The organism is Maridesulfovibrio sp., assembly GCF_963677005.1.
Classification (GTDB): Bacteria; Desulfobacterota; Desulfovibrionia; order Desulfovibrionales; family Desulfovibrionaceae; genus Maridesulfovibrio.
Genome location: NZ_OY781616.1, coordinates 2,422,672 through 2,480,342, shown reverse-complemented (window position 1 = coordinate 2,480,342; position 57,671 = coordinate 2,422,672). Strand labels below are relative to the sequence as shown.

The window sequence follows — 57,671 nt, the reverse complement described above, 5'->3', positions numbered from 1 at the left end:
CCATCCATTCTGATTAGTCTTTCTTTCCTTATTTTCTGGGGATGATCTCGGCTTCATTCCTACCTCCCTGACCGGCATCCGGTATTTTATAATTACGATTTCAGGACTTATGTGTTTCCAAAGACCCTCCAGAGAATCATTTGTCATTATTTTTTGCCAAAAGAATTCCTTAGCCCGACTGACTTTATTCTTTGAGGTAAAATTGCGTCTGTACTGAGTCTAAAAAACACAAAATTTATATTTTATATTAATTATGTTGCGTGTTTAGTAGAACATGCTAATAGGGAAAAGTAAACCGACTGTCATTGGACGAGGTGCGAAAGTTTCCGATCGGCAGTTTCTCGGTCTATCTGTACGGGGTTTGGGCAGTTGTCGGGGAGACGGTAGATGGATGCCCATTAAATTTATAACCGACAAGGGAGTTTGAAATGAGAAAAACATTAGTTTTGATTTCTGCTTTGGTTCTGATTCTTTCAGCAACAATCGCCATAGCCGGGTTTACCAAATCTCCGTCTTCCAACGGCTCCGAGTCTCTCGCCTTTTACAATGACTCTACAGGCGATCGCACCTTCAATTTCTCGGTCAGCTGCAGTGAGGGAGGGGATTCCGAGAGTATCACCCTGTCAGCCGGTACGGGAGATCAGTACTACTATGAAGGTGAACTGGCAGATCTGGACCAGCAATGGTCGGTAACTGTAACTGACGGTTCCGGAGCCACTGTTACCTCTTCCACTTTCAGCTATTCCGGGGGAACTTTCACACCCGGACAGATCGGAGAAGGCATGAGCTTTGAAACACCTTCTCCTGATCAGGTTGTATTGAAAGTCAGCAAGTAGTTTCGGTTTTTCATTTTTGGGCAAAGCATCTATCACGTTGCAGGCATTGTCTCGGAACAATGCCTGCAATACGTGTTTGTATATTGAGTAGATTGGATGGATAATTGGTGTGCTGCAAAGTGTTTCGTGAATTCTGGAGAGATGGACCGGGCAAGTGCTTGTTGTGCGCGATTCCGCTGCTGACGGTCTCGGCTGTTCTTTGCTTTTCTTCTGTTTCTCTGGCTGAAGAAGCCCATGCAGATGCCGAAGCCAGGACCATTCGCATGGGGATGGCGGATGTGGTGAGCCTGACTCTGCGTAACAACCTGAGCGTCAGGACCAACTACCTGGATCGGGTGTTGGAGAAGTTTGAACTGAAGCAGGCGGACGATAAGTATGTGCCCAACGTAAATCTTGACGGAACCATGAATATGGAGGCCGTTAATAAAAATTTGCAGGTCGGCAGTCATTCCAAGTCCGGTTCGGAGTCCACTCAGAATGCTGGTGTGAACCTCTCCGTGGAGCAGAAGATACCCACAGGAGCCACCCTGACTTTTGGCTGGGAAAATACCTACACCAACGAAGAAACCAGCGATCTGAGCTTTAGCCGGTCTGCCGGAGATATTTCCAGAAGCAACGCCAGGGCTGACGGTGCAAAATCCGTTTTGTCGGCGGAGTTAACCCAGCCTCTGCTCAAAGGTGCCGGATTGGAATACAACAACGCCACCATAAAACTTGCTCATCTGAACGAGGAACGGAACGTTCTGAATCTGCGCGATAATTTGAGCGCCCTGATCAACGAAGGGGTGAACTACTTTTTTTCATTTGTGCAGGCCAAGGAGAATCTGGAAATCCGGCGTCAGGCACTGGATCGATCCCGGAGGCTGCTTGAGATAAACCGGCTCAAGAAACGTCTTGGGCGCATGTCGCAAAGCGATGTGACACAGGCCATGGCAAACGAAGCCTCGCAGGAACTTTCGTTGGAACAGGCTCGTAATAATTACGACGAGGCTCGCAGGAATCTGCTTAATCATCTCAATCTGGATCCGAACCTGCAGGTGGAACCGGCCATGGAGGGATACAGAGAACTGCATCCGAAGCTTGATGAATGTCTGCGTGTGGCCAGAAAGCGTAACCAGACATATCTGGACAGGGAGTTTGATCTTGAGGAGGCTGAAATAAATTTTATGATGGCCGAAAATGAACGTCAGTGGGACCTCTCGATAAATGCCAAGGTGCGGCAGACCAATGGCAAGGACAATCCCGGACGCAGCTATACGGAGAACGAGTCCCGTGTAGGTCTGGAACTTTCCGCTCCCGTAAATCTCTGGGGCGCAGACTACATGAGCCGCAAGCAGGCGTTGCTGGAGGCAACCACCAACAGGCGTAAGGCCAAAGTCGCTTTGCAGAAAGCCGGGATAGACCTGCAGACCTCGGTTGCCAACACGGTGCGCAACGTGAATATGCGTTTCAAGTTTATTGCCCTATCCCAACGCAACACCGAACTGCAAAAGGAACAGCTGGAGAACGAACACATCAAGCTCATGTCCGGGCGATCCACCAATTTTCAGGTTGTTACATATCAGGACCAGCTCGTTCAGGCTCAGCAGGCGGAGGTGGCCAACATCATTTCCTACCTGCAGGCGCTTCTCGAACTGGACCAGCTTCTGGGTACGACTATGAAGACGTGGAAGGTCGAGTTCAAACCTGATGACAGGCAATTGGAAAAAGAACTGGATGACGAGGTCAGACCGCTTGTCTGGAGTTGGTGGTAGCCATGCATGCAATGAATCTGGATGATATGTTTTCCGGTGGCATCCTGCAGAGTATGGGGGACGGAGTGCTTGTCCTGCGTTACGACGGGAGTGTTGCCGTTGCCAACAAGTCCGCCGGTGTTATTCTGGGCATTGATGTTCAGGACAGGGCTTTTGTGCTGGCCGATATTATGGAACGCGAGGCCGGTAATGACGGTTTCGTTCAGGTTTTGCTCGACTCCATCTACGAAGGCGTGACCATTCAAGACAGAATTGCCGATTTTATCCGGCCGGACGGGGAAAAACGGAAGCTCTCCGTTACAGCCTCCCATCTGCGAGATGAGCAGGGTAGAATTCAGGGCGCGTTTATCATTCTAAAGGACATGACCGAGGTGGAAAGCCTCAGGCAGAGCGAACAGGAACTCAACGAGGAACTGAAAAAGGCGCTGCGGCTTGCTGATGAAAAAACCGATGAGCTGAATTCCGCCTTGAAGCACGGCCAGAAATTCCGTCTGTGGCTGACTGTCGGAATTCTTCTCCTGTTTGTGTGTCTGGGCGTGTACCACTGGGGTTTCGGTTCCGGCAGAGCGCATTCCAAAACCGCCGCCCCGGCCGGCAGTAACGGAGGTCTGGTAACAGTCTCCCCTCGCCCCTTGAACCATTATATTTCCATATCCGGAACAGTGGCCCCGCTTGAGGAGGTTGTCTTTACGGCCCCGTTCCAAGGCATCGTAAAGGCACTGAACTTCCATTACGGAGAACATGTCAAGTCCGGGCAGGTCCTGCTGGAGCTTGGCGCATCCGATATGGAAGCCGAGGTCCGTAAAGCCAGAGCCGAATATATCAAGGCCCGCAAGCAGTTTGTAGAGATGAAGCATTGGGGAAATGCCGTAGAGGTTTCCAGAGCCCGGAGGGAGGTTGCCAAGGCCAAGAGCCAGTTGGAAATGACCCAGAGCAAGGCCGCCGAGGACAAAAAACTCTACGAGCAGGGCGTTATTCCCAAGATGGAATATGACAATACGCTTCAGGAGTTGCGGGGAAAGAAAATGCAGTACGCTGCAAGTCGTGAGTCGTTGAATTCCGTTCTGTCCAAGGGAGACGCCGAGTATCTGGAAATAAGCAGGATGGAAATGGAAAATGCCGAAGCCAAGCTGAAGGCCGCTGAAACCAAGCTCGCACAGGCTAAAATTACTGCTTCTGTTTCAGGCGTGGCAATCCGACCTTCCGCAGTACCCGCCACAGACGAGCACAAGCTGGCAGTCGGAATAGTGGTCAATGAAGGTCAGCCGCTGGTTTCCATCGGCAGTCTGGCAGGTCTTTCCATTGTCTCACAGGTCGATGAGCTGGACATCAACAATCTGAACAAGGGGCAACCGGTCAAGGTCTCCGGCGATTCATTCCCCGATGTGACTCTCAAGGGGCGCATAGATCAGATCTCTTCTCAGGCCAGTGACGGACAGGTGCCGACATTTACGGCCACCATCAGGCTTACCGACTTGCCTGAGAATGTCGGCGAAAAAGTCCGGCTGGGCATGACAGCCAACATGCAGGTGGAAACATATTCCAACCCGAACGCGTTGCTCGTGCCGATTGCCGCCGTCATAACAAAGGGTGGAAAGAACTTTCTGCGTGTCAAAGGGAAGGATGGGGTTGAAGAAAGGGCTGTAGAGACCGGGCACACAAGTCTGAGCGATGTCGAGATTCTTTCCGGGCTCAAGGCCGGGGAGACCGTCCAGATCGGGGATGCTTCGTGAGGCGTGCATGCTTGATCTGAAGAACATCCGTAAATCCTACAGGCTCGGCAGCATGGAGGTGGAAATCCTCAAGGGCGTGGACCTGCACGTGAAGGAGGGCGAAATGCTGGCCGTGGTCGGGGCTTCGGGATGTGGCAAGAGCACCCTCATGAACATCATGGGATTTCTGGATACGCCGACCACGGGCGAATACCTTTTTCGCGGGCGTGCGGCTCAGGGACTTTCGGACGATGAGCTTTCCCATATCCGCAACACCGATATCGGTTTTGTCTTCCAGCAGTTCAATCTGCTCTCCCGCATGACCTCTCTTGAAAATGTCTGCCTGCCGCTGATCTATCGCCAGATTCCTCTCAAGGAGCGGCTGGAGCGGGGTCGCGAGATGTTATTCCGTGTAGGCATGGGTGACCGGTGGCATCACCGCCCCGGCGAACTTTCCGGGGGCCAGCAGCAGCGCGTGGCCATAGCGCGGGCCCTGTGCGGCAGACCTTCAATCATTCTTGCGGACGAACCCACCGGGGCTCTGGATACCTCCACCAGCAACGACATCATGGCGCTTTTCAATTCCCTCAACCGGGATGAAGGGATAACCGTTATTCTGATCACCCATGATCCGGGACTTGCCCGGCGCTGTGCCAGATCGGTATGCATGCGCGACGGCCTGCTGGAGACGGTATGATACTGGGCGAAAACATCAAGGAGTCCCTGTACTCGTTGTGGGGCGCCAAACAGCGTTCCCTGCTGGCCCTGATCGGCATAGTCATCGGCATCGGTTCGGTCATCGCCATGGTCGCGGTAGGCCAGATAGTGGAGAACGAGTCGCTCCGGCAGTTCAAGGAAATGGGGACGGATATCTGCATGGTCCGGGCGTCATCCCATCCCGGTAAAAAAATCAGAAAGACCGATATGTCGTTCTCCGAGGTAATGAAAGTGCCCGACCACTGCCCGACCATCAAGAGCGTTGCGCCTTTTGCAAATCTCTATGCCCACCTGACCTGCGGAGGAAAGCGCGTTTCCTGTCCCGGTCTCGGCGTAACCGGCGGATTCCTGAACATGTTCAAGGTTCCGGTGGTCGAGGGACGGTTCATTTCCGACCTGGACGGGTACGACAGTTTCTGTGTGCTGAGTCATACCAAGGCCGCCTGGCTTCGCCAGCAGGGTGTGACCAACCTTGTGGGGACTCAGGTTATGTTCGGAGGCAGGCAGTATACTGTAGTGGGGGTTGCCGGGTCGGTCCCTTCGGGTTCGTTCTGCCCCTATGAGATCAACGAGGGTATTCTGGTGCCGATCGGGTTGGCGATGCGCTTGCCAGAGCGGCCGGGGATAAAACAGTTCGGTGCACGTATGATCGGAAGCGACGTCAGCGCGGAGGCTGCGAGCCAACTGAAGAAATATTTCCGTTTTACCGAGCGCATGGACGTACAGGTGACCAGCGCCGAAGAACTTGCCCTTCAGATGGAGCGGCAGATGCGCATGTTTACCCTCATGCTCGGAGCCATCGGCTCCATTGCCCTTATCGTCGGCGGGGTGGGCGTGATGAACGTCATGCTCGTATCTGTTTCCGAACGGCGCAGGGAGATCGGCATCCGCCGGGCCATCGGGGCCAGACAGAAAGATATCCAGCTTCAGTTTCTGGTGGAGTGCGTGGTGCTTTCCTTTGTGGGCGGTTTCATCGGTCTGGTTCTTGGTGTCGGCACCGTGGCCGTCATCTGCAGGTTTACCGGCTGGGAGTTTTTCGTTTCCATCGAGGCTGTGCTGCTGGGCGTGGGTGTTTCCGCGGCAGTGGGCATTTTCTTCGGTTATTACCCGGCCAGGCAGGCCGCCCGCTTAAGCCCCATTGATGCGCTGCGCGCAGAATGAGCATTCCAATTCTGTCTCGGTTTTTATTGATTTTTCGGTGGGGTATTGGCTAAGGCCGGAACGTGAGTTCCGGCCTTTGTTATGTTACAGCATTTTGAAAAGCGCGATGGCTTCAGCGGGAGGCGTTGCCTCAACTCTGCGGTATTCAGTGCCGTCCTGTGTGCGCGTGAGCAGCCCATTGTCCACCATCCAGCGCCGCAGTAATACATGGTCGCAGAAACTGTGGTTTAAAATCAACTGTTCATCCAGTTCCAGTTCGGTCATGCGGGTGCGGGCGGGGAGTCTGGCCCAGAGAACCCAAAGGCAGAGCATCCGCTGGTTTTCTTTTTTGGGCCATCGGTTCATGCGCCCGTCAAGATCAAAATAGCGGGTAGCTTTTTTGACTCTTTTCTGGTCGAATTGGGCAGCCTGTTTTTTACATGATTCTTCGCGGACGGCTTTCAGGTGCTGGAAGTTGCGGTATCCGCCAGCCTTGGCCAGCAGGTTGAGCATTTCCACATGACCGGGAATTGTTCCGTAGTCTTCAAGTCCTTTACGCAGGTTCCGGGCCAGTGCAGAAACGTCGCTGACGTTAAGTGATAGTGGTGTTCTTGGCATAGCTTATCCTCGTTTTCGTGCCTATCGCAGAAAAGGGATTGCCGGTGGTTGCCGACTTCCGACTCGGCACGTGGATAAGTGACGGACGGGATGAATGTGTTGGCAGGTTTAGCTCCCCTGTGTAGGGGCGGCAACGCCTTGGTGAACTGCCGACCAGATATTTCTGGTACAGCAGAATTGCAGCTCCTGCAATAACGAATTCATAACGTGAAGCTTATAGTCTTCAGTGGACGGTGTGATTTAATTGCCAATAGAGCTGAAATTGTTTTTTGATAACGCTGATGGTGAACATGTCGAAATATGATGTCTTGTCCGTGAAGACGGCAATGTGCTGGTTCAATGAGGCTGACCGTATGCAACTTTTTGATGATTTGAAGTCCGATCCGGACCTTGCTGATTACCGCGGGGTTATCGACAGTATGGATTTTTCCGGTTTTGAGCCGGATATGCTGCCTTTCACCCGCAAGGATAATTTTCTCTACGATCACTGGTCCCGGCAATCAATAGACATGATAATCGATATGGCGAAGGTATCGCGGGTGATAACCTCGGTTCCCCAGTTTTCCATATATACCGACGATACAAATATTATATATCTGCGTGACGAGAAATATTATCGGGCCTTCCGTTCGCTATACGGTGAAGAGCTAGTGAAAACGGCGGCCGCCAGTTCTGTGAACGGTATGGTCGAGTCCTTGTGGATATTCAATGCCTCAAGCCTGCCCATGTACTACTGCATGAAAAAAGCGGTTAAGAAGTTGCAGAAAAAGTTCGGTCTTTCACTTCACCGCAAGGGCTCATTGGGAGCGGAGGAGACAAGGGAGCTTCTCTCCGATTTCATTCCGGTCATGGACCTTTTCCCCGTTGTCAACATTCTCACTTCCAGATCGATGATTGAAGGGAACAAGGAACTGTACAAGTGTGTGCAGGCAGTTAACGGCAACGTGAACCTGATTGAGATCAGTACGCGAAAAACTTTTCATGAGGCCGCTAAAACGGAGGTGGTAAGCGAGATCGTCAATTACGGCCGAATGAATTCCTCCTGAATCGTGATGGTGTTTTATGCTGTATCCTGATTAGGACGGAGCGTTTTTCTACAGCAGTCATTGAAAAGCGGACGCAGTTGAAATGGTTGCGGGCTTAGAGTATGTTACAGCAGCACAACCATTCCGCCTCCTTCACTTTCTATGATCAGGGTTGATTATGAACAGAACTCCTGCCGGACGACCGATTTTCGACCGTAACAAATCTGCCGGACGCAATCTGCGCACCGCACTGAAGCTGCTGGGGAAAACATGGCGCAAGGACACAATGAATCCCAACCATGTCCTGAACTGGTCCACATGGACCGGCTGCGGCCTGCCGAGCAGCTCCAATACAATTGATAAAGACATGCGGGAGGGCGTGCCGGACAAGCGTATCTCGGCCTATGCCCTGTGTCTGGGATTGACACCGGAAGGACTTTGTTCTCCAACTTCCGATATTGCACGGCTTTTGAGCACTCCGTCCGGCCTGGGACGGGAGCAGCCGTTGTTTATACCAGCCGGGAGTATGGACCGGCATTTCGACAACTGGCTGGAATACAACCGCCCCTCGTATATCCAGAGAATGTACTCGCTCATGGGCGGGGTATATCGCATGTACTACGTTCTTCATGATATTGAGGCCGTATACAAATGCGCACTGTGGATATACGGAGCCGAGGCGCATAGGATGCTTATGCGGGGGCTGTTCGTGATGTTCGGCAAGGAAAACCGGCTTGAGGCTCATATTTTCCGTTGGCACAATAATCTGCACACCCACTATCTTTGCGAGAACGGTCTGGAACTCGGCTATACCATGACCGTTGATCCGCTGCGGCACAACATTGTGAGTCGAAGGACGCCCTTCTGGCTGCATGGAACCGGTATGACCGATCGGGGACTGGTTGATAACCTTCCGATCACCTTCATTTTTCGTGAGGAGCAGATTCCCTGCCCGGAAAATATGTCTCAGGAAGACCTCTGGCAGCAGGAGTGTGATGCCCTGCGTGCACATCCCTGCATCGGGCCGGACGATCCCGAATACGAGCGAGTCCGTTCCTCGATCCTTATTCAGGAGGACCTCAGTTCAGAGGAATAAGGCTGACCATTTATCCTGTTCAGCCAAAAACTGAGTCTTCACCCGTTGTCCTGCGATCCGATTTAGGTGTATGTCCGGTTTATTGTAAAACTAACAAGCACAGGATTGAGATGCAGTACTGGGGAAAAACTTTTGAAGACGGTCAGTGGCATCATTTACGCCGACATTGTATTGAAGTTGCCGCGGTTATGAAGCTGCTGCTGCAGTCCGATCCGGCATTGCGGGACAGAGTTTCGGTATTGTCACCGCTTGAGCCTGATCATACTGAAGAACTGCTTGTTTATCTGGCCTGTATCCATGATTTAGGAAAATTTTCTCTTTGTTTCCAGCACCAGAAGCCCGAGCTTGCCGTCTTGAACGGTATTCCAGAACCGAACGGCAGGGAGCACCACACTTTGCTCGGAACCCGTTTCTGGTCGGCCTACAGGCTTTACAGGAATACAGGATGCGAATCCGCCAGAATTTTTAATCCGATTGCCGTAGCCGCTCTTGCGCATCACGGCAGCCCTGTTTCCGTAGGCATGCAGAAGCCGGCAGGTCTGAAAAGATTTTTCGGTCCCTGTGCTGATGATGCTCTGCAGTTTAATGATGAGGCTGCATCATTTTTTCTGAAGCATGACTTTCCAGCCGGATTGCGCGATGAATCCTTCCAGAGTCTTTCATGGGCCGCCGCCGGGCTATTCATCCTTTCTGACTGGATCGGTTCCAATGATATCTGGTTCGGGCCGGATTCCGATCCGACTTCCATTTCCGACTACTGGAATGAAGCTCAGAAAAAAGCTGAGCGTGCTGTCCGGCAATCAAGGATTCTTCCCGCTGCTTCTGCTGACACAAAGAGTTTCCATCAATTGTTTCAGTATCTTTCCAAGGACATGTCGCCGAGTTCATTGCAGCAGGCCGTGATCGACCTGCCGGAACAGCATGGGCCGGAACTGTTGATTCTGGAAGATCTGACCGGGGGCGGCAAGACCGAGGCTGCCGTGCTTGCGGCTCATCGGGCCATGCGCTGCGGAGTCTCGCAGGGGCTTTTTATCGGTCTGCCGACCATGGCCACGGCCAACGCCATGTACAGCCGGCTTGCCGGAACCTATCGCAACCTGTTCAAGGATGCCGATTCCTCGCTTGTTCTGGCTCACGGAGGCCGGGCGCTGCATGACGAATATCTGGACAGCATCATGCCCATGGGTGAGGAGCGGAAGTCTTTTGAGGATGACGGAGGTGCGGTCTGCCATTCATGGTTTGCCGATAACCGCAAGAAAGCGCTGCTTGCTCCGTGCGGGGTCGGGACCATTGATCAGGCCCTGCTCGGCATACTGAGTTCCAGACATCAGGCCTTGCGTCTTCTGGGGGTGAGCAGGTCTTTCCTGATCGTGGATGAAGTGCATGCCTACGATGCCTATACCGGACATCTGCTCGCGAACCTGCTGACCTTTCACGCCGCGCAGGGCGGGAGTGCCATCCTGCTTTCCGCGACACTTCCTTCAGTATTACGGGATAAGTTTTTGAATGCATGGTCAAAGGGCCGGGAACTGGCCGGGGCCGATGTTGCCCCCTTTGCGCCGGAGCAGGGCGGTTTTCCACTGCTGACCCGGCTGCAGGATGAAGCTCTGCAGGAAATTGCCCTTGAAAGCGGCAGGCAGATAAACATGCCTCTTGAGTGCGTTCATGATGAGGATGAGATGTTTCACAGCCTTGTTTCGGTCCATGAGGCGGGAGCCTGCGGATGCTGGATAAGGAATACGGTGGCTGACGCTGTTGCCGCACGAACTCGGCTGATTGAAGAATTTGGCCTGCCGGAAAAGGACGTGATGCTTTTTCATGCCCGGTTCACTGGTCTGGACCGTATGAAAATCGAGCAGCGGGTGCTGGAGGTTTTCGGTAAGGAAAGTGTGCCGGAGCAGAGGTCCGGGAAGATTCTTATTGCCACGCAGGTTGTCGAGCAGTCACTGGATTTGGATTTTGATCTGCTGCTGTCCGACCTTGCTCCCATGGATCTCATGATTCAGCGTGCAGGCAGATGCCATCGCCATACAAGGGATTGCAGGCCACGGGATTACAAATCTCCGCTGATGAAAATTCTTATGCCCGATCCGGTGGATGAGCCGGATGAAGAATGGTATTCACGTCTCTTTGATATAGGACAGTATGTATATAAGCATCCTGCGATGTTGTGGAATACGGCTCGCCTGTTAAAGGATAAAGGCGCAATCCGTCTGCCGGAGGAAGCCCGTGAGCTGGTGGAAAGCGTATACGGTCCCGGAGTGGAGGCCCCTGCGGTCTTTGATGAGCAGGAGCTGAAGGCATTCGGCGAAGAAGTTGCCGGAAAATCCCTCGCCGGGTTCGCCTCGCTGGATTTCAGTTCCGGATACAATTCCAATGAAGGGCAGTGGGATAATGATACCTTGACACCCACAAGGCTTGGTGAGGAGTCCCGTCAGTTGCGGCTTTTGAAGTTTGAAAACGGGAAACTGTCCTTCTGGGCCTCTTCCGGCGGAGAGTCTGTTACCGTGAAAGATTGTATGCGTTCTGAGGTCCGGGTGAGCGCAAAGAAGGTAAAACAGGCGGTAAATAAGGGGCTTGAGGATGATGTCGAAGAGTTGAAATCCAGAATGCCGGATAAGGGACGCTGGTGCGAGTGTCTTGTTCTGCATGAGGGAGAAGAGGGAATGTGGTCCGGGCAGGCCGTTGATATCAACGGGGATGATGTTGAGGTGCTTTATAGTTCGCAGACGGGGTTGGAAGTTGTCTGATGAGCGGAGAGTAATGATTGATCTTTGGGGTGATTTTTGAGTATTGTTTTATAAAAATCAGCCAATGCAATAATTGGTCCTGAATCGGTGAAAAAAGTTGGCATTTTTTATGTTGGGTAAAAAGGTTAATAAGATTTGGTGCTTACAGTAAGAGTGTTCCCCGCATGCGCGGGGATGAACCGAGAAATTGATCTGGCCCCTCAAACATTGCGATGTGTTCCCCGCATGCGCGGGGATGAACCGTACCAGCTTGTGACTGAAAAGACTCTCAAGTGGTGTTCCCCGCATGCGCGGGGATGAACCGTTAAAAGGATCCCGCCCAGAGCTTCTACACTTGTGTTCCCCGCATGCGCGGGGATGAACCGAATGGTTTCAAAATCCAATTCCTCGACAACAGGTGTTCCCCGCATGCGCGGGGATGAACCGGATTCTGGATGGTCCGGGCCAGCAGCTTCATGGTGTTCCCCGCATGCGCGGGGATGAACCGCAAACCACTTGTGCTGCTGTCAGCAACGATAAGTGTTCCCCGCATGCGCGGGGATGAACCGAAATTGCGACGGGCATTGGCTCCCATGTGCAGGTGTTCCCCGCATGCGCGGGGATGAACCGATGAGAATTAAGAATGACGGGGATCGTATAGGGTGTTCCCCGCATGCGCGGGGATGAACCGATTGCGTACCTTGCCCCTTCGCTCGTAACATGGTGTTCCCCGCATGCGCGGGGATGAACCGTTCGCTAAGACGCTCAAAATAGTATCCGTTGCGTGTTCCCCGCATGCGCGGGGATGAACCGCTATGACAAAAAGGCAATTCGCGCCCTTATTGGTGTTCTCCGCATGCGCGGGGATGAACCGGTACGCTTCGGCCTGGTCTCCGAGGTTTTCAGGTGTTCCCCGCATGCGCGGGGATGAACCGGACCTGAACGGGCTTTACATCGTGACTCTCACGTGTTCCCCGCATGCGCGGGGATGAACCGGCTTGCCGCAGGTCATCAATTTTCTCGCACCAGTGTTCCCCGCATGCGCGGGGATGAACCGGCCAGCGGTACCGTAATTTTCACCGGCGAAGAGTGTTCCCCGCATGCGCGGGGATGAACCGCGGCAGGATTTCGAAACCGGCGAATTTATCGCGTGTTCCCCGCATGCGCGGGGATGAACCGGCGAGTTGATCTTGCGGCCGGAGAACCCTGTGGTGTTCCCCGCATGCGCGGGGATGAACCGTAATAACGATAGAAGCCATAAACGACCTCCTCGTGTTCCCCGCATGCGCGGGGATGAACCGCTTACTTTGAATATGAAGAAGTGTGCGCCAATGTGTTCCCCGCATGCGCGGGGATGAACCGATCAGACATTGTACCCTTGAACTGCGCTGTCTGTGTTCCTCGCATGCGCGGGGATGAACCGCCAGCTTTGATTGGCTGCTGAAGCCCGCAAATGTGTTCCCCGCATGCGGCACTGAAAATCCCCGGTCAGCACAAAGCTGACCGGGGAAACGGACGAGGGGCCCCTACAAACAGGAGAACCCTAAAAAATGTATGTTGAAGGAGGCTGGCAGTCAACATCCTCGTCTGCATAGGTCTTTTGGATGATTCTTGAGAAATGAGGGTGTGCGCGTAGAGAGGACTTGTTGATTAAAAAGAAAAGAGCCGATAAGAAGTAGATACTCTTCTGGTCTACAGGTGTAGGATCGCAGTGTTCCCCATCTGTGTGGGGATGATCCGAGTAGATAGTTGAGAAATTAATTGTTCCCCGCTTATGCGGGGATTTTTTTTAGTATATCAGATTGTTCGTTGTTTCAGTGTAATGTTCGTAAAAATGTTTATTTCGCTAAGAATAGATAGTTTAGAAAATATTATTTGACGACACCTCTTGGTCGGAGTATTGACTAAATAAATCAGCCTGAAGGTGTTGCCACACCCTCAGGCTGTAAATCACCCCGAAAGGTGAGTCTGTAAACTAAAAAAGACTACTTCCTTTTGGGGCGAAATTCAAGCTAAGAGGAGGGCCTTATTATGAACATTCGAAACAAGCATAGGCTTGTCATTGCTGTCATACACATGACCGACGGTAGCGTTATCGTTATCGTCGTATTATGACCTTAAGGGCAACCTGCCGAATATAAGTAGGGTGGTTGCCCTTTTCTTCAAATACTTTTATGTGTCAATAAATATAAATTATGGAGAGTATAATGAGGTATAACATTCTTAAAAAAAAATGGCTGCCAATAATCCGAGCGGATGGAAGCCATGACCGCATTGCTCCTTTCGAAATTACCGGGGGCGGTTCTCCTCCGGTTGATCTTATCCCGCCGAGGCCCGATTTCCGGGCGGCCCTTATGGAATTTCTGATAGGACTGATCCAGACCGTCCGGCCTCCTGATCAGGAAAAGGACTGGCTGCATGGGTTTACCAACCCTCCTGCTCAGGATGATCTGCAATCCGCCATGCTGGCCTACGAGTCATACTTCAATCTGTTCGGGGAACGTCCCCGGTTCATGCAGGATTTGACCATGTCCGAGGCGGACAAACCCGCCCGGAACAATGTTTCTGCGCTTCTTATCGATGCTCCGGGCGGCAATACGCTGAAGCTGAATACGGATTTCTTCAACAAACGCGGGCAGGTTGAAAGTCTTTGCCCGGCCTGTGCGGCCATGAGTCTGTTTACCTTGCAGGCTTTTGCTCCTTCCGGGGGCAAGGGCCACAGGACCTCGTTGCGGGGTGGCGGACCTCTGTCCACTCTGGTCAAGGCCGGGGAATTTGATGATTTGAAAGCAGGGGGCACCCTCTGGGATAAAATCTGGCTTAATGTGCTTCCCCTCTCGAATAAGCATGCGCACGGATTGCCCCCGGATGCTGAAATTCCCGGAAATGTCTTTCCATGGGCTGCCCCGACACGGACCAGTGAGAAGTCTGAGCAGACCACACCGGAGGACGTTCATCCGCTGCATGTCTATTGGTCCATGCCGCGCAGGATAGTGCTGGAGGAAAAAGCCGGGCGCTGCAGCTGTTCTCTTTGCGGTGCTGAGTCCGATATTTCCGTTCCTACCTACCTTACCCGTCCTTCAGGGTACAACTACTCCGACACATGGAACCATCCCCTGACACCGTATCGGGTGCAGACAGGGAGTCCCTCCCTTTCCGTGAAGGGACAGGCCAATATTTCCGCATACAGCCACTGGCTCGGTCTTGTGTACGGGCAGGTTGATGATGGCGGTAAAAAGAGCCGCATGGTTCCTGCCGCCTGTGTGCTCCATGCCGGCAGTGAGCTTTATGATGCTGAAATAAGCGTCGCCGGTTTCGACATGGATAATATGAAAGCCGTGCAGTGGTGCGAGCATGAATTCCCATTCCACCGCACAGTTGATGACGATCTGTTCAGGGTTAATATTGAACTGATGGTCATGGCTGCGGATAAGATTCGCAGCAATCTTGTAGGCGCGGTGAAGGATGCGCTTATCAACGAAGCCGGTAAGAATCAGGCCAAGGTGGATAAAACCTTTTTCAGCAATGTGGGTACGTCCTTCTGGGCCGGTACTTCCGCGCGGTTTTATGAGCTTGCCGCAGAATTGGCCCGTATCGATGACGATGCAAGGATAGCTGAACTTCTGGATGCGTGGGCCCGGCATATCCACTCCATGGCCGGGAAACTGTTTCAGGAGTGGGTGATGTCGACCCATATCCCGCCGGAACGGTATGAGCGGTACATTTCGGCCGGTCGGAAACTGGGAGCTTTCAACTACAGCTATCTGACCAAGAACGGACTGATCATAAAAGGAGACAACAAGTGAAATTGTCGGATGTTCTAAAGGACAGCGAACAGTCTAAGAGGTTGCGCGGAATTTTGATTCAATGGCACGGGGAACTGCAGGAAAACCGTGCGGAAAGGGCCGGATTGCGCAGGGAAAAGAATCCTCTTGATGTGTACGTTTCAAATGATTTCAGGCGCGGGATAGTAAGCAGGCTGGAACAGGGCGGATTCGATTTTGATGAATCTGATCTCGAACGCCTAGCTGTTCCGTTGGGGCTGATTTCCCATATCAGGAATCTGGAAAACAATAACCATTTTGCCGAACTCTTTGCCAAATCGGAAAAGGGCAGCGCGGACATGAAAGATGTGCGTTTCCGCAAGCTGCTTTCCATTGCGGATGAAGAGCAGGATTCCCTGTACATCATGCTGCTCAGGATGATCAGGCTTATGGGCGGAAAGGCCGGGCTTATAGGGCTTATCGAGGGCGGCTGCTACTGGAATGACTATTCCCGCCGCCGTTGGGCCGAAGCATATTACGCAGTTAAAAGATAAATTTTCATAAGGAGATATAATATGTCACGTTTCATTCAGCTTCATATATTGACCAGTTACCCCGCATCCAACCTCAACCGTGATGATCTCGGACGTCCCAAGACCGTGATTATGGGCGATCCCCAGAGGTTGCGTGTTTCGTCCCAGAGCCTCAAACGGGCATGGCGTACATCCGAGGTCTTTCAGGATGCTTTGGCCGGTAATCTCGGCATCCGGACCAAGGAAATAGGCAAATACGTTTATCGCGCGCTGCTTAACGGCGCCGCACTGGCCGATGTGCTCAAGGATTTTGATGCCGCAGGCTCTCTCGCAAGACTGAAGGACAAGGATGCTCTGGCTATCGGGCGTTCAATTGGCGGGGTGTTCGGTAAACTCAAGCCGGAAGCAAAGAAAAAGGACGCTGACGAGCAGACCAGAATGGAATCCCTTGAAACCGAGCAGCTTGCCCACCTGAGTCCCGAAGAACTGAAGCTGGCTTCCGCGCTGGTGGAAGAATGCCGCGAGAGCGGAAAAGAACCTTCCACGGAGCAGCTTGAACTGCTCTGCCGTGATTGTTCCGCTGCGGACGTGGCGCTTTTCGGGCGCATGCTCGCCTCAAGCAACCGGCACAACATCGAAGCAGCCGCACAGGTTGCCCATGCCATGACCGTGCATAAGGCTGCGGTGGAAGATGATTTCTTTACCGCAGTGGACGACCTCAACCGTGATGATGCCGGAGCCGGACACCTTGGCGTTACTGAATTCGGTGCCGGGCTTTTTTACCTATATCTCTGCGTGGACCGTGAACTGCTCAAGGAAAACCTCGGCGGTGATGCGGGCCTTGCCGACCGTGCCGTTGCCGCGCTTGTGAATGCCGCCTGCACCGTAAGCCCGTCCGGCAAGCAGAACAGCTTCGGTTCCCGCGCCTGGGCTTCCTACTGCCTGGCCGAAAAAGGCGATATTCAGCCCCGCAACCTTTCTGTCGCCTACCTCAAGCCCCTTGGCTCCAGCGATCGTTACGGCGAAAAACCGGACAGTATAACAGTGGAAGGAGCTGTAAAGCGGCTCGAAGACCAGCGCACCCGTTTTAATGAAATTTACAATGTCGAGGTGGACAGCTGCTCTTTCGGACCTGCCGGAGGCACTATTGCCGATGTGCTTGATTTCATCAGGGAGTAACCCATGCGGGATCATCTGATTTTTACCATTTACGGTCCCATGCAGGGCTGGGGGAGTGTTGCGGTGGGGGAAGTCCGTCCGGCTGCGCAGCGTCCGACCCGTTCCGGTCTGCTGGGGCTTCTGGCTGCGGCCATGGGCGTCCGCCGGGGCGATCCATTGCTGTCCGATCTGACCCGTGCTGCGCGGGTTGCCGTCCGTGAGGACCGGTCCGGATCGGTCATGCTCGACTACCACACCACGCAGGTTCCTTCCGAAAAAAAGAACAGGGTTTTCAGGACCCGCAGGCAGGAGCTTGGGACCATGCTTGATAAGGACGACAGGCTGAACACCATTTTGTCCCGGCGTGAATACCTGATGAACGCCGCTTTCACCGCCTGCATCTGGTTTGATGGTGAACACCCGTTTGTCATGAAAGATATCGCGGAAGCCCTGAACCGCCCCCGGCTCAATGTCTACCTCGGGCGCAAGTCCTGCGCGCCGGGATTTCCGTTTATGCCCGAGATTGTCTCCGCTGCGGATGAACTGGAGGCTCTCGGCTGCTACGCTCCGGAGATGCGCAAGGCTTACGGTGCCCGGTCTCTGGATAAGTGCCCGGTCTGGACCGAGGTGGAGCACGGTGATTTCACACGCTACTCCGTTCGCGACATGGTGACCGATCACAACAGACGTCAGTTCGGGATGAGATTTGAATATCATGTGCCGCCGGGCGAAGGGGAGAAGTAGTCATGTTCATGAGTAAAATTGTCCTCGACCCGGTGATGATGAAGCGGGCCGGAGTCTATGAAGAGCATCAGGCGTTGTGGAAAATATTTTCCGACAGTCCTGATCGGGAGCGGGATTTCGTTTATCGCAGAATGGACCGGAGCAGCTTTCTTGCTGTTTCCGATCGCGAGCCTGTGAAAACAGGATTTCTGCGCAATCTTCAGGTGAAGGAATATAACCCGCAACTTGATGCAGGAGAACGGCTGCATTTCTCCTTGCGTTTCAATCCGGTCGTCAAACGGCGGGATGAAAGCGGGAGGCAGCAGCGCATTGATCTGGTTCAGGATCAACGCATGAAAATGCAGGAGCAGGGCGAGACCTCATCCGTAAAGGGGCAGCGGCTCAAGATTGCGGAAGAGGTCGGCGTGCAGTGGATTATGAAGCGCAGCGAAACGTTGGGCTTTGAGTTGGAGCAGGGCGGCAACTGGTCCGGTCTGATTGTAGAATCCTATTCGCAGGAGCGTTTCCGGAAGGGAAATGGACGGGTGGTTCTTTCCTGCATGGATGTGCGCGGTTTTGCCACGGTCACCGATCCGGATAATCTCCGGCAGGCTCTGTTTAACGGAGTGGGCTGCGCAAAAGGTTTCGGCTTCGGCCTGCTGCTGGTGAGGCGGGCATGATCCTGCCCAAGCTTACACCGATACCGCTTAAGGAACGGTCAAGCATGGTCTTTCTGGAGAAAGGCCGGCTTGACGTTCTTGACGGTGCTTTTGTGCTGGTTGATGCCGAAGGCGTGCGCACGCATATTCCTGTCGGAGGGGTTTGCTGCATTCTGCTCGAACCCGGAACGCGAGTTTCTCATGCTGCGGTAACGCTGGCCGCAAGGGCCGGGACATTGCTGGTCTGGGTCGGCGAAGCCGGAGTTCGGCTTTATGCTGCCGGGCAGCCCGGCGGAGCAAGGAGCGATAAACTGCTCTGGCAGGCTGCGCTGGCCCTTGATCCAAAGGCGCGTCTCAATATCGTGCGCAAGATGTTCGCACTGCGGTTTGACGGCGATGTGCCGGCTGGCAGAAGTGTGGAGCAATTGCGCGGCATGGAAGGTGCGCGGGTTAAGGCTTTATACAAGCATCTGGCCGGAATGCACCGGGTAAGCTGGTCCGGCCGGAAGTATAATCCGAAGCAGTTTGAAAATTCAGATGTGCCTAACAAGTGCTTGAGTGCTGCCACATCGTGCCTTTACGGTGTCTGCGAAGCCGCAATATTGGCTGCCGGGTATGCCCCGGCCATAGGTTTTTTGCATACCGGAAAGCCGCGTTCCTTTGTTTACGATGTTGCGGACCTGATCAAGTTTGAAACCGTTGTTCCGGCGGCATTTTCAGTGGCGGCGAAAAATCCCATGAATCCGGAGCGGGAAACAAGGCTGGCCTGTCGGGATATGTTCAGGAGCAAGAATGTGCTCAAAAAGGTTATTCCGCTGATTGAGGAAGTCCTGAAAGCCGGAGGAGTGCCTGTTCCCGAAGATCCTGTTTACGTTGTGGAACCTGCATTCGAAGACGACAGGGGGTACGAAGATGACGGTCATCGTGCTTGAAAACGTGCCCATGCGTTTGAGAGGAAGGTTAGCTGTCTGGATGCTGGAAATCCGGGCCGGAGTTTATGTGGGGACTTTGTCGGCAAAGGTCCGCGAAACAGTCTGGAGCAACATTGAAGGAAACACCGGAGAGGGCAATGCCGTGATGGCCTGGAAGGCCAACAACGAGCAGGGTTTCATGTTCAGGACAATTGGAGAAAACCGCAGGGTTCCTGTCGACTTTGATGGAATGAGTCTGGTGTCTTTTTTGCCGTTGGAGAATGAAGAAAAGGCATAGCAAGAAACATTCCTGAATCAGTGGAAAATGTTGGCGCTTTTTGTTTTGATGAAAAAGGTTAAAAAATATTGTTGGTTACAGGAAGAGTGTTCCCCGCACACGCGGGGATGAACCGTCTTCAAATCCCGGCAAAGGGCAGAGGAAGAGGTGTTCCCCGCACACGCGGGGATGAACCGTCCCTGCACCTTGTACCCGGCATTGGTAAGCTGTGTTCCCCGCACACGCGGGGATGAACCGCAGGGGCTTTGAAAACGCCGTAAAACGTCTGGGTGTTCCCCGCACACGCGGGGATGAACCGATAGGTACTCCCCGCCTCCGGGCGGGGATGTCGTGTTCCCCGCACACGCGGGGATGAACCGTTTTGAAGTGTCCGCATGGGACACTCCGGAACGTGTTCCCCGCACACGCGGGGATGAACCTTTTTCAGGGGGCATAACATTCTCCTTTTTGCCGTGTTCCCCGCACACGCGGGGATGAACCGGGATTCAGGAAGACCTCGCCGAAATCAACGGCGTGTTCCCCGCACACGCGGGGATGAACCGATAAAATCCGGTTTAGGCGGCTATAAATGGGCGTGTTCCCCGCACACGCGGGGATGAACCGTTTTCCGCCCTGCGCTACGAGTTTGAAGGAAAGTGTTCCCCGCACACGCGGGGATGAACCGAAGACAGATCAGACACCTACCGTCTTTACGATGTGTTCCCCGCACACGCGGGGATGAACCGGCGTTTACACCGGCGAAAATCATTCTTTTGCCGTGTTCCCCGCACACGCGGGGATGAACCGTTTTTTCGCGCCCCTTGGATTCATCCGCGAGGGTGTTCCCCGCACACGCGGGGATGAACCGTTCAGCCTTTACTCCTAAAGACCTAAGAGTTGGTGTTCCCCGCACACGGGGGGATGAACCGAGGATTTTTTCGAGAGTCATTTCTCCGAGTATGTGTTCCCCGCACACGCGGGGATGAACCGTACACAACAAACGGAACATCGGTGCTTAATTTGTGTTCCCCGCACACGCGGGGATGAACCGCAGGAAAGCCTCTTGGCGTAATATTTGGATGGGTGTTCCCCGCACACGCGGGGATGAACCGTACACAACAAACGGAACATCGGTGCTTAATTTGTGTTCCCCGCACACGCGGGGATGAACCGTGGATTCCCGAAACCCACCCCCGCGTAATCATGTGTTCCCCGCACACGCGGGGATGAACCGCAATGCGCTTGTAATGCCCGGCTGAAAGAATGGTGTTCCCCGCACACGCGGGGATGAACCGAAATTTCACGTCTATTACTGTCTTTATCTGTGGTGTTCCCCGCACACGCGGGGATGAACCGTTTCTGCCTATGCCCGGCAGGCTTCGTTTCTTGTGTTCCCCGCACACGCGGGGATGAACCGTCAATTCAAGTGACACAGCAGTGGGCATACCAGTGTTCCCCGCACACGCGGGGATGAACCGGTGTAATTCGTTTTGTTCTGGGTGCGCAGGGTGTGTTCCCCGCACACGCGGGGATGAACCGGTCGTGGTGATTTCCACCCATGATGGAGATGCGTGTTCCCCGCACACGCGGGGATGAACCGCGACCTTGAGCTTGCGCAGGGTCTGCATAAAAGTGTTCCCCGCACACGCGGGGATGAACCGAATAGGCAACAGGTGAACCCGGTTGTGGATTCGTGCTCCCCGCACACGCGGGGATGAACCGTCCGTGAGCACGTTAATAGCAACCGTAGGGTAGTGTTCCCCGCACACGCGGGGATGAACCGCTGGCCGCACGGGCGCGGGTGTTCCGGATCTCGTGTTCCCCGCACACGCGGGGATGAACAGTTAACTAATTAAAATTATTGACAGTATTTGAGCGTGTTCCTCGCGCACGCGGGGATGAACCGTGGCCCAGTGGGAAAAATCCCAGCTGGCCAAAGTGTTCCCCGCACACGCGGGGATGAACAGATGTGTTGTGATTTTTTACCGCTAGCCACCTAAAACCGCGCCCAAATCAATAACATTACTAACGGTGCCAGAAACCAGAACCAGAATGAACTCCAGAAACCGGAATTCGCAGGCCGTTCAACTTCGTAGGTGTATCTGTGGCCGCAGTGAGGACATTTTCCCGGCAGATCGGAGATATCCGTGCCGCACTCTATGCAATGAAATCCTTTCATGCTGCGACCTTACCCGTCTCAAGAGTAAAAGCGAGGGGGAAATCAATATTATTCGCCCTGCGCAACCATGGTGATGAACCGCATGTACTGATGAACGCGATCAACAAGGTCTCAACTGCTAACATTGCAGCTGGTTAGACGACTTGCACCAAGTGGTTCCAAATGTCCAAAAAAAGCATCTGCAGAAATTTTTGAATGAGTTTTGCTACAGGTTCAATTGCAGGTTTTGGCCGGAGCAATCCTTTGAGTGCCAGTTCGCGGCCTGTGTAAATGCTCAAACGGTTATTTGCCTTTGCGGCGCTAGGCAATAACCACATCTTTTATGTCGTAAAGTGACAGCAATAGCTTCATGCTCTCTTCTGAAACTGTCTCCGCTACCACCTGAAGGCACTGGCCTGTTTTTGTATAATGTGCATTTCGAACACTTCCGGGCATGCTCGTCCTGTCGCCCCCATGCAGACGTGCAGGGGAATAAGATGTTCTTCTCTGGGATGGCAATATCTGGCATGAGGCGCTGCTTCCCAATTGATCATGCGCCGGATTCTTTCCGACTCATCAATCTCCCGGCTGGAACATGTTTCTCTCAGCCATGCATCAAATTCATTGTTTGCGGCTCTGGTTTCAGCCGTGTCCGGAGCGAAAAAAGCCCGCATGTTGTGGAACGAAAACCCGGACCCGATAATAAGTATATTTTCGTTCGCCAGCCCGGATAAAGCTTTGCCCATGGCAATGTGGGCCGCCGGGTCCAGTCCTTTTATCAGCGACATTTCCACGCAGGGAATATCTGCTTCGGGATACATTAGCATGAGCGGTATGAAGAGCGCATGGTCAAATCCTCTCTCGGAATCCGTGCTGCTCTCTATTCCAGAACCTTTCAGCACTGTTTGCACCTTTTCAACCAGACCGTCGTGCCCCGGAGCGGGGTATTCCAGTTCGTATGACTCCCGGGGGAAACCGTAATAGTCATAGTACAACGGGGGATTTGAACCAGCGGTGAGGGTCGGGTGAGTCTCTTCCCAGTGTGCGCTGACAACAAGAATCGCTGAAGGTTTGGGCATTGTTTCGGCCAGGTGGCGCAGGTTGGATACCATTTCCTTGTGGCCCTCATCTCCAAGCACGGGCAAGGGGCCCCCGCCGTGTGAAATATATAGTACTCTGTTTTGGTTTTCCATGATCCATCCCTTGTTTAGTATAGATATTCCAGTCGATTATTCTTTTAAATGACTTTGCTCTCTAATATAGCCGATTGCCGCAAAGTCCAGCAACATCTGATTGGTATAAATTTTTGCGGGCACCAAAAAAGCAAAAGCCACCAATCTTTCGATTGATGGCTTTTGCTTGAAAAGTGGCGGAGCCAAAGGGACTCGAACCCTCGGCCTCCGGCGTGACAGTTGTGACATTGCCGCCAAGTTACGGGTACATTCTGGAAGAATGCAAGACTCTTAAGATTGTTACCTGCTCTGTGCCTTCAGCGTAAACAACAATATAATTTGAGGACAGGACCATCTCGCGGGTTCCGTTTATTCTTCCATGTTTATATGCTTGTGGAAAGTTCGTAAGTGTTTCTAGTCGTGATTCGAGTTCTTCTTTGAATTTTCTGGCCGCATCAAGATTGTCTTCGGCAATGTATGTAAGTATGGACAAAAGATCGGTTCTTGCGTCTTCCTTCCACATAATATGGGGCATCCTTATTTATCCTTTTCCAAGTTGGAGAGTAGGATGTCAGCATCACCCATGACGTTTTTATGGTCTATTGTTGCTCTGGTATCTTCAAGCGCTGCCTGAACCTTCGCCCTGAACCAGCGGTCATGTTCTTCTTCGGAGCAGGTTAATCCAGCGGGCAGACCTTTTTCTTTGGCGATTCTGGTCAGCAGGATTCTCACTGCATCGGAAAGGCTGAGGCCCATGCCGGTGAGGGCTTCCGTGGCTTCGGCTTTCAGGGCGGGGTCGACCCGTACATGGATCATTGTTGATTTTGACGGCATGATTTTATCCTCCATGTGGAATGTATCTCATTTGAGATACACTGGCAACTTGGGCGGCTCTACCTCAAAGAAAGGGGCACAAAAAAAGAAAAGGATATCAACCCAAACGATTGATATCCTTTCTGAAAAGTGGCGGAGCCGAAGGGACTCGAACCCTCGGCCTCCGGCGTGACAGGCCGGCGTTATAACCAACTTAACTACGGCTCCGCGTATATAATAAGCACTGTAAGTTGTGCTTTTTGACTTAGTGGTAGGCGGAACAGGGCTCGAACCTGTGACCCTCGGCTTGTAAGGCCGATGCTCTCCCAACTGAGCTATCCGCCCACTTGTCATATTACGGCAGTTTTGTTGTAAGCCCCTTGAATGTCTGTCACCATTCGCTGTTGCTCACTGCCACGAGGAGGGATACTGCCGATGAAGATCTGTTTTGTCAAACGATTTTTTCAAAAATTTAATATTTTATTCTATGTTGCTTAAATATCTTGTTTTTCGTGTGCAATTTCTGCAAATCTGGCCATGCTTTCAATCGGATTCTCGGTCTGAAAAATGTTGCGGCCTATGCAGCAGCCCCGGCAGCCGGATTCCAGTCCCATCAACGTGTTGTTCAGCGCGTTCTCCACACTCTGTCCCAGCGGCCCTCCGGTAACCAGTACCGGGACAGGGCTTGCAGCAACGGCTCTGCCGAAGGCGTCTCCGTTATTGGGGTAGGGGACGGCTACGATATCCGGGCCCAGTTCCGCGCCGATGCGGATGCAGTGGGCAACCAGACTTGAATCGTGCTCGTTTACTATCTGGCTTCCGCGGGCAAAGACTGTTGCCAGCACCGGGATGCCGAACTGGTGGGCCTCATCAGTTACTTCGCCGAGGTCAACCAGCATGCGGTCCTCAAGATCGTTTCCTATGTTAACATGCATGGAGACTGCGTCAGCCCCTAGTCTGAGCGCCTCCTGTATTGAGCAGACAATGTTCTTGTTGTAGGTCGGCGAGCCGTGTCTGGTGCCTGCGTTGAGCTGAACAATGAGATTCACGTCTGTAGGAATGAGTGAACTGTAGTGCTTTGCCAGTCCCTTGTTGAGAATTACTCCCTGAACCCCGGAAGCGGGCAGTGCTTCCAGTATGGACGGTATGGCGCCCAGTCCGTCAATCATGCCCTCGTTGGCTCCGTGGTCCAGTGCAAGGATGAGGGCGTTGCCGCTTTCCTTGTCGAAGAGCCGCTTCATGCGGCGGTTGGTTCCGTTCATCAGTTGTTTCCTTGTAACTATTTGTCTGTCCAGAAGTAGCGGCTGCCTTTTTTGCCGATAAAGCCGAGCAGCATCTCTTTGTAATATAATCCGGCCGGTCCTTTGCCTGCGGCCGGGCCGTTTAGGCTTTGCCCTGAAAGAAGGTTGGAAAGCTCTTCCGCTTTTTCGACAACCAGAGCCGTTCCACTTGGCTTGCCGGGGAGCAGGCACCTTGCATAGGGATCGGGGCGGAATCTGTTCTTATTGATTCTGCCGACAGGGAATCCCTGCCAGCGCAGTCCTCCGGGCAGGATTTCAAGTGCTGTCCGGTTCATGAACACCGCTTTGTCTCGGAATTCATATAATTCGCCTTCAGGCAATGAGTCGAGGTCCACGGCTTCGGGAAATTCAATTTTGTTCAGGTCAATTTTGCGTCCCGGAGGATTGCAGTCCCCGGAAATGCTTGTTTCTGCTTTGCCCGGCTTTTTCAGTCCGCAGAGGTAGAACCCCTGACCTCCGCCTGAACCGTCTACTCTGAGCACTCCTTCCATGCCCGGGAGGAGCGGGTCGGCAATGGTGAATCCGGCAGGGCGGGGAAGATCGAAATTTTCATATCCCAGCTCTTCAATTGCAAAACGGGTCTGTTCCTCGTTTTCCTGAACATTTGTAGTGCAGGTTGAGTATACCAGCCTTCCGCCCGGAGCCAGAAGTTCATACGCTTTGGTCAGCAGCTTGCGTTGCAGCGTGACCAGTGGAATGGTTTTTTCGTCCTTCCACAGGTCCATGGCCTTGGGATTCTTGTTCAGGGTACCCCATCCGCTGCACGGTGGGTCGAGTTGAATGATGTTCCAGCTTTCGGGCGAAAGAGGAAGTTTCTGTGATTCGTAATGAGCGGTGGCGGTATTTACGGATTGTGTTTTACGCATGTTCTGGCGCAGCAGGGCCAGCCTGTCTCCTGAAGCCTCGCAGGCCAGCACGAATCCGTTACGCCCGGCAAGTCTGGAGAGCAGGCCTGTTTTGCTTCCCGGTGCGGCGCACATATCCAGAACCGTATCTCCTTCTTCCGGTGCCAGCATAAGCGGCGGCAGCATGGATGAACGGTCCTGTATGTAGATGCGTCCGAATCTTGCAGCAACAGATTCCCCAAGAGGAAACGGCTCTTTTTCAAGGATACGGGCCTGTGAATAAAACTGTTCCGGGCGAAATTCGAATCCCTGTGCCCGTAGAAGTTCTTCTACCACCGGGATGTCCCTGTCGGAGCATACGAGCCTGAACGTGCGTAGATTGTTTTTCATTTTCAGCAGTGGTTACGGTTGAATTTGCAGTGGTCCTGGGAGAGGCATGAAGAGTTGAATTTCCTGTATGAAGGCCGTAACAATCAGATTTTGATAAGAATTCGTATAAAAATGTAAAAAGGTATGCCCCCCTTTCTGCGGGGCAGCCACGAAAACCGTTGAAAACAGAATGATGAGAGATAAATCAGGGGGCGAAGTTTGGCAAGAGGATGGTCGCCCCGAACCCCATGTTGGACTTTACGTCATGTGTGCTAAGCTGATACAAGCGTTTAACCCGTTTTAAGAATCTGTCAGATAAGGTTATCCCCTTTTATCCGGTTTCACATGTTGCCGGAAATAATGCAGCATGAGGATATCTATCCTCTTTTTTAGTGTTTTGTTTATCCGGAGGTTTTTATCTATGTCGAACTGTCGTTTGACAGCAATTTTTATGGTTGTACTGTCGTTTTTTGCCGCAACAGCGTCATTTGCCGCTGAAGCCCGTACCTACGCTGTTTACCCCTTTGAAGTTAACGGGCCGGAACAATACAAATATCTCAGCCGCGGTATCCAGACCATGCTTATATCCAGGCTGAACTGGACAGGACATTTCGAACCTGTTGCCGGTGCCAGGGACCTGAAGGAAAGCGATCGGCCTAAATCCGCAATTGATGAAATCAAGAGTGCTCAGCGTCTGGGCACGGATTATCTTGCGCTCGGATCAATCACCATAATGGGCAAAGATGCTTCCATTGACCTGCGTATGGTGGACAAGGACGGAAAGTCCTGGCCGCAGAGCGCCAAGACGACCATTTCCGAACTTATCCCGGCCTTGGACGATATGGCCAAGGAGATCAAGGGTAAACTTTTTGAGAAACCCGGCAGCAGAAAGCAGACCGAGGAAGAGAAGGCCCGTGAGGATGCCCGCCCGTCAAGCCCGGTCAACCCCGAATTCCTGAGTGCCTCAACCGCTGGGAAGGTGGTCGAAAGCACCATCAACCCGCAGTTCCGCTATCAGGGTGGAACTGATACTCCCGGACGCTGGCGCAGTCAGAGTGTCAAGGTTGTCAACCTTGGCGGATTCGTTGCCGATGTTACCGGAGACGGTAAAAACGATGTGGTTGTCCTTACGGATAAAGACATCAAGGTCTTCCGTATAGACCGGGAGCGCCTTGTGGAACAGATGTCCTACAGCTACCCCAGCCGTTCTTCGGGATTGAGGATTTTTCCCATTGATACGGACAGGGACGGTGTAAAGGAAGTTGTCCTGACTGTAATGATGAAGGGACAGCCCTATTCGTACATCCTGTCATTCAAGGGTGGAACCACGAAAGTTCTTTTGGACAGGGATCGCAACTTCCTTTCCGTGATCAGGATTCCGCCCAACTTTACGGAAACAATTGTTGGTCAGCGGGTTGACTCCAGCAGAACGTTCTACTCCAAGGACCTTGTTGAGTACGCTTTTTCGGACGGAAGGCTTGTGCCCATCAAGAGCCTTACCGTTCCGTCTTTCGCCAACGTATACAACCTTACTTATCTGCCGCAGAAGGGTGACGACTACAAGGTTCTGGTCATCAACAAGTACGGCCGGATAAATATGTATGACAAGAATCTGGAGCCTCTTTACGAGAGCCAGGATTCGTACAACTCCGTTGACGTCAAGGTTGAAGTTCAGGCCAAGATTGCCGGTATGGGCAACGAGAATGCAAGGGAGAAAATGGAGAACTACTATTTTCTGCCCATGCCGGTTACCGTGGCCACTTTGTCCGACCCCACCAAAAAAGAAGTCCTGCTGAACAAGGACCTTTCTGTGGCCGGGCAGGTGTTTTCCAACTACAAGAGTTATGCTCAGGGTGAACTGCAGTCTGAATACTGGGACGGAGTCGGCCTGAGTCTGGCCTGGAAAACCCGCCGCATCAAGGGGAGTATCACCTCCTACGGCATCGCCGACATCGACAACGATGGTGATGATGAGCTTTACTGCATACTGAACACTTATCCCGGTTCGCTTGGAGTAAAGTTCAGGAAGACTCTGGTTATTGCCTACGAACTTAACCTTGGCAGGAAATAGATGAAAAGGGCCTCCCGGACTTGTGCGGGAGGCCTTTCTTAATTTATATGAGCATTTCAGGGCCGGTTCCTGTTCCGGAACCGCTGAATCACATTAAAATCAAGTCCTCACGAGGGAGAGAAACATGATCAGAACCGGAAGACTTACCGGCCTGTTGGCCGTATTTGCAATCTGCGTGTCCGTGCTTTGTTCAACTGCTTCGGCTTCGGCTGCCGAAATCAGCCTCAGCTATGCGAACTTTCCGCCGCCGAAGACCTTCCCGTGCGTCCAGATGGAACGTTGGAAGCAGGAAGTCGAAAAGCGGACCAACGGCAAGGTTCTGGTGCAGACTTATCCCGGTTCGACTCTGCTGGGAGCAAAGAACACCATGCGCGGAGTTATGCAGGGACAGGCCGATATCGGTTGTATCAGTCTGGCCTACCATCCCGGTGTTTTTCCTCTGTGTTCGGTTTTTGAACTTCCCCTCGGTTTTACTTCCTCAACTTCTGCAAGTCTCGCCCTCTGGGATCTGTATGAAAAGTACAAACCTTCTGAATTCAAAAGGTTCAAGGTGCTGACCATGTTCACCTCGGCTCCTTCCAACCTGATGACCAAAGATCCCGTGCGTACTCTTGAAGACCTCAAGGGCTTGGAACTCCGCGCTTCGGGCATTCTTTCCAAGATTCTTGAATCTCTCGGGGCTACTCCTGTTTCCATGCCCATGTCCGCAACTCCCGAAGCTCTGCAGAAAGGTGTGGTCAAGGGATTGTTTTCATCCTTTGATGTACTTAAGGATTTGAATTTCGCGGAAATCTGCCGCTATGAAACCGTAACCAACACGGCGGTATATCCTTTCGCCGTCATCATGAACCTGAACGCATGGAATGCCCTCCCTGATGATGTTAAAAAGGTTTTCAACGACCTCGGCCGTGAACAGGCCGAATGGACCGGAAAGTACATGGATCAGCATGTGAAGGATTCCCTGGATTGGTCCAAAGAAAAATACGGTATAGAGATTATAAGGATGTCCGATGCTGATATGAAGGCGGTAAAGGAAAAAACCCTTCCCCTGATTGAAGATTGGAAGAAAAAGGCTTCTTCCGCAGGCATCAACGGTGCTGCGGTGCTTTCCGACGTTGAGGCTTCCCGTGTGAAGTACGAGGGCAAATAGTCCCTTATCGGCAATTCTGACATAGAATCTCCCCGCGATTAAAACGCGGGGAGATTTTCCATTAAGGCAATGATAGATATTCTGGAAAAGACAGCAGTTTTCATATGCCGGGTCCTTGCAGCCGTGGCCGGTGCCGCACTCACTGTAATGATAGTCCTGGCCTGCGCAAACATGGTTTCAAGGGCGGTTTATATCCCGGTCAAAGGGACTTTTGAATTGATGGGGTTTCTGGGAGCGGTGACAGCCGGGTTCTCGCTGGGATTTTCGCAGCTTACCCGGAGTCATATTGCCGTGGGGTTGCTTTTCAACCGGTTTCCCGAGCCGGTCCGTCGGGTACTGGATGTAGTCTCCGAGGGCGCTTCCTGTGTCTTTTTTATTTTCTGCGCCAACGAAACCGCAAAGTGGGGCATGTTTCTTCTTGATCTCGGAGAACTGTCCGAGACTCTGGGGATTCGGTTCTATCCTTTTGTTTTTGCGGTAGCACTGGGATGTGCGTCCATGGCCTTTGTCCTGATACTGGACATTTTACGAATTCTGCGCGGAAAAGAACCGCTCAAGCCGGCGTGAGGCGAATGATATCATGGAACTGGTCACTATAGGTATAGTCGGTATTGTCGCTCTGCTGGCAGTAATTCTTTTTTTGCGTATTCCTGTGGGGTTCGCCATGGGAATCATCGGTTTTGTCGGGTTCGCCAAGGTTCTCAACCTGAAGGCCGCTTACGGAATGATCGGGACCGAGGTCTGGAACGTATTTTCTTCCTACGGTCTTACAGTAATTCCTCTGTTCATTTTCATGGGACAGATATGTTTCTATTCCGGGGTAAACGAGCGGCTGTACAAATCAGCCTATGCCTGGATGGGGCACATCCGGGGCGGTATAGCCATGGCAACAGTCCTGGCCTGTGCCGGTTTTGCGGCCATATGCGGCTCGAACACGGCAACTGCGGCGACCATGTCCACAGTAGCCCTGCCTGAGATGAAAAAATTTCGCTACAATCCGATCCTGAGCACCGGATCGGTAGCTGCAGGCGCTACGCTGGGGGTCGTAATTCCTCCGAGCGTTGTCCTCATCATCATCGGCCTTCAGACCGGCGAGTCCATCGGTAGACTGTTCATGGGCGGCGTTGTACCGGGAATTCTGCTTTGCTGCCTTTTTCTTCTGACCGTCTCTTTCATGTGCTTCAGGCATCCCGATTGGGGACCTGCCGGACCTGAAGCCACCTTAAGAGAAAAGCTGTCATCCCTGCCCGGCTCCATAGAAATGGTCGTCCTTTTCGTTCTGGTCATGGGGGGGCTGTTTGCAGGCTGGTTTACACCTACGGAAGCCGGCGCAGCCGGTTCCGCCTTTGCTCTGCTCATAAGTCTGGTTTCAGGTAAAATGACTTTCAAAAAGTTTTATGCCGCTGTGGTCGATACTCTCAAAGTGTCGTGCATGATCATGGTGGTCATGCTTGGAGCGGTCATTTTCGGTCGTTTTCTGGCCGTGACCCGCATCCCGTTCGAAGCTGCCGAATTTGTAGCCGGGCTGCCCATCCCGCCTACTGTCATTATAGTGCTGATCTGTTTCATCTACGTTATCGGCGGCATGGTCATGGATGCTCTGGCACTGCTGCTTATCACCATTCCCATTTTCTTTCCCATAGTTTCGGCCATGGGCTATGATCCCGTGTGGTTCGGTGTGCTCATAACCATTGTGACGACAATGGGGGCCATAACTCCTCCGGTAGGTGTGACCACCTTCATAGTAGCTTCAATGGCCGAGGATGTTTCCATTGATCGTGTCTTCATCGGGGTCAGTTATTTCATGCTGGCTTATGTGGCGCTTACAGTTCTCATGCTTCTGTGTCCTGCCACGGTAACATTTCTGCCGTCCCTGTTATGATTCGGAGACGTGTGTGTCAGCCGAATTTGTGACTGTTACGGCCGCGGAATCCGGGCTCAAGCTGGTCCGGTTTCTTGAGCGGCGTGTTGGCGGGCATGTTCCCCGTTCTGCGGTCATGCGCTGGATACGCAAGGGCAACGTGAGGGTGGATAAAGGGCGGTGCAAACCTTTTGACCTCGTTCGCGAGGGGCAGGTTGTCCGCATTCCTCCTTATGAATCGCAGGAAGAGACCTTTTTGAAACTGCCGGCCCTGCCTATCCTGTACGAGGACGATGACTATCTGGCTGTCTGCAAGCCTGCCGGGCTCCCCTCTCAAGGCGGGACCGGGCATACGGACAGTGTGGCCGCAAGGTTGGCATCCATGTTTGCCGATTCCCCATACCGTCCCGCTCCGGCTCACAGGCTGGACCGTGATACATCCGGAGTGCTTCTTGCCGGAAAATCCCATTCCGGGCAGAAGAACCTGTCCGAATTTTTTGCTGACCATGCTGCTGTCGGGAAATACTACCTTGCCAAAGTTAAGGGAAAGTGGCCGCATGAGGAGACTGTTGAACTGGAAGACCTGCTTGAGAAGTCAGGCTCTGACGGTCATGAAAAGATCCATGCCGGGGCCGGTAAGATAGCTCTTTGCTCGGTCTCCCCTGTCAAGGTTGAAGCGGGCACCTCGATTCTTGCTGTAAAGCTCCATACGGGCCGGACGCACCAGATCCGGGTGCAGCTGTCTTCCCGAGGCTTTCCTGTTCTGGGTGACGCCAAGTACGGTGGAGGCAAAGGAGCCATGAAGCTTCATTGCTGCCGCATTGAAACTCCATGGTTTACCGCAGAATGTCTGCCGGAATGGTTTGGTGATGCTTCCTGTCGTATAAATTCTTTTTTGGCATGATTTTAATGTTCGGTCTTGTATAGCCGGTGGGGTGATTCAACTGTACTTGTGCAAATATGGGATAATGTCTCAGACGGCTGCCGGAAGTTTGCAACTAGATATTTTTCTGTCATATAGCACTCAAAGCAAGCCTCTTTAGCCCGGCTCCTCTAGAAGTAAGACAAAAGCCCCGCAGCCATCGGCTGCGGGGCTTTTCAGTACAAGACAAATTCCGGAAACGTTTATTTGGCGTTCTTTTTGGGAGCCTTAACTTTTCCTTCCTGCTCAATCATTTCTCTCGTTGCGGAGGGAGCGCGGTGTATCGGCTTCATGTACAGGCTGCCGGTGGGGCAGTGATCCACGCAGATTGAGCAATAGACGCAGGCAAACGGGTCACATACCCAGGTGCCTGTTCCGGTGTTTTTATCCTTGGTGACGGTGATGCACTGTGAAGGGCATTTCATCTCGCATTTTTTGCAGAAGATGCACTCGTCAATATTGTTGAACAGTTCTCCTCTGTAGCGTTCAAAGGGTTCACGCTTTTCCACGGGGTACATGCGTGTGGAACTCTTTGACAGGAGGTTTTTAAGCACTGTGGGAGTCATGTTAAGCATGTCTCGGCCTCCTAGCGTTCCGTGCAACTGATGCACGGGTCGATTGACAGAATAATAACCGGAACATCTGCAAGTTCGCATTTGGGAAGCATTGCCAGCAGCGGCGGAATGTTCGCGAACGTGGGAGTTCTGATGCGGACCCTGTCGAGGAATTTCTTGCCGCTACCCTTGATGTAGTAGAGGCATTCACCGCGGGGCTGTTCCACACGGGTTATGATCTCACCTTCGGGGTTGCCTTTGACTTTTGCTGCAATATCGCCCTGGGGCAGTCCTGCGATAGCCTGTCTTACCAGGTCTACTGACTGCAGGGTTTCGCGGAAGCGGACTGTGGAGCGGGACCAGCAGTCGCCGTCGTTTTCGACAACCGGTTCGAAGTCTATTTTATCAAACGCTGCGTATTTGAGCAGGCGCATATCGGAAGCGACACCGCTGCCGCGCAGGGTGGGACCTGCTGCACCGAGGTCATAGGCCTGTTCCGTAGTCAGAACGCCGATTCCCTTGGTCCTTTTGCAGACAGTGTAGTCATTCAGAATGGTGTTCTGAATTTCCTTGATCTCTTTTTCAGCCGTAGCGACTTCGGAGAGAATCCAGGAACACATTTCGGGAGTCAGATCCTGGCGGACACCGCCGACAACGTTGACCGAGGTGATGACGCGGCTTCCAGTTGTTGCTTCGTTGATATCCATGATGCGCTCACGGATACGCCAGAACTGCATGAACAGGGCTTCAAAGCCGAATGCATCGGCAAAAAGGCCCAGCCAGAGCAGGTGGCTGTGCATGCGGTGCAGTTCGGACCAGATGGTGCGCAGGTAGAGTGCCCTTTCGGGAACTTCCACGCCCATTATTTCCTCGATGCCCTGGCAATAGCACATTGAGTGGATATTCGAGCAGATGCCGCAGACCCTTTCCACGATCTGGATCATCTGGTGATAATCGCGGATTTCAGCGAGTTTTTCCAGCCCCCTGTGAACGTATCCGAGAGCTGGAATGGCTTCCTGTACGATCTCGTCTTCCACGACAAGCTTAACATGCAGCGGCTCCGGAAGAACCGGATGCTGCGGACCGAAAGGTATGATGGTACGTGCCATAATTTACCCTATAGATGTTATCGTCTTGGTTTCATCCGGGAAGACGAGTTATTTTTTTACGGTCATCGCCTTTGTGTTGTTGCACATGGGGATGATGGTTATTTCATCGTCAAGGTACAGCTTGCGGCCGAAATCGAGTACCAGCCCATCGAATTTGATGTCGAACTGGTCCTGGATTTCGTTTTCGATGAGCAGGGCCGCAAAGTATACGCCGCTGACGGAAGGCACAGGTTTATCCATGTCCACGGTCAGGCGCAGGTTGGTGAGAACTTCGTCCTTGTCGAAGTGATAGATGATGTCGGCTGTTCCGTCACCGAGATTGGTGCAGGAAAAGGTAACCAGGCGCTGCCCGTCACTCTTCATTTTGGACACCGCGCCGACAAGTCCTTCCAGAGTTACTTCTATCTGATTTTCAATCACGTTTTTATCCCTCGTAATGCTTAGCCTTTAAGGCTTTCGAACTTGGCAAGGGCAGTGACCACGCCGTCGATGATAGCTTCGGGTTTGGCCGGGCAGCCGGGAACATAGACATCAACGGGGATGATCTTGTCCACGCCGCCGAGTACGTTGTAGCACTCACGGAAAATGCCGCCGGAAAGCCCGCATGCGCCGATGGCGATAACGCCTTTGGGGTCTGGCATCTGGTCATAGATATTGCGCAGTACCTTTGCGTTGCGGGGGTTGACTGTTCCGGTTACCAGCAATACGTCCGCGTGTTTGGGGTTGCCCACGTTGACAATGCCGAAACGTTCGACGTCGTACAGCGGTGTCAGGCATGCCAGAACTTCGATATCGCAGCCGTTGCAGCTCCCGCAGTCAAAGTGCATGATCCACGGGGATTTGGCGCGTGAATTTTCAATGAATTTCTTGAACATAAGCTTAACCTGCGTACAGCCAGATGAGGTTGACGAAAGACATGGCCAGACCGATGCTCCATACGTATTTCAGCATCCAGCGCCAGGTCATGCGCGCCATAGTGTTGTCGATGATCAGCTCTGCGAAGTAGGTGGAAGCGAGCAGGAGTACGCAACCTACCAGGCTGGTGTGCCAGAACAGGGCACAGATGCCGAGAATGAATATGGTTTCATACCAGTGGCCGAGTTCGACAAGGCCGAGGTAAGGACCGGAGAATTCGGTCAGCAGACCTTTGACCAGTTCCTGATGCCCGTGGTGGGAAGTGGAGAAGTCAAAGGGGGATTTTCTCAGCTTGATGGTCAGGGCGTAACCGATGACAACGAACATGAGCGGCAACTGGACCAGCAGGGGCTGCTTGTAGGCCAGTATCGCATCAATTCTGAAGCTTCCGGTAACCATGAAAATGGAGGCGAAGACCAGAATGATGAGCGGTTCGTAGGTCAGGACCTGAATCAGCTCACGCTGTGCGCCGACCTGGCTGTAGGGCGAAGGAGTCGAAAGACCGCCCATGACCAGGAATACCGCGCCGATTGCCTGGACAAAGAAGACCAGGAGCAGGTCGCTCTGAGCGAAGAGCAGGCCCACGGACAGGGCGGCGGCGATAAGATAAATCCAGGCACAGAAAACCTGCCAGAAGTTGTTGATGACCTTATCTTTGCCGAACAGTTTGGCTACATCGTAGAAAGGCTGCAGTATCGGGGGGCCAAAACGGGATTGCAGCCGCGCGGTTACCCGACGGTCAATACCGGAGATGAGGCCGCCCAGAATGGGAGCTATAACGATGCCGATAATCATGAGAATCAAAGTTTTCATTACAGAGCCCCTCCCATCATGAGTACGATGAGTGCCAGAGCGGTAAAGTTGACCCACAGGGTGAGTTTTTCTTCTCCGAAGAACTCTTTCATGTAGTAGTTTCCAGCCTTGATGGTTACGGGTCCGTTCATGGGACCGATAAATGCCTGTTCCTTGGGATCGGAAACGTTGGCGCCGCACATGTAAGTCTGGGAAGACTTGGCATTGGCTGCCTTCTTTGTTTCAATCCAGGAATAGATAAAGGCCGCAGCGAGAATCACGAAGATCGGATAGACCGCGAAAACTCCCATGGGCGAAGCGAATACGCCGATAGTGATATCGAAGGTTTTGCCGATCATCGGTTCAATGAGGCTGGTGTAGATGACAGGAGAGAACAGCGACAGGACAACAGCAATACCGGCAAGTGCGGTAAGGGTGACCTTGGTCAGTATATTCTGGTTTTCTGCGGGAACCTTGTCGCGCAGGGGGGCGGTCAGCAGGATTCCGGCCCAGCGAGCCCAGAATACCAGCGAAACGGCGCTGCCGAGTGCGAGCATGGTGATGACGAACATATCGCCGGAGGCCGATTCTATGGCCATCCATTTTCCGAGCAGAACACCGAATGGGGGCAGCAGCATTGTCAGAACACCGATGATGGTGATGACAGCGGTACGGGGCATCTTGAGATAAAGCCCGTGCATGTCTTCAACATCGCGGCTGCCGATGCCGTGTTCGATTGTGCCTACACACAGGAAGAGCAGAGCCTTGGAGGCTGCGTGGAAGATAATCAGGATGATTGCCGCAGTCAGAGCCCAGGGAGAGTTGAGTCCTGCACAGCAGATTATCAGACCGAGGTTACTGATAGTCGAGTAGGCAAGGATTTTTTTACCGTTGCTCTGGCTGATGGCGATAGCAGCACATGCCAGGAAGGTGAAGGCTCCGCACAGGGCTACTCCCTGGCTGAGGAATGTTCCGGCATAGGCAGGGGCAAGACGCAGGACGATATATACGCCGGCCTTGACCATTGTTGATGAGTGCAGCAGTGCCGAAACCGGAGTCGGGGCGACCATGGCGCCGAGCAGCCAGCTCTGGAACGGTGCCTGGGCGGCTTTCGTGAACCCGGCGAGACAGAGCAGGGAAAGAGCGCCGATCATTGCGCCGCCCATGGGTCCGGAATGGATGATAACCTGCAGGTCGAGAGAACCTGTTACCGAATAGGCCCAGATCATTCCGAAGACAAAAGCCACGCCGCCGAGAGCGTTCATCCACAGAGCGCGGGTGGCGTTTTTGACTGCGATTGCGGTCTGGTCATGCCCGATGAGCATGAAGGAGCAGAAAGTGGTTACTTCAAAGAAGAAGTAGAGCCAGAGAATGTTGTTGGAAAGAACCAGTCCGTTCATTGCTCCGAGGAACAGGACGAGGTAGAAGAAGAATTGCGGCTGGCGTGATTTGACCAGGTGCAGGTGTTCTTCATGTTCTTTCATGTAGGGGATTGCGAAAATGCAGATCAAAGACCCGATTACGGAGATCACCGCTACCATGATCAGGGAAAGACTGTCCGCAAAAATTGCGGGGGTCTCTACTGCATGGTCTACGATGAAGAGTTCAAACGCTGCCAGCGGAATGATCTGGAGTATGACGAATACCTTGATCAACTGGTTTTTGAGTTTGAATGCGTAATAGAGCATTACGAAAAGCAGGGCAAAATCCGCCAGGGTGACGAGGGAATCCCAGCTGATTCCAACTATGGTACCTGGAGAATAGGTAAACGATCCCTGTCCCAGCAGGGCGAGGGATACAACGGCAAGACATACTCCTGTTGCAAGGACGATCAGACTTCTGATCGCACTTACACGCAGAAAGTAGCAACCGATGGCGGCCACCAAGGGCAACAAGATGGCCAGAACTAGCATCATGGGCAACATACGGACCTCACTGTAACGCGATGTTGTGCCAGATTTAGAAAATCATACCTCAGCCGTGTTAACTTTTTTGAAATCGTGCAACGCATCAAAATGTTTCACTAATTTCAACGTAAGCGTATGAATTTGTCTTCAAATTTCAAGGAAAAGTCAATAGCTATTTGAGATTCGGTGGGTTCATAAACCTATAGAAAATTTTAATATGACCATGTTGTTTTGTGAAAAATGTAACTCTCTTGCATGTTGTTAAAGGTTTGGGCTATTGTTATTAGTTGTTTTTAGAGATAAAAAGCTATTTCTATGAGTTATATGACTTACAAGCCGGTCGGTTTTATACTTGTTTTGAATCTGCTTGTTCTGCTGCCGCTTTTGGGCGGATGCGCAAAGCCTTCAGTCAGTATAAACCGAATCGAATACAAAACAGCCGGGTATGGATCAGCTTCAAAGCTGGGGACGGCCGTGGTCAGGAGCGCCAGATCGCAGATCGGCAAGCCATACAAATGGGGAGGGTCATCGCCGGAGGAGGGTTTTGACTGTTCCGGGCTGGTCTGGTGGGCCTACCGCGTTCACGGTGTGAAGCTGCCGCGTGTTTCCTGGCAGCAGGTGAAATCCGGCAGGCCGGTGCGTAAAGAGGACTGCAAGGCCGGAGATGTGGTGTTTTTCCGGATACCGGGGCAGGCAAAAAGTCTGCATGCCGGTATTTATACCGGCGCTGGAAGACGGTTCATTCACAGTCCCAAAAGCGGGCACTCAGTGCGTGAAGAATCCATGGATAAGTCTTACTGGCAAAAATATTTCATTGGCGCACGTAGATTTTTTTGATCGTTAACCATCCGATGCACAAATAAAAAAAGGGAAAACGCATTGCGCGCTTTCCCTTTGGTCTTTGTTTATGTTCAGCCTGATTATTGGACTGTGTTGCAGGTGGGGGGCTGAATGTGTGCACCGCCCTGGGCATTGTTCAGCCTGGTGATGTAGTTCTTCACTTCATCCTGATCACGCCATCCGGAATAAAGAGATTTCCAGTCATTGAAGCTCATCACCTCGGATTCAAGATAGGATTCGTGGCCTTTAATCCAGAGGTTGAAAATGTACATTTCCAGCTTGAAATCCTTGGAGTCGAATACCATGGGGACAATTCTGCTGCTGTATTTGGTGCCGTCAAAGCGCGATCCGATGTAGGAGCAGACCGTGGCTGTCGATTTCTGCTGATCGATTTCTTCATTGTTCAGCAGGTCCACCAGGCCCTTGAGAGCCGGATAATCTTTCTCAATCTGGCTGCAGATTTCATCGGGAACTTTGACTGTGAGTTTTTTGTCCTCTTCAAATATGTAGTAGAATCTCATCCACTGGTCGAACATGAAAACTTCGGATATATCTTCGACTGCTCGTGTGAACGCTTTGTTGGGATTGTTTTTTTTCATGATTTCTCCTCAAGGCTTTTTGCCGGTTGCAGGTACGGCTGCCGTGCGGCAGAGAGTCCTTATATGTTCACGATACGGTGTGCAGTCAAGGGTAAAATTGCGTCCCTGTCAGTAATGTCCCGGAATTCAGGCATGTTGTCTTGTGAAAAAAATATTTATCTGTTGTGATGGGCAATTTAAAACGCTTTATGGAAGCCCTTTACAATCATGTGCGTTTTAGGGTAATGGAGTCTCCTTTGCAGCATATAATCGTGCGGCAAGTACGAAAAATCATATCAGGAGGTCCTCCACATGGGTAGGCACAAAAAGATCGAGAGAAAAAAAGAACTTCAGCGTAAGCGTCATCGCAGAGCCAAAAGAATTAAGGCTCGTGTCGCAGAAGCCAAGGCTGCTGCCGCCAGCTAAGTCGTTTTTCTGTTCCGTTCAGTCTGCCGTAACCGGGATTACCGGAGTACGGCCGGATTCGGGACGGACCCCCTTATATTTCTAGGGACAGGTATCGCCAGCCTCTTTGTAGAAGGGGCGCGGCGTGCCTTTTTTATTGGAGGGTATTATGCCTATTTATGAATACCAGTGCCACGAATGTCAGCAGATATTCGAAGAGTGGCAGACGAGCTTTGAAGACAAGGAACTGGAGTGTCCCGTCTGCGGGGGAAAGGCCACCAAGGTGCTTTCACATTCCTCTTTTGTTCTCAAAGGCGGTGGGTGGTATTCTTCCGGATACTGCAAAACCGATTCCGCTGCCGGTAAAACCGGGAATTCCAGTCCGGCAGGCAGCGGCTCCGGAACATCCGCTAAGTCGGAATCCTCAACCAAGAGTTCCGACACTACAGCAAGTTAGCTGATCAGAGGCCAGACGGCCCGGTGTATTTCCGGGCCGTCTGTTTTTTGATCTGCCCTTCAATATTCCTGTGTCTTGTCGCGGGGCGCCATTTGGAATATAGTGACCCCGTGTAGTTCCCTTTCCACCTCGTTATTTAAGAAAACAATTAACCGGAATTGGTAAAATGATTGAAAGATATACCCGTCCCGTCATGGGTGAACTATGGACTCTGGAAAATCGCTTCAGGGTCTGGCTTGAAGTAGAAATCGCCGTGTGTGAAGCCTGGCACAGGCTTGGGCGGATACCGGAACAGGATATGAAAACCATCCGCGACAAAGCGGATTTTGAATTGGACCGTATTCTTGAAATTGAAGAAAGAACAAAACACGATGTCATCGCATTTCTCACCGCCGTGGAAGAGAAAGTCGGCCCTTCATCGCGTTTTATTCACCTTGGCTGCACATCCTCCGATATTGTCGATACCGCAAACGGGGTGCTGCTGAGCCGGGCCGGTAAGATCATTCTTGATGACCTTGATGAATTTCTTGTAACTCTCAAAGAAATGGCCAATGCCAACAGGGGCCGCATGTGCATGGGACGTACTCATGGCATCCATGCGGAGCCCACCAGCTTCGGCCTGAAGATGGCCGGTTTCTATGCTGAATTTTCCCGCCATCGTGAACGCCTCGCCCACGCGGTGGAAGGTGTCAGTGTCGGGAAGATCTCCGGTGCAGTGGGTACCTACGCCATGCTCGACCCTGAAGTTGAGCGTATAACCTGTGAACTGCTCGGCCTGAATGTAGACCCCATTTCCACCCAGATTGTACAGCGTGACCGCCATGCTGCTTTTTTTACCGCTCTGGGGCTGCTCGGCGGCGGAATAGAACGTCTCGGTGTGGAACTGCGTCACCTGCAGCGCACGGAAGTTCTGGAAGTCGAAGAAGGGTTCAGCAAAGGACAGAAGGGTTCTTCGGCCATGCCGCACAAGAAAAACCCCATTTCCGCGGAGAACCTTTGCGGATTGTCCCGCCTGCTGCGCACCAACGGTCTGGTGTCCATGGAGAACATGCCGCTCTGGCATGAACGTGATATAAGCCACTCCTCGGTTGAGCGTGTTATCATGCCGGACTCCACAATACTTGCCGACTATATCCTGAGCAGGATGAACGGTGTTCTGAAACGCCTCAAGATAAACGGCGACAATATGGATCGCAATCTCATGGCTTCTTACGGACTGTTCTACTCCCAAAGGGTTCTTCTGGCTCTGGTGGATTCAGGGCTGGAGAGGCAGAAAGCATATGAGATGGTGCAGAAGGTGGCCATGCACTGCTGGGAAAACAAGGTCTCCTTTCCGGACGAAGTGCGCAAGGATGCTGCCATTACCGGCCTTCTTGATGCGGGCGCTTTGGATGATGCTTTTGATTTGGGATATTACACCAGATACGAAGACATGATTTTCAAGCGTGTTCTCGGTGAGTAGATGGTTTTTGAAATTTAACCTGTATTTTCGCCCGGTTCAGCTTTTTTGGCTGAGCCGGGCTTTCATTTTTGCAGGCCATGGCGTTTCATGCTATTGTCCCTGAAATTATCGTTGCGGGGCGAATAAATTGCGGGTGAGGGGTTGTTTTGGAGCAGTTTTTTTTTGTGCAGCAGGTGGATGCAATGAATTATCTGATCGCAATGCCGGTGTTCAATTCACATTTTAGCCACGATTCATATTGATGCTTATTATATCGTTGTTATGCTGCTTTGAACGGTGGAGTCTCGGTCTGATGCAGGTTCTGCGTATATTTCTGGCGGCTTTCTTTCTGATTGCCGGACTTTCGTCATTATGTTTTGCCGGTGAATGGCATCCTGTGCTGGAACATACCGATCTTGTTCCCGATTATGTCGTCGCTGTCGACAAAGAGGCCCAGCGGCTTCATCTGCTTGTGCACAAGAGTCCTTTACATGCAGAGGCCTCCTTTTCCTGTGCAACCGGTCAGGCGGTGGGCGACAAGGTCGTCGAAGGCGATCTGAAGACTCCGGAAGGGGTTTATTTCACTTCCGGCAAGCGGACCGGCCTGACGGATTTTAAGCTGTACGGAACCATGGCCTTCCCTCTTGATTTCCCCAATCCGGTAGACCGGATTAAAGGCAAGACCGGGTACGGAATATGGATTCACGGCAGAGGGAAGAAACTCCTTCCTAGAGATACAAAGGGCTGCGTTGCACTCAATAATGCCGATATAGGCGCTTTGGACGCGAAGATAGCTCCTGGAACTCCGGTGATTATCGGTAAGAGTCTGGAATGGAATGACGTCTCCGGCTCGCAGAAGGCGGATTCCGAAGAACTTGAGGCACTTGTCTACAAATGGGCCGATGACTGGAAGAATCGCAAGGATTCATTTTTCGAGATCTATGCTCCGGATCTTTTTTCCAGGTCTGAGCAAAGGCCCTTCCGTTACTTCAAAAACCGTAAAAAACGTATTTTTGCGTCAACAGACTGGATTGATATAGAAATTTTCAACCTGCGTGCGCTGCCCGGTCCGGATTACTGGGTAACCTGGTTCGATCAGTATTACCGAAGCGGCAAGCTTTCATCATCCACATCCAAACGTCTTTACTGGCAGAAGGTTGATGGAAAATGGAAGATTGTCGGTCGCGAATACAGTCCGGCTGACGGGGATTTAAAGGATCGCTATCTGAATAGTCGGCGAGCTTATGTCCGCAAGTTTATCGATAAATGGCGAGCAGGGTGGCTTGCCGGGGATCTGAAAGAATATATGGCCTGTTATGACTCTTCCGCGAGACAGGGAAACAGGAAGGGGGCCGGTTCCATAAGCGAGTACAAGAAAAGTGTCTGGGAAACACGCAGCCCGGCTTCAATTAAGCTGGGAGATATAAGTCTGGCGGAAAATCCGCAGGGACTGGAAGTCTCTTTCAGGCAGGATTACTCGGACGTCACAGGGTATAGCGACAAGGGGTTTAAGAAACTGGTCATCCGTCCCAGCGGGGACAGCTGGCTGATTGTTGATGAACAATGGAGTAGGCTTTAATGGGCAGCACCAAGTATAATGTTCTTTTCATGCGCGACGATGACACCGTCAAACGATACAGGATCAGCCCGTTCTGGCTGAAGGTGTTGTTCTGGTTTGTCTTTCTGCTTGCCGTCTGTGCCGGGGTCGGTGCCTGGGCCGGTTATAGCTTCTGGGGGAACAATGTTCAGTTGAAGCAGGATAATATCGAGCTGCAAAAGCGCCTTACCGATGCGTCCGTACAACTGGAGCGGCTTGAAAATGTAAATAAGATTCTGGATTCATACGACCCGAACGATATCCAGACCATACTTGCATCCGTACCTGTAGAAGAGAAAAAAGCCGTTGCGGAAGTTCCCGGCGTGGATTTGAAAAAGCTTCTGGCCTATAAAAATCTGATGCGGGCCGGAGTTGAGAATGTTAAGCTTCAAAAATCCGGGCGAAGTCTTGTCTTGAGCTTCGATCTTAACAATCTGCAGCCTTCCTCCGCCCTGAGCGGACTTGCCAGGATCGAGCTTATTGAAAATGTGGGCAAAGGGATTGCCGTTAAGAGCAACGAAGATGATATGTCTTTTCACATCCAGAGGTTCAAGGTGGTCAGAACCCGTTTCGGAATTCCGGCCGGTCTTGATCTGGACGATCTTTACGGAATACGCTTAATGATTGAAACAAAAAAGGATGAGTTGATTTTCAGTGAAGTATATCCTTTGTCGCGCATGCTTAATTAGCTTTATCTTTTTCTGCTCGGTCTGCAGCGCTGCCGCCATGCAGGTCAAGAGTTATACCTTTTTTCAGGGTACTCAATATCCATTGCGGGTAACCTGGGTCTTCGGCGATGAGCCTGGCCCGACCATAATGGTGCAGGGCGGGATTCAGGGCGATGAGCTTTCCGGCTTCTGCACTGCCCAGATGCTGACCCATTGCAATCTGCGCAAGGGCAACCTGATTATTGTTCCCCGCGCCAACGAACCCTCTATCCTGCGCCGTACCAGACAGATAAATGTAGATCTCAACAGAAGATTCGACAAGGAATACAACAGTTTTTATGAAGACCGGCTTGCCAGGGCGATCCGGTTTTTGATCAACGGTGCGGATGGGTTCATTCACCTTCACGAAGGGAGCGGCTTCTACAATCCTGTTTATGTGGACAAGCTGCGTAATCCCAACCGTTACGGTCAGTCCCTGATTATTGATGCCGCTGTCTACAAAGGGCTGCACCTGGAACGCATGTGTCTGCAGACCATTGACCGACTGAACAAAGACATCGCAAATCCCTCCTACAGGTTCACGCTTTTCAATACCGATACTTTCGACAAGACGACCCATTACCCGGAAATGCTCAAGTCCCTGACCTGCTACGCACTTGTTACGCGTGGAATACCGGCCATGGCCGTGGAGGTCAGCAAGGATATTAAGAATCTGGAATGGAAGGTTCGCAAACAGCTTAAGGCCACTGTTTATCTGCTTGAAGAGTTCGGACTGAAAGTTGACGAACCGGATTTTTCTTTCCCCAAGTCTTCAAGCTCTGCAGGGCTGGAAATCAAGATCAACGGCCATCTCCTCAAGGGTAGAAGCATTGATCTGGTTCGCGGCGGCCCGGTATATACTGCCGGTTCCGATCGAGCTGAAGCCTGTTCTGTCCTTGAGCCGTCACTTGCTGTTTTTGCCAGCGACAGGCCTAACCTGAATATGTTGACTGCTCCGCGCATGGCCCTTTCCACTTTCCCGGCTCTTGAAGTCCGGCTTGACGGTGACAGAATGGCCTCGGCCAAGGTCCGCTGGCAGGGGACCGGAAGCGATCTGCCCGAACCGAACGGTCCTGTTTTTTTGTGCTGGTTAAATGGCAACCCTCGTTTTGTGAACGAGAAAGGCACACTCAAAGCCGTTGACGGTGATCAATTGATATTGGAGGGAGTGCTGGGAAGCTCCGCAGAGGAAATCCTGAATCTTAAAGGATTCGTAGCATCCGTGACTTCCAATAACGGACAGGACGTGGGGTATGAGATTATTGCCGACCCGTCTAATTTCATGGCAAAATACATGCTGGATGAAAAAGACGGTGTTTCCAGATACAGGATTGTGCGGGAGACTCCGGGAAAGCGGCGTGCTGAATTCTATCTTTCCATAGAACCGCGCAGGGTCAAAGCTTTGGAGCTTGTTCCCGATCACGGTGACAGGATGTTTTTGAACTGGGTGGTGGACGGTGTGCAGGAAACTCCGGCTGATCATTATGTCCTCAAGGATGTATGGAGCAATGGCGGTCAGAACAAGATACAGCCGTTTGTCAACGGCATTCCCGCTAACTGGGGGGAAACGTTCGAGGTTGGTTCCGGACGTGATACGACTGTAACTCTGCGGCACGCCACGACTTTCGATCTGATCGGATCAATGACCATCAGGGGAAGGAATTACATGCGGACTTCCCTTGATTGAAGTCTTGAGCCCATGTGTAGGTGCTAGGAGTTGTACATATCATGAAGCCTGAGTTCGAAACCTGTTTTGTAAATCTGCCTCTGCGCTATATCTACACTACACCTGAGTATTTTGATTTTTTTATCGAGAACGGGATTCAGCCCGAGTTGGGGCTGGATTGTATGGGCGATGAATGCCAGAGCATGGACTGGCTTCTTTCCGTGCGGGACAGGCTTGATGAAGCCGGTCTGGGCTGCACGGTGCACCTTCCTTTCCTTGATCTGAAACCGGCCAGCCTCAATCCCGGTATACGCAGGGCCTCCATAGAAACTCTCCGTGCCGCTTTCGAGGTCGCCAAGTTCTTTTCTCCGCAACGTATGGTCATGCATCCCTCGTTTACCTGCTGGCTGGAAAAACCCCTTTTTGAAAGGGCTTATGCGCACTGTCTGGACGGCCTGCGCGACCTTTGCAACTCATGGCTGGATCACCCTCCACTATGTCTGGAAAACACGTATGAATCTTCTCCCGATATCCTCGTCCGGCTGGTGGAAGATCTTGGACGGGAAAATGTAGGAATCTGTTTTGATCTCGGTCACTGGCATTCATTTTCCAAAGGTGCCGAAAGAGGGGATTTCGATTTCTGGTTTGATACATTGGCGCCGCACATCAAGCATATGCACCTGCACGATAATAACGGACGTATGGACGAGCATCTGGCCATCGGACGCGGAACCATAGACTGGGATCACGTAACTTCCAGAATCTGCGAACTGAATCCTTTGCCCACGATGACTCTTGAGCCGCACAACAAGGACGATTTCGAACTGAGCTACAGTTTTTTCCGGACGAAAGTGGCCCCGAAGGTTTTTGCGCGTTAGCCCGGATACTGCCTGTTTGCAGAGGATAAATGATTATATTTTTCAAAAAAAACAGCCCCGCAGCGATATAGTTGCGGGGCTGTCTGTTTTTGATGCTGTAGCTTTTTATCACCCGATCATTTTCTGCGGCAGATAAAAGACTATTTCCGGAAACAGAGTGACCAGCATGACCATCATCACCATGATCAGGAAGAACGGAAATGTGGCTTTCAGGATATCTTTCACATCGTCATTGGTGATGTACTGAATGACGAAAATGGAGAAGCCTACCGGCGGAGTTACCTGAGACAGTTCAACCATGAAAACCACGAAGATGCCGAACCAGAGCGGATCGAATCCTGCGGCTGTCACTATGGGCAGCACTATAGGCAGGGTCATGACCACAATGGATATTCCGTCCAGAATCATACCCAGCAGAACGTACATGATTCCCAGTACGAAAATCAGCATGTAGGGTGACAGGTTCAGCGTGGCAATGAATCTGCTGAGTGCGGTTGCAATCCCCAGAAAGCCGACCACCTGAGCCAGAAATGCGGCTCCGGCGATTATGAAACAGATCATCCCGCTGGTTTTTACCGCTGAAAGCAGGGATTCCCTGAAGTTTGCAAAGGTCAGGTTCTTGAACCACCAGGCTATGGCCAGAGCGCCGAGAACCCCGATTACCGCAGCTTCGGTCGGCGTGGTCAGGCCGGCGTAGATTCCTCCCAGTACCAGAGTGATGAGCAGCAGGACCGGAAACAGATCCTTCAGCGATTCAATGCGCTGCGCCATGCTGAAACTTTCCTTTTCCTGCGGGACAAGGGAGGGATTCAGTATGCAGCGGATCATTATGTAGAGGGAATACACTCCCGCAAGAGTCAGCCCTGGGATGATGCCGGCAATGAAAAGCTGTCCGATGGAGGTGTCGGAAAGTATGCCGTAGATGATCATGATCAGGCTGGGCGGGATGAGAAACCCGAGGGTACCGGAGCCGGCAAGGGAACCTATGGAGAGGCTCTTGTGGTACCCCCGGTTGGAGAGCTCGTTGAAGGTGATTTTGCCTACTGTAGCGGTGGTGGCCGCGCTTGAGCCGGAAACGGCCGCGAAAAGCGAGCAGGCCACTACATTTATGTGGTAGAGGCGTCCGGGAATGTTGGACAGCCACGGGACCAGACCGTTGAGCAGTCTGGTTGAAATTGAGGTGCGGTATAAAATTTCACCCATGAGGATGAACAGCGGCAACGCAGACAGGGGCCAGGAATTGAGCGTGTTCCACAGGGAGTTCGCCATGAGGTCGCCGATTTTATCAAAAATGGATATGGTCGGCGGCAGGTTCATCTTGCAGGCCAGCATGCCGCAGATAGCCGCAGCGTAAAGTGAAAAACCTATCCAGAGTCCCGAAAGCAGAAATATCACCATGCCGAGAACAAGGACTGCGGCCAGAATAAGTGGATCGCTAATCATTGGCTATTCTCCCGGCAATAAAGGCTATCAGCTGTAACAGAAGCAGGATCAGCCCGATGGGTATGGCGAGTTGCGGAATCCAGAGCGGTGTTTCCGCAATTGTATCCGCGGTCATTTCAAGGTCCCATGTTTCATAGACCATCATAACGGTATATTTGAGGGCAAAGGCGGTTATGCAGACTCCGATGATGCCGGAAATGATGTCTGCAACCCGTTTTCCATTTTCAGAAAAATGGCTGGTCAGCAGGTTGATCCTGATCAGCCCGTTTTCCCTTAGAGTATAAGCCAACCCGGTCAGGATGAGGAATACGAGGGCGTATCCGCCGTATTCACTGGAGACAAGGGTGGAAGTGTTCAGCACGGAACGCAGGAATATTTCCACCACCACAAGCCCTACGATAAAAAGCATTCCCGCGGCTGAAAGATAGGCCCCTCCCACGGAGAGGCCTTCTATTATCCTTATGATTGAACGCATGACAGTCTATTTTTCGTAGGCCTTGATGGCAGCTTTGAAACCTTTCTTGGCTCCCTTGAGTGTTTCATCAAGCATTGTCTTGGCTTTTCCTGCGAGAAGATCGCTTACTTCCTTGGTGGGTGCGGAAATGATTATGCCGTTGTCGCCGAGGGCTTTGAGAGATTCCTCGTTACTCTTGTTGGACTGTTCCCACTGGTGAACCTCAACTTCAGCAGCAGCCTTGAGCATGGCTTTTTTCTGGGGAGGAGTCATGGCGTCCCAGTAATCCTTGTTGATAACCATCATGTTGAGGGGGAAGGCGTAGTTTATTTTTGTGAAATACTTGAGCGTTTCCCAGAATTTTCCATCCTTGCCGGAAACGGCAGAGGTCAGCACGGAGTCTGCAAGACCGGTCTGCAGGGCGGAGTAAAGTTCTCCCCAGGGCAGAGACATGGGGCTGGCGCCGACTGATTTAAGCAGTTCAGCTCCGTTTTTATCGTAGGTTCTTGTTTTGAGGCCCTTGAAATCAGCAGCAGTCTTGAGCGGTTTCTGGGTAAAAAGTCCGCTCGGAGGCCAGGGAGCGGCGTAGAGAAGAACCTGGTTCCATTTGCGGCAGGCTTTTTCGTAGTACGGTTTTGCAGCTTCGTAGAGTTTTTTGGCTTCGGCGTAGTCCTTGGCCAGCAGGGGCATGGAACTCAAACCGAATACCTCATCGGAACCGGCGACAACGCCCATCAGAATATCGGACATGGGGAGGGTTCCGTCCTTGACCGCCTTGAGCAGTTCAGGGCCTTTGAATCCGAGGCTTCCGCCGGGATGAACAGTTATCTTTACCGAACCGGAGGTGTATTCGGCCACCTTGTCGGCAAAAAGCTGGGCGCCCTGAGAGTGAAAGTTGGTCGCGCCGTAAATGGCGTTGCAGTCCATTGTAAGATCGGCGGCCTGTGCGGAAAGAGCAAAGCTCAGAACCAGCAGCATGGCAGTGATGATTTTTTTGAACATGGAATAGCCTCCGTTGGTTTGTTGTTGTCTGTATTACTATGGATTTTCCATACTGTTTTGCGGGTTGTTCCGGTAGTTAAAACGATTTTGTAAAACCAACATAACCGCTTGCAGTTGCGCCTGTTGTCAATGAGAATATTCTTCTAATCAGTAATAGTTCAGGCCGAATCAACTGATCTTTTACACGTAAATTTACAAAAATAAAATCTTTAAAATGTAGACGTATTTGGTTATTGTCTGCATGAATTGAGAGTTATGAGCTTCTTTTTACGAATATTATTTTAAGTATACCAGTGTGTTGGTGTGCTGAATCGGAGGATATATTGTGCTGATCATAGGAGTGGATACCGGCGGAACTTTCACGGATTTCATATACAAGGACGGCGATAGATGGGGGGTACACAAAAGACTGTCCACACCGCATGACCCTTCCGAGGCCGTAATCAACGGGATAAAGCATATCGCCGGAGACCGCAGGGTTCAGGTTGTTCACGGATCAACCGTTGCCACCAATGCCATACTCGAACGAAAAGGTGTCCGCACCGCCCTTATTTCAAATGAAGGATTTGAAGATATAATTCAGATAGGACGACAGAACCGTTCCGAGCTTTACAATCTCTCATTCTGTAAAAAACCGCACATAGTTCCACCCGAATTGCGGTTCGGAATCAGCGGAAGAATCGACCACGAAGGGAATGAAATTGAGCCGTTTTCTGACGAAAAAGCGCAGATTATTTTAAATAAAATTAAAGAATCAGGCGTCGAATCGGTCGCACTATGCCTCCTTTTTTCCTACCTGAACCCCGAACACGAGAACAGAATGCGCGCCCTACTGGACGAAATAAACGTTCCGGTTTCTGTTTCGCACGAAATTCTGGCCGAGTTCCGCGAGTTTGAGCGCACATCAACCACGGTTATCAACGCATATGTTTCTCCCAAGATGTCCAGGTATCTCACCAAGCTGCAGCAGACTCTCGGCGATGATCCGTTGCGGATCATGCAGAGCAACGGCGGGTCCATTTCCGCGGAAACTGCCATGAGCGAATCCGTGCGGACCATTCTTTCCGGTCCTGCCGGGGGAGCTGTCGGTGCGCATGCCATAGGAAAAAATGCCGGATATGACCGGCTGATAACATTCGATATGGGCGGAACTTCATCCGATGTGGCCCTCATAAACGGCGAACTGCCTCTGACACTGGAATCCTCCATTGAAGATTATCCGGTCAAGGTTCCCATGATTGATATCCATACCGTCGGCGCGGGTGGCGGTTCCATTGCCCGTCTTGATGTAGGTGGTTCCCTTACCGTCGGCCCGGAAAGTGCCGGGGCGGACCCCGGTCCCATCTGCTACGGCAAGGGAAATGAAATCACGGTGACGGACGCCAACCTCTATCTGGGCCGACTCATTCCTGAGCATTTTCTCGGCGGTGAAATGGCGCTTGAAACCGGCAAACTGAATCAGGCCATGGAAGAAATGGCCGAAAAAGCCGGGCTTACTCCCGTGGAACTGGCCGAAGGAATTCTCGACATCGCCAATACCAACATGGAACGTGCCATCCGGGTAATCTCTGTTGAACGCGGTTTTGATCCCCGCGAGTTCACCATGTTTTCCTTCGGCGGAGCAGGCGGCATGCACTGTGCGTTTCTGGCCCGGCTTCTGTCCATCCCGAAGCTTTTTATTCCGGTCAATCCGGGAATTCTTTCCGCCGTGGGCATGGTCATGGCCGATGTCATCAAGGATTATTCACTGACTGTAATGCGCAATCAGCACAACACCACCGGTCAGGATCTCGAAGAACTGTTCGCGCCGCTTGAGGAACAGGGCCGCGCCGACCTTGCCGGAGAGGGCTTTGCACCAGAAGACATTGTGGTCGAACGTTTTCTGGATATGCGTTATCAGGGGCAGTCATTCGAGATAATTGTTCCCTTCTGCGGAGACTGGATCGAGGAATTTTCGAAACTCCATCAGCAGAATTACGGATACCGCAACGACAACAAGACTGTTGAAATTGTAAACATCAGGCTGCGGACAAAGGGAATGCCGGTCAAACCGGAAGTGCCGGAAGCAAAAGAATCTGTTGCGGAAATGTCCCCGGAAGCAGTGCTCGGAACCACCGAGACTGTTTTTGATTCCAGACGGCTTAAAACCCGTATTCTGGACCGTGACAAACTCAAGCCCGGCAACAGGGTGGAAGGTCCGGCCATCATCATCGAATACAGCTCCACTCTGGTTATCCCGCCCTTTGCAAAAGGCGAAGTGGATTCTTACGGCAACCTGATTTTCGACATTGAACAGGACAGGACTGTATAAATGGGAATTGTAACGGCATCACCTCCGCAGAAATCATGAACAGCATGCCGAGTAATTAATCTGTTATACGATTAGGGATTCCAAAGGGGATTATCCCCTTTGGCTGCCAGAGGCGAAATCAAATTGTTAAAGGCGCGAAGCGCATCAAATTCAGCTTGTTAGATCTTTTTCGTGCTGATCTGAGTATAAGGGTACGCAAATGAAAGTAAATCCAATCCTTCTTGAAGTATTCAAAAACAGATTCGCGGCCATTTCCGAGGAAATGGGCGTTACTCTGACCCGTACCGCATTTTCCCCCAACATCAAGGAGCGGCGCGATCTGTCCTGTGCTGTTTTTGATGGAAACGGGGACATGGTCGCGCAGGCCGCGCACATCCCAGTGCATCTGGGGTCCATGCCCCTTTCCGTGAAGAGCGCCATTGAAAAGGGCGATTTCTCGGAAGGGGATATGATCATGCTGAACGATCCTTTCAAGGGTGGCACTCACCTGCCGGACATAACCCTTGTGGCGCCGGTCTTCTGTACCGATTCAGATAAACCGGCCTTTTATGTGGCAAACCGGGCGCACCACTCCGACGTGGGCGGGATGGCTTCCGGTTCCATGCCGCTTTCCACCTCCCTTTATCAGGAAGGAATCATCATCCCGCCAGTAAAAATCGTTGCAGGCGGTGAGATCGTCAAAGGTGTGATGGACCTTATCCTCAACAATGTTCGAACCCCGGTGGAGCGCGAGGGCGATTTTTCCGCCCAGATCATGGCCAACATTACCGGGGTGCGCAGGCTCAAGGAACTGATCGACAAATACGGCCTTGAAACAGTTGATTTCTATGCCGCCGGCCTGAACGATTACGCCGAGGCCATCACCCGCAAAACCATCGAGTCCATCCCTGACGGCACCTACAGTTTTACCGATTACATGGACGGCGACGGTGTGGACTGCGAAAATGTTCCCATCTCGGTGGTCATGGAAGTGAAAGGGGACAGCGCAAGGCTTGATTTCACCGAGTCCGGTAATCAGGTTTCCGGCAGCGTCAACGCGGTGCGGTCCATAACTCTTTCGGCCGTGCTTTACGTTTTCCGTTCGCTCATAGAAGGCGATGTGCCTACCAACGCCGGTATCCTAAGGCCCATTGAAGTCCTGACCCGCAAGGGCTCCATTCTGGACGCTAATTTTCCGGCAGCGGTCGCCGGGGGCAACGTGGAAACATCCCAGCGCATTGTGGATGTGGTTCTCGGGGCATTGGCCGAGGCCGTTCCCCAAAAGATTCCCGCAGCCAGCCAGGGAACCATGAACAATATGACTATCGGCGGCATGGACGAGCGTACCGGCAAGCCTTTCGCCTATTATGAAACCCTGGCCGGAGGCATGGGGGCATCCCCGAACTGTCGCGGTGAGCATGCCACGCATTCGCACATGACCAACACCCTGAACACCCCGGTAGAAGCGCTGGAATACAGCTATCCGTTCCGGGTGCGGACCTACTGCATTCGCAAGAATACCGGCGGAACGGGGCGGATGCCCGGAGGGGACGGCCTTGTCCGCGAGATAGAACTGCTTTCTGACTGCGAAATAACCGTATTATCCGAAAGGCGCGTGAACGCTCCTTACGGATTGCAGGGCGGCGGGCCCGGAACACCCGGCAGGAACCTGCTCGTCCGTGACGGGAAGGAAATCGAAAAGCCCGGTAAATTCCATTCTCCGCTAAAGAAAGGCGATATCGTCCGTATGGAAACTCCCGGAGGCGGAGGGTGGGGCAAGTAGAGGTAAATATGGAAACGACACCGCAGAGTTCTGACCGATCAGGATCATCGGAAGAGGCCGGATGCTCATTTATGCTTGAAGCTGTCGGCTGGTATGGAACGGGGGCCATAGTGCTTGCGTATCTTCTGCTCAGCCTCGGTCTGCTGGATTCCAACGGGCTGCCCTATCAGGCTTTGAATCTATCCGGGGCACTCGGAATTATCCTGATTTCGTTTAAAAAGAAGGCCTATCAGCCTGCTGTCCTCAATGTTGTCTGGGCTGTTATCGCACTGCTGGCTATCGGCAAGGCTGTGCTGTGAGTTTCGGAGATAAAATAGAGTGGAGTATGGCGGATAGTTGTTTTCCGGTGCGGTAGGCTCATCTGTATCAGGGGTATTTTATTTTTCGTATGACTTTTCCTTGGGATCGGTCTGTTTTGAGGGAGTGGTTAGAACTGTTTTAAATTCATCGCTAACATTGATGCAAACGGATTTTAATCAGAATTATGCAGAACACTGCCGGATTGAATAATCAGACAAATCAGCCCAATGGTTTTTACTACCATTTAATTACGGCTGTCCTGAGCCTGCAGCATGTGATAATTCTTTTTATCGGCATAGCCATAACCCCCGCCATGCTTGCCGAAATTTATAACCTTCCTCCTCCTGAAACGCATCACCTGATTTTTATGACTACCGTGGGGGCAGGTTTAGCCACTTTGATACAGCCTTACAGAGCAGCCGGGCTCGGTTTGGGCATGCCCATGTTTATGGGAACATCCGGCGCTTTTATGTCCTGCGCTCATGCGGCTATCTCGCTTGGTGGTTTTCCCTTTTTTTGCTCGCTTGCTCTTTTAGCGTCACCATTTCAGATCATATTCAGTTACGGCATACGATTTCTGCGCCAGATACTTACACCGACAGTGGGTGGGGTAATCATTATGCTGGCTATGGTCGGCCTATTGAAGGACTCTCTGATAACATGGGTCGGGCAGGGGCCGCCGGATGGTCAGTCCGGCCTCCTTAATATACTGGTCGGCATGATAACAATTTCAGTAATGATTCTCGTGGAGTGGTTAGGCAGGGACAGACTGAGGCCATGGAGTCTTTTCCTGGGGCTTAGCGCTGGAATTTTAGCGGAAATTTTAATTGGCGACATTGATTTTTCTCAGGTTGGAACAGCCGCATGGCTCGGGTTGCCCCCTATGAAATGGCCGGAATTCTCTTTTGATATTTCAAATCCGGGCCATTGGGCTACGTATTTTACCTTCATCATATCTGTACAGGTTACAAGCATAAAATATGTGGGCGATGCCATGGCGCTGCAGAAGGTAATGCATCCCGGACAGAAAAGGACAGATTTCAATGCCATTCAGGGTGGATTGTATTCAAACAGCATAAGCATGATTTTAACTTCGTTTTTCGGGGGCATGCCGCCTTCTTCGCATTCTCCCAATATCCCGCTGATGGAAATGACCGGAATTGCGAGCAGACGAGTCGCTGTGCTTTCGGCTTTGATTTTAATAGTTTTAATTTGTTCACCCAAAACAGCATATCTACTTGATGCCATCCCCGGTGAAGTAATGGGTGCGGTGGGGGTTGTCCTTGTCGCCCATCTTTTTTCCACCGGGGTGCGCATGATTGCAGCTGAACTTGACCATAAAAACGGCGTAATTGCCGGCCTGTCTCTATGCTTCGGCCTGATTGCTGAAAACGATATGTTTTATCCCGAAGCATTTCCGGAATTTATACGCCCGATCAGCACAAACGGTTTTGCAGTGGGAGGTCTTGTCGCCGTACTGCTGACAATTCTGACCAGATTGAGCATTAAACATTTTTTGATTTTCTTTTTGGAGCCGTCACCGGATCAGTTGGTCAAGATTCGTGATAAAGTGTCAACTTTTACATCAGGTGCCGGCATGAGTCTCCGGAATTCCAATTATCTGGAACTTGCTTGCGAAGAGATTTTTGTTCATGCCCTTGGGGAATTCGAGCGTGAAAATATCAAAGGACTTATTCGATTTAAAATGTACAGGCAGAATAAGCAGATACAGGTGGAAATTTCTTTTGGTTCTCGCTTGGATACCGATCTTGACCATAATTGTAATGCCAATATGAATGCTTGCGAAATGAAGGAAGAGGAACTGCAGAATCTGGGGCTTATGCTCCTTAGTAAAATCATAAAAAAAATCACTCACCAGAACATGGGAAAGTACACTTATCTTTGCTTCAGCCTGCCGCTGAATTGATTCTCCCAAAAAGGGCTTCATAAACCGTATCAAATCAAAAAAAAACTAAACCTTTAAAAAATTAAAACTTGAGTTCAGGTTGCGAAGCCCGTTGATCTATCAAAACATAAAATACCTTGCGGCAGCCACAAGCCCCATGCCAACGGCTACTGTGCCGAAAAAGTTTCTGGTCACCATGGCAACGGTGAAGGTCGGCAGGGCCACCCAGAAGTAGAGATTGTCAAAACCGAGGTTGATTGTCCCTTTCGGCGCCAGCAGGGAGGGTGCCAGCAGGGCGGAGAGCACTGCGGTCGGCACGTAGCTCAGCCACTTGACCGCCAAGGGCGGCAGGTTGCGGGAACTCAGGGCCATGGCCGGGAGCATGCGCGGGATGTAGGTTACCGCCATCATGCCTATCAGGGTGAGAAGTATTAATTTCTGGTCCATTTTACTGCTGCTCCAAGGCTTGCGCCGATAAGGGTGGCGATGATTACATTCCATTGTCCGGCCCCGCCCAGTGCCAGGGCGGTGGAAAGAAGTCCGGTTACAAGCCCCACAACCACATGGCTCCTGTCCTTTATCTGAAAGATGAGCAGGGCGATGAACATGGCCGGAAGGGCGTAATCCAGCCCCATGGGTCTGACATCCGTTATGAGCGTGCTGGAGAAAATTCCGAGCACTGTCCCGCCTACCCATGCAAGCTGCGCAATGCAGTTGATGAGGTAGGTTTCGCCTTTGTCCGTATCCCCTCTGGCAAATCTGGTGGAGTGCACGGCGAAGCTTTCATCGGTCAGTTGAAAGGTGAACGCGGCAAGCTGCAGCTTGGACCATTTTTTCAGATACGGTGAAAGGGCCGCGGACATGAGCAGATGCCGCAGGTTGACGATGAAAGTCGTAATGATGACGGACAGGGCGGACGCCCCCGAGGCGATGAGTCCCACGGCAATGAACTGTGCCGATCCTGCAAAGACGATTATGGACATCAGCACCGTGTTATCTATGGATATCCCGGATTTGCGGGCCAGGACTCCGTATGCGAAGCCGACCGGCAGATAGCCGAGCACGATGGGCAGGGCCTGCCTGAATGCCGACATCAGCATTGTGTTGCGTTTGATTTCGCGGGAATTCATTGCGGATTCCACTGTTACCTCCGGTAAGTGTAAAATTCAATGGAGCGTTGTTGGTTATTGCGTGATTACATAAAATCTGTCATCAGTACAGATACAGTTTGTCAAAAAATAAATCATAACAGTTCCAGGATGAGCACAATGAACTACGACAGTCTGCCCAATCAGTACCGTTACAAGAAGGTGGAGCAGGAAATATCAAGGCATATCGAGGCCGGCGATCTCGTCCCCGGTGATCGGCTGCCCTCACTGCGCCAGATGAGCCGATCCCTGCAACTGTCCATTTCCACGGTCAATCACGCTTACGAAGAATTGGAAAAACGCGGGCTGATAGAGTCGCGTCCAAGGTCCGGGTACTATGTCCGCAGCGAATTCAGACCCATCCCCACGCCGGAAATCAATATACCGCGCCACATAGAACCCCGCACCGTTACAAAGAACAAACTTATCCAGACTGCGCTGGAAACAGTCGGCAACAAGGACCTGCTGCCCCTCGGAGTGGTCTGTCCGAGCAAGGAACTGCTGCCCGCCCGGCAACTGGCCAAGATCATGAACAGTGTTATCCGGGAAAACCCGTACGAAACCGCGGGATACGAGATGATTCCGGGTAATCTGGATCTGCGCCGCCAGATAGCTTTCAGGTCCGTGGACTGCGGTTCTAATCTTACTGCGGACAAACTGCTCATAACCACCGGAGCCATGGAGGCTCTTTACATTTCTCTGCGCACGCTGACCCGGCCGGGTGATCTGGTCCTCATTCAGTCTCCATCCTACTATTGTTTTCTGCAACTGGTGGAAAATCTTGGGCTCCGGGCCATAGAGATACCTTCCTGTCCCGAAAGGGGCATCAACCCGGATCGCGTAGATGAGATAACCCGCACATTCGACATCAGGGCCTGTATTTTTTCCCCGAACTTCAACAATCCTGACGGAAGTCTGACCTCGGATGCCCGCAAGAAGGAAATTGTCGAGATACTTGCTGCCCGGAAAATACCGCTGGTGGAGGACGATGTTTACGGGGAGATTTATTTCGGGGACACAAGGCCGCGCACCCTCAAATCATTTGATCGGGACGGCGGGGTTCTGCTCTGCTCGTCCTTTTCCAAGACAATAGCACCGGGATACCGCATCGGCTGGCTTGCTCCGGGACGTTATCTGGATAAGGCTCTGGAGATAAAGGCCACAACGAATGTTTCCTGTGTGGCC

At 52.0% G+C, this 57,671-nt stretch carries 50 protein-coding genes, 2 tRNA genes and 2 CRISPR repeat arrays (1 of these 54 running past the window's edge); of the genes, 32 read left to right on the top strand and 20 right to left on the bottom strand.

Features of this window, described 5'->3' with window-relative positions; translation table 11 throughout:
- Positions 1 to 428: 428 nt before the first annotated feature.
- The 5 genes from ACKU4E_RS10995 to ACKU4E_RS10975 all read left to right on the top strand — a co-directional run bounded on the left by ACKU4E_RS10995 (position 429) and on the right by ACKU4E_RS10975 (position 6,180).
- Positions 429 to 836 (top strand): hypothetical protein, encoded by a 408-nt coding sequence (locus ACKU4E_RS10995; RefSeq protein ID WP_320171119.1) that lies wholly within the window; start codon positions 429 to 431, stop codon positions 834 to 836.
- Positions 837 to 955: 119 nt separating this feature from the next.
- Positions 956 to 2,590 (top strand): TolC family protein, encoded by a 1,635-nt coding sequence (locus ACKU4E_RS10990; protein WP_320171118.1) that lies wholly within the window; start codon positions 956 to 958, stop codon positions 2,588 to 2,590.
- A gap of 2 nt (positions 2,591 to 2,592) precedes the next feature.
- Positions 2,593 to 4,323, top strand: a complete 1,731-nt coding sequence (locus ACKU4E_RS10985) for an efflux RND transporter periplasmic adaptor subunit (RefSeq protein WP_320171117.1) — start codon at positions 2,593 to 2,595, stop codon at positions 4,321 to 4,323.
- A 7-nt stretch (positions 4,324 to 4,330) separates the two neighbouring features.
- On the top strand, positions 4,331 to 4,999 hold the full coding sequence (locus tag ACKU4E_RS10980) for an ABC transporter ATP-binding protein (RefSeq protein ID WP_320171116.1): 669 nt from the start codon (positions 4,331 to 4,333) through the stop codon (positions 4,997 to 4,999).
- Positions 4,996 to 6,180, top strand: coding sequence for an ABC transporter permease (locus tag ACKU4E_RS10975; protein ID WP_320171115.1), 1,185 nt, complete (start codon positions 4,996 to 4,998; stop codon positions 6,178 to 6,180). Before ACKU4E_RS10980 ends, ACKU4E_RS10975 begins: the two co-directional genes overlap by 4 nt.
- 84 nt (positions 6,181 to 6,264) lie before the next feature.
- On the opposite strand, the gene ACKU4E_RS10970 is transcribed toward ACKU4E_RS10975, so the two are convergent.
- On the bottom strand, positions 6,265 to 6,777 hold the full coding sequence (locus ACKU4E_RS10970; RefSeq protein ID WP_320171114.1) for a DUF2087 domain-containing protein: 513 nt from the start codon (positions 6,775 to 6,777) through the stop codon (positions 6,265 to 6,267).
- A 290-nt stretch (positions 6,778 to 7,067) separates the two neighbouring features.
- Between ACKU4E_RS10970 and ACKU4E_RS10965 the strand changes: the two genes are divergently transcribed.
- The 10 genes from ACKU4E_RS10965 to cas2e all read left to right on the top strand — a co-directional run bounded on the left by ACKU4E_RS10965 (position 7,068) and on the right by cas2e (position 19,673).
- Positions 7,068 to 7,823 carry a hypothetical protein gene (locus tag ACKU4E_RS10965; protein WP_320171113.1) on the top strand — a complete coding sequence of 252 codons (756 nt, stop codon included), beginning with the start codon at positions 7,068 to 7,070 and terminating at the stop codon, positions 7,821 to 7,823.
- A gap of 157 nt (positions 7,824 to 7,980) precedes the next feature.
- A complete protein-coding gene (locus ACKU4E_RS10960) occupies positions 7,981 to 8,898 on the top strand; it encodes a hypothetical protein (RefSeq protein WP_320171112.1) in 918 nt (305 codons plus the stop codon).
- A gap of 110 nt (positions 8,899 to 9,008) precedes the next feature.
- Entirely contained in the window at positions 9,009 to 11,648 is a 2,640-nt protein-coding gene (gene cas3, locus ACKU4E_RS10955) for a CRISPR-associated helicase Cas3' (protein WP_320171111.1), read from the top strand.
- Between the two features lie 153 nt (positions 11,649 to 11,801).
- A CRISPR array of direct repeats spans positions 11,802 to 13,050; the repeat unit is 29 nt; unit sequence GTGTTCCCCGCATGCGCGGGGATGAACCG.
- A gap of 784 nt (positions 13,051 to 13,834) precedes the next feature.
- On the top strand, positions 13,835 to 15,433 hold the full coding sequence (gene casA / locus ACKU4E_RS10950; protein WP_320171110.1) for a type I-E CRISPR-associated protein Cse1/CasA: 1,599 nt from the start codon (positions 13,835 to 13,837) through the stop codon (positions 15,431 to 15,433).
- On the top strand, positions 15,430 to 15,945 hold the full coding sequence (casB, locus tag ACKU4E_RS10945) for a type I-E CRISPR-associated protein Cse2/CasB (protein WP_320171109.1): 516 nt from the start codon (positions 15,430 to 15,432) through the stop codon (positions 15,943 to 15,945). Before casA ends, casB begins: the two co-directional genes overlap by 4 nt.
- A 21-nt stretch (positions 15,946 to 15,966) precedes the next feature.
- Positions 15,967 to 17,103 carry a type I-E CRISPR-associated protein Cas7/Cse4/CasC gene (cas7e, locus tag ACKU4E_RS10940; protein ID WP_320171108.1) on the top strand — a complete coding sequence of 379 codons (1,137 nt, stop codon included), beginning with the start codon at positions 15,967 to 15,969 and terminating at the stop codon, positions 17,101 to 17,103.
- Between the two features lie 3 nt (positions 17,104 to 17,106).
- Complete coding sequence (gene cas5e / locus ACKU4E_RS10935; protein ID WP_320171107.1) at positions 17,107 to 17,826, top strand: type I-E CRISPR-associated protein Cas5/CasD; 720 nt, start codon at positions 17,107 to 17,109, stop codon at positions 17,824 to 17,826.
- Between the two features lie 2 nt (positions 17,827 to 17,828).
- Positions 17,829 to 18,485 carry a type I-E CRISPR-associated protein Cas6/Cse3/CasE gene (gene cas6e, locus ACKU4E_RS10930; RefSeq protein ID WP_320171106.1) on the top strand — a complete coding sequence of 219 codons (657 nt, stop codon included), beginning with the start codon at positions 17,829 to 17,831 and terminating at the stop codon, positions 18,483 to 18,485.
- Positions 18,482 to 19,396, top strand: coding sequence for a type I-E CRISPR-associated endonuclease Cas1e (gene cas1e, locus ACKU4E_RS10925; RefSeq protein ID WP_320171105.1), 915 nt, complete (start codon positions 18,482 to 18,484; stop codon positions 19,394 to 19,396). The genes cas6e and cas1e overlap by 4 nt, the downstream gene beginning before the upstream one ends.
- The gene (cas2e, locus tag ACKU4E_RS10920; protein WP_320171104.1) at positions 19,377 to 19,673 is read left to right on the top strand and encodes a type I-E CRISPR-associated endoribonuclease Cas2e; all 297 of its coding nucleotides are present in this window, start codon (positions 19,377 to 19,379) and stop codon (positions 19,671 to 19,673) included. Before cas1e ends, cas2e begins: the two co-directional genes overlap by 20 nt.
- A gap of 86 nt (positions 19,674 to 19,759) precedes the next feature.
- A CRISPR array of direct repeats spans positions 19,760 to 21,619; the repeat unit is 29 nt; unit sequence GTGTTCCCCGCACACGCGGGGATGAACCG.
- A 586-nt stretch (positions 21,620 to 22,205) separates the two neighbouring features.
- Here cas2e and ACKU4E_RS10915 read toward each other — a convergent pair.
- The 7 genes from ACKU4E_RS10915 to ACKU4E_RS10885 form a co-directional block, all read right to left on the bottom strand.
- Positions 22,206 to 23,003, bottom strand: coding sequence for a class III extradiol ring-cleavage dioxygenase (locus ACKU4E_RS10915; protein ID WP_320171103.1), 798 nt, complete (start codon positions 23,001 to 23,003; stop codon positions 22,206 to 22,208).
- Between the two features lie 238 nt (positions 23,004 to 23,241).
- The gene (locus ACKU4E_RS10910; RefSeq protein WP_320171102.1) at positions 23,242 to 23,517 is read right to left on the bottom strand and encodes a type II toxin-antitoxin system RelE/ParE family toxin; all 276 of its coding nucleotides are present in this window, start codon (positions 23,515 to 23,517) and stop codon (positions 23,242 to 23,244) included.
- Between the two features lie 2 nt (positions 23,518 to 23,519).
- A complete protein-coding gene (locus ACKU4E_RS10905) occupies positions 23,520 to 23,816 on the bottom strand; it encodes a type II toxin-antitoxin system RelB/DinJ family antitoxin (protein ID WP_320171101.1) in 297 nt (98 codons plus the stop codon).
- A 130-nt stretch (positions 23,817 to 23,946) separates the two neighbouring features.
- Positions 23,947 to 24,023, bottom strand: a tRNA-Asp gene (locus ACKU4E_RS10900).
- 41 nt (positions 24,024 to 24,064) lie between these two features.
- Positions 24,065 to 24,140 (bottom strand) — tRNA-Val (locus tag ACKU4E_RS10895).
- A gap of 149 nt (positions 24,141 to 24,289) precedes the next feature.
- A complete protein-coding gene (locus ACKU4E_RS10890) occupies positions 24,290 to 25,057 on the bottom strand; it encodes a 2-amino-3,7-dideoxy-D-threo-hept-6-ulosonate synthase (RefSeq protein ID WP_320171100.1) in 768 nt (255 codons plus the stop codon).
- A gap of 17 nt (positions 25,058 to 25,074) precedes the next feature.
- Positions 25,075 to 26,331: an RsmB/NOP family class I SAM-dependent RNA methyltransferase gene (locus ACKU4E_RS10885; protein ID WP_320171099.1), complete on the bottom strand. Its 1,257-nt coding sequence runs from the start codon at positions 26,329 to 26,331 to the stop codon at positions 25,075 to 25,077.
- Positions 26,332 to 26,761: 430 nt separating this feature from the next.
- Between ACKU4E_RS10885 and ACKU4E_RS10880 the strand changes: the two genes are divergently transcribed.
- The 5 genes from ACKU4E_RS10880 (at position 26,762) to ACKU4E_RS10860 (ending at position 32,296) form a co-directional block, all read left to right on the top strand.
- Entirely contained in the window at positions 26,762 to 28,381 is a 1,620-nt protein-coding gene (locus ACKU4E_RS10880) for a VCBS repeat-containing protein (protein WP_320171098.1), read from the top strand.
- Positions 28,382 to 28,505: 124 nt separating this feature from the next.
- Positions 28,506 to 29,531: a TRAP transporter substrate-binding protein gene (locus ACKU4E_RS10875; protein WP_320171097.1), complete on the top strand. Its 1,026-nt coding sequence runs from the start codon at positions 28,506 to 28,508 to the stop codon at positions 29,529 to 29,531.
- A 69-nt stretch (positions 29,532 to 29,600) separates the two neighbouring features.
- Positions 29,601 to 30,098, top strand: a complete 498-nt coding sequence (locus tag ACKU4E_RS10870) for a TRAP transporter small permease (protein WP_320171096.1) — start codon at positions 29,601 to 29,603, stop codon at positions 30,096 to 30,098.
- Between the two features lie 13 nt (positions 30,099 to 30,111).
- Entirely contained in the window at positions 30,112 to 31,413 is a 1,302-nt protein-coding gene (locus ACKU4E_RS10865) for a TRAP transporter large permease (protein ID WP_320171095.1), read from the top strand.
- Positions 31,414 to 31,426: 13 nt separating this feature from the next.
- Positions 31,427 to 32,296, top strand: coding sequence for an RluA family pseudouridine synthase (locus tag ACKU4E_RS10860; protein WP_320171094.1), 870 nt, complete (start codon positions 31,427 to 31,429; stop codon positions 32,294 to 32,296).
- A gap of 221 nt (positions 32,297 to 32,517) precedes the next feature.
- On the opposite strand, the gene ACKU4E_RS10855 is transcribed toward ACKU4E_RS10860, so the two are convergent.
- Genes ACKU4E_RS10855 through ACKU4E_RS10830 form a run of 6 tightly spaced genes read right to left on the bottom strand, consistent with a single transcriptional unit; the run spans position 32,518 to position 37,609 of the window.
- Positions 32,518 to 32,889, bottom strand: a complete 372-nt coding sequence (locus ACKU4E_RS10855) for a 4Fe-4S dicluster domain-containing protein (RefSeq protein WP_320171093.1) — start codon at positions 32,887 to 32,889, stop codon at positions 32,518 to 32,520.
- 11 nt (positions 32,890 to 32,900) lie between these two features.
- Positions 32,901 to 33,977, bottom strand: coding sequence for a nickel-dependent hydrogenase large subunit (locus ACKU4E_RS10850; protein ID WP_320171092.1), 1,077 nt, complete (start codon positions 33,975 to 33,977; stop codon positions 32,901 to 32,903).
- Between the two features lie 48 nt (positions 33,978 to 34,025).
- Complete coding sequence (locus tag ACKU4E_RS10845) at positions 34,026 to 34,397, bottom strand: NADH-quinone oxidoreductase subunit C (RefSeq protein WP_320171091.1); 372 nt, start codon at positions 34,395 to 34,397, stop codon at positions 34,026 to 34,028.
- Between the two features lie 20 nt (positions 34,398 to 34,417).
- Positions 34,418 to 34,852 carry an NADH-quinone oxidoreductase subunit B family protein gene (locus ACKU4E_RS10840; protein WP_320171090.1) on the bottom strand — a complete coding sequence of 145 codons (435 nt, stop codon included), beginning with the start codon at positions 34,850 to 34,852 and terminating at the stop codon, positions 34,418 to 34,420.
- Positions 34,853 to 34,856: 4 nt separating this feature from the next.
- A complete protein-coding gene (locus ACKU4E_RS10835; RefSeq protein ID WP_320171089.1) occupies positions 34,857 to 35,705 on the bottom strand; it encodes a complex I subunit 1 family protein in 849 nt (282 codons plus the stop codon).
- The gene (locus tag ACKU4E_RS10830) at positions 35,705 to 37,609 is read right to left on the bottom strand and encodes a proton-conducting transporter membrane subunit (RefSeq protein ID WP_320171088.1); all 1,905 of its coding nucleotides are present in this window, start codon (positions 37,607 to 37,609) and stop codon (positions 35,705 to 35,707) included. The genes ACKU4E_RS10835 and ACKU4E_RS10830 overlap by 1 nt, the downstream gene beginning before the upstream one ends.
- A 297-nt stretch (positions 37,610 to 37,906) precedes the next feature.
- On the opposite strand from ACKU4E_RS10830, the gene ACKU4E_RS10825 reads away from it, so the two are divergent.
- Complete coding sequence (locus tag ACKU4E_RS10825; RefSeq protein ID WP_320171087.1) at positions 37,907 to 38,428, top strand: C40 family peptidase; 522 nt, start codon at positions 37,907 to 37,909, stop codon at positions 38,426 to 38,428.
- Positions 38,429 to 38,511: 83 nt separating this feature from the next.
- Here ACKU4E_RS10825 and ACKU4E_RS10820 read toward each other — a convergent pair whose 3' ends face one another.
- The gene (locus tag ACKU4E_RS10820; protein WP_320171086.1) at positions 38,512 to 39,030 is read right to left on the bottom strand and encodes a hypothetical protein; all 519 of its coding nucleotides are present in this window, start codon (positions 39,028 to 39,030) and stop codon (positions 38,512 to 38,514) included.
- Positions 39,031 to 39,583: 553 nt separating this feature from the next.
- Between ACKU4E_RS10820 and ACKU4E_RS10815 the strand changes: the two genes are divergently transcribed.
- The 6 genes from ACKU4E_RS10815 to ACKU4E_RS10790 all read left to right on the top strand — a co-directional run bounded on the left by ACKU4E_RS10815 (position 39,584) and on the right by ACKU4E_RS10790 (position 46,160).
- Positions 39,584 to 39,871, top strand: a complete 288-nt coding sequence (locus tag ACKU4E_RS10815) for a zinc ribbon domain-containing protein (RefSeq protein ID WP_320171085.1) — start codon at positions 39,584 to 39,586, stop codon at positions 39,869 to 39,871.
- A gap of 166 nt (positions 39,872 to 40,037) precedes the next feature.
- Positions 40,038 to 41,333 carry an adenylosuccinate lyase gene (gene purB / locus ACKU4E_RS10810; protein WP_320171084.1) on the top strand — a complete coding sequence of 432 codons (1,296 nt, stop codon included), beginning with the start codon at positions 40,038 to 40,040 and terminating at the stop codon, positions 41,331 to 41,333.
- Positions 41,334 to 41,625: 292 nt separating this feature from the next.
- Positions 41,626 to 42,891, top strand: coding sequence for a L,D-transpeptidase family protein (locus ACKU4E_RS10805; RefSeq protein ID WP_320171083.1), 1,266 nt, complete (start codon positions 41,626 to 41,628; stop codon positions 42,889 to 42,891).
- A complete protein-coding gene (locus ACKU4E_RS10800) occupies positions 42,891 to 43,598 on the top strand; it encodes a hypothetical protein (protein WP_320171082.1) in 708 nt (235 codons plus the stop codon). The genes ACKU4E_RS10805 and ACKU4E_RS10800 overlap by 1 nt, the downstream gene beginning before the upstream one ends.
- A 37-nt stretch (positions 43,599 to 43,635) precedes the next feature.
- Positions 43,636 to 45,303, top strand: a complete 1,668-nt coding sequence (locus tag ACKU4E_RS10795) for a M99 family carboxypeptidase catalytic domain-containing protein (protein WP_320171081.1) — start codon at positions 43,636 to 43,638, stop codon at positions 45,301 to 45,303.
- A 41-nt stretch (positions 45,304 to 45,344) separates the two neighbouring features.
- Positions 45,345 to 46,160 carry a sugar phosphate isomerase/epimerase family protein gene (locus ACKU4E_RS10790; RefSeq protein ID WP_320171080.1) on the top strand — a complete coding sequence of 272 codons (816 nt, stop codon included), beginning with the start codon at positions 45,345 to 45,347 and terminating at the stop codon, positions 46,158 to 46,160.
- A 108-nt stretch (positions 46,161 to 46,268) separates the two neighbouring features.
- Here the strand turns inward: ACKU4E_RS10790 and ACKU4E_RS10785 are convergent, their stop codons facing one another.
- The 3 genes from ACKU4E_RS10785 to ACKU4E_RS10775 are packed head-to-tail and all read right to left on the bottom strand — an operon-like array spanning position 46,269 to position 49,059.
- Positions 46,269 to 47,603, bottom strand: coding sequence for a TRAP transporter large permease subunit (locus ACKU4E_RS10785; protein WP_320171079.1), 1,335 nt, complete (start codon positions 47,601 to 47,603; stop codon positions 46,269 to 46,271).
- Entirely contained in the window at positions 47,596 to 48,078 is a 483-nt protein-coding gene (locus ACKU4E_RS10780) for a TRAP transporter small permease (protein ID WP_320171078.1), read from the bottom strand. Before ACKU4E_RS10780 ends, ACKU4E_RS10785 begins: the two co-directional genes overlap by 8 nt.
- Before the next feature lie 6 nt (positions 48,079 to 48,084).
- Positions 48,085 to 49,059 carry a TRAP transporter substrate-binding protein gene (locus ACKU4E_RS10775; protein ID WP_320171077.1) on the bottom strand — a complete coding sequence of 325 codons (975 nt, stop codon included), beginning with the start codon at positions 49,057 to 49,059 and terminating at the stop codon, positions 48,085 to 48,087.
- 325 nt (positions 49,060 to 49,384) lie between these two features.
- Between ACKU4E_RS10775 and ACKU4E_RS10770 the strand changes: the two genes are divergently transcribed.
- The 4 genes from ACKU4E_RS10770 to ACKU4E_RS10755 all read left to right on the top strand — a co-directional run bounded on the left by ACKU4E_RS10770 (position 49,385) and on the right by ACKU4E_RS10755 (position 55,359).
- Positions 49,385 to 51,370, top strand: a complete 1,986-nt coding sequence (locus ACKU4E_RS10770; protein ID WP_320171076.1) for a hydantoinase/oxoprolinase family protein — start codon at positions 49,385 to 49,387, stop codon at positions 51,368 to 51,370.
- A gap of 199 nt (positions 51,371 to 51,569) precedes the next feature.
- Positions 51,570 to 53,132: a hydantoinase B/oxoprolinase family protein gene (locus ACKU4E_RS10765; RefSeq protein WP_320171075.1), complete on the top strand. Its 1,563-nt coding sequence runs from the start codon at positions 51,570 to 51,572 to the stop codon at positions 53,130 to 53,132.
- Complete coding sequence (locus ACKU4E_RS10760; RefSeq protein WP_320171074.1) at positions 53,120 to 53,431, top strand: CBU_0592 family membrane protein; 312 nt, start codon at positions 53,120 to 53,122, stop codon at positions 53,429 to 53,431. Before ACKU4E_RS10765 ends, ACKU4E_RS10760 begins: the two co-directional genes overlap by 13 nt.
- A gap of 185 nt (positions 53,432 to 53,616) precedes the next feature.
- On the top strand, positions 53,617 to 55,359 hold the full coding sequence (locus ACKU4E_RS10755; RefSeq protein ID WP_320171073.1) for a solute carrier family 23 protein: 1,743 nt from the start codon (positions 53,617 to 53,619) through the stop codon (positions 55,357 to 55,359).
- 99 nt (positions 55,360 to 55,458) lie between these two features.
- Here the strand turns inward: ACKU4E_RS10755 and ACKU4E_RS10750 are convergent, their stop codons facing one another.
- Positions 55,459 to 55,785 carry an AzlD domain-containing protein gene (locus ACKU4E_RS10750; protein WP_320171072.1) on the bottom strand — a complete coding sequence of 109 codons (327 nt, stop codon included), beginning with the start codon at positions 55,783 to 55,785 and terminating at the stop codon, positions 55,459 to 55,461.
- A complete protein-coding gene (locus ACKU4E_RS10745) occupies positions 55,770 to 56,480 on the bottom strand; it encodes an AzlC family ABC transporter permease (RefSeq protein WP_320171071.1) in 711 nt (236 codons plus the stop codon). Before ACKU4E_RS10745 ends, ACKU4E_RS10750 begins: the two co-directional genes overlap by 16 nt.
- Before the next feature lie 126 nt (positions 56,481 to 56,606).
- Between ACKU4E_RS10745 and ACKU4E_RS10740 the strand changes: the two genes are divergently transcribed.
- On the top strand, positions 56,607 to 57,671 hold the 5' portion of the coding sequence (locus tag ACKU4E_RS10740; protein WP_320171070.1) for a PLP-dependent aminotransferase family protein. The gene runs 390 nt beyond the window's last position; the window shows 1,065 of its 1,455 coding nt (coding positions 1-1,065); it begins with the start codon at positions 56,607 to 56,609; the stop codon falls past the right edge of the window.

Bases quoted from the DNA above. Each gene is read 5' to 3' on its own strand.
- purB (WP_320171084.1), top strand. From the start codon at position 40,038: ATGATTGAAAGATATACCCGTCCCGTCATGGGTGAACTATGGACTCTG.
- ACKU4E_RS10875 (WP_320171097.1), top strand. From the start codon at position 28,506: ATGATCAGAACCGGAAGACTTACCGGCCTGTTGGCCGTATTTGCAATC.
- ACKU4E_RS10835 (WP_320171089.1), bottom strand. From the start codon at position 35,705: ATGAAAACTTTGATTCTCATGATTATCGGCATCGTTATAGCTCCCATT.
- ACKU4E_RS10850 (WP_320171092.1), bottom strand. From the start codon at position 33,977: ATGGCACGTACCATCATACCTTTCGGTCCGCAGCATCCGGTTCTTCCG.
- ACKU4E_RS10870 (WP_320171096.1), top strand. From the start codon at position 29,601: ATGATAGATATTCTGGAAAAGACAGCAGTTTTCATATGCCGGGTCCTT.
- cas1e (WP_320171105.1), top strand. From the start codon at position 18,482: ATGATCCTGCCCAAGCTTACACCGATACCGCTTAAGGAACGGTCAAGC.
- ACKU4E_RS10970 (WP_320171114.1), bottom strand. From the start codon at position 6,777: ATGCCAAGAACACCACTATCACTTAACGTCAGCGACGTTTCTGCACTG.
- cas7e (WP_320171108.1), top strand. From the start codon at position 15,967: ATGTCACGTTTCATTCAGCTTCATATATTGACCAGTTACCCCGCATCC.
- ACKU4E_RS10815 (WP_320171085.1), top strand. From the start codon at position 39,584: ATGCCTATTTATGAATACCAGTGCCACGAATGTCAGCAGATATTCGAA.
- ACKU4E_RS10880 (WP_320171098.1), top strand. From the start codon at position 26,762: ATGGTTGTACTGTCGTTTTTTGCCGCAACAGCGTCATTTGCCGCTGAA.
- ACKU4E_RS10890 (WP_320171100.1), bottom strand. From the start codon at position 25,057: ATGAACGGAACCAACCGCCGCATGAAGCGGCTCTTCGACAAGGAAAGC.
- ACKU4E_RS10805 (WP_320171083.1), top strand. From the start codon at position 41,626: ATGCAGGTTCTGCGTATATTTCTGGCGGCTTTCTTTCTGATTGCCGGA.
- cas5e (WP_320171107.1), top strand. From the start codon at position 17,107: ATGCGGGATCATCTGATTTTTACCATTTACGGTCCCATGCAGGGCTGG.
- ACKU4E_RS10905 (WP_320171101.1), bottom strand. From the start codon at position 23,816: ATGCCGTCAAAATCAACAATGATCCATGTACGGGTCGACCCCGCCCTG.
- ACKU4E_RS10965 (WP_320171113.1), top strand. From the start codon at position 7,068: ATGTCGAAATATGATGTCTTGTCCGTGAAGACGGCAATGTGCTGGTTC.
- ACKU4E_RS10855 (WP_320171093.1), bottom strand. From the start codon at position 32,889: ATGCTTAACATGACTCCCACAGTGCTTAAAAACCTCCTGTCAAAGAGT.
- ACKU4E_RS10750 (WP_320171072.1), bottom strand. From the start codon at position 55,785: ATGGACCAGAAATTAATACTTCTCACCCTGATAGGCATGATGGCGGTA.
- cas2e (WP_320171104.1), top strand. From the start codon at position 19,377: ATGACGGTCATCGTGCTTGAAAACGTGCCCATGCGTTTGAGAGGAAGG.
- ACKU4E_RS10820 (WP_320171086.1), bottom strand. From the start codon at position 39,030: ATGAAAAAAAACAATCCCAACAAAGCGTTCACACGAGCAGTCGAAGAT.
- ACKU4E_RS10960 (WP_320171112.1), top strand. From the start codon at position 7,981: ATGAACAGAACTCCTGCCGGACGACCGATTTTCGACCGTAACAAATCT.
- ACKU4E_RS10780 (WP_320171078.1), bottom strand. From the start codon at position 48,078: ATGCGTTCAATCATAAGGATAATAGAAGGCCTCTCCGTGGGAGGGGCC.
- cas6e (WP_320171106.1), top strand. From the start codon at position 17,829: ATGTTCATGAGTAAAATTGTCCTCGACCCGGTGATGATGAAGCGGGCC.
- ACKU4E_RS10755 (WP_320171073.1), top strand. From the start codon at position 53,617: ATGCAGAACACTGCCGGATTGAATAATCAGACAAATCAGCCCAATGGT.
- ACKU4E_RS10865 (WP_320171095.1), top strand. From the start codon at position 30,112: ATGGAACTGGTCACTATAGGTATAGTCGGTATTGTCGCTCTGCTGGCA.
- ACKU4E_RS10825 (WP_320171087.1), top strand. From the start codon at position 37,907: ATGAGTTATATGACTTACAAGCCGGTCGGTTTTATACTTGTTTTGAAT.
- ACKU4E_RS10885 (WP_320171099.1), bottom strand. From the start codon at position 26,331: ATGAAAAACAATCTACGCACGTTCAGGCTCGTATGCTCCGACAGGGAC.
- ACKU4E_RS10830 (WP_320171088.1), bottom strand. From the start codon at position 37,609: ATGTTGCCCATGATGCTAGTTCTGGCCATCTTGTTGCCCTTGGTGGCC.
- ACKU4E_RS10765 (WP_320171075.1), top strand. From the start codon at position 51,570: ATGAAAGTAAATCCAATCCTTCTTGAAGTATTCAAAAACAGATTCGCG.
- ACKU4E_RS10790 (WP_320171080.1), top strand. From the start codon at position 45,345: ATGAAGCCTGAGTTCGAAACCTGTTTTGTAAATCTGCCTCTGCGCTAT.
- ACKU4E_RS10785 (WP_320171079.1), bottom strand. From the start codon at position 47,603: ATGATTAGCGATCCACTTATTCTGGCCGCAGTCCTTGTTCTCGGCATG.
- ACKU4E_RS10980 (WP_320171116.1), top strand. From the start codon at position 4,331: ATGCTTGATCTGAAGAACATCCGTAAATCCTACAGGCTCGGCAGCATG.
- cas3 (WP_320171111.1), top strand. From the start codon at position 9,009: ATGCAGTACTGGGGAAAAACTTTTGAAGACGGTCAGTGGCATCATTTA.
- casA (WP_320171110.1), top strand. From the start codon at position 13,835: ATGAGGTATAACATTCTTAAAAAAAAATGGCTGCCAATAATCCGAGCG.
- ACKU4E_RS10795 (WP_320171081.1), top strand. From the start codon at position 43,636: ATGCAGGTCAAGAGTTATACCTTTTTTCAGGGTACTCAATATCCATTG.
- ACKU4E_RS10775 (WP_320171077.1), bottom strand. From the start codon at position 49,059: ATGTTCAAAAAAATCATCACTGCCATGCTGCTGGTTCTGAGCTTTGCT.
- ACKU4E_RS10985 (WP_320171117.1), top strand. From the start codon at position 2,593: ATGCATGCAATGAATCTGGATGATATGTTTTCCGGTGGCATCCTGCAG.
- ACKU4E_RS10915 (WP_320171103.1), bottom strand. From the start codon at position 23,003: ATGGAAAACCAAAACAGAGTACTATATATTTCACACGGCGGGGGCCCC.
- ACKU4E_RS10910 (WP_320171102.1), bottom strand. From the start codon at position 23,517: ATGCCCCATATTATGTGGAAGGAAGACGCAAGAACCGATCTTTTGTCC.
- ACKU4E_RS10995 (WP_320171119.1), top strand. From the start codon at position 429: ATGAGAAAAACATTAGTTTTGATTTCTGCTTTGGTTCTGATTCTTTCA.
- ACKU4E_RS10840 (WP_320171090.1), bottom strand. From the start codon at position 34,852: ATGTTCAAGAAATTCATTGAAAATTCACGCGCCAAATCCCCGTGGATC.
- ACKU4E_RS10975 (WP_320171115.1), top strand. From the start codon at position 4,996: ATGATACTGGGCGAAAACATCAAGGAGTCCCTGTACTCGTTGTGGGGC.
- ACKU4E_RS10800 (WP_320171082.1), top strand. From the start codon at position 42,891: ATGGGCAGCACCAAGTATAATGTTCTTTTCATGCGCGACGATGACACC.